The 48,615-nt window shown below is 40.8% G+C and carries 48 protein-coding genes and 1 pseudogene; 24 read left to right on the top strand and 25 right to left on the bottom strand.

Going from position 1 to position 48,615, the window contains the following annotated elements; all coding sequences use genetic code 11:
• Window positions 1–1,199: MobV family relaxase (gene mobV, locus ACYTXL_RS14180; RefSeq protein WP_461925290.1), on the bottom strand; the 1,199-nt coding region annotated here is incomplete at its 3' end.
• A 1,204-nt stretch (window positions 1,200–2,403) separates the two neighbouring features.
• On the opposite strand from mobV, the gene ACYTXL_RS14175 reads away from it, so the two are divergent.
• A complete protein-coding gene (locus ACYTXL_RS14175; protein WP_461922712.1) occupies window positions 2,404–2,730 on the top strand; it encodes a hypothetical protein in 327 nt (108 codons plus the stop codon).
• A 25-nt stretch (window positions 2,731–2,755) separates the two neighbouring features.
• On the opposite strand, the gene ACYTXL_RS14170 is transcribed toward ACYTXL_RS14175, so the two are convergent.
• From ACYTXL_RS14170 to ACYTXL_RS14150, 5 genes are all read right to left on the bottom strand, one after another.
• Window positions 2,756–3,697, bottom strand: a complete 942-nt coding sequence (locus ACYTXL_RS14170; protein ID WP_461922711.1) for a hypothetical protein — start codon at window positions 3,695–3,697, stop codon at window positions 2,756–2,758.
• Between the two features lie 272 nt (window positions 3,698–3,969).
• Window positions 3,970–4,329, bottom strand: a complete 360-nt coding sequence (locus ACYTXL_RS14165) for a DUF6527 family protein (RefSeq protein WP_461925289.1) — start codon at window positions 4,327–4,329, stop codon at window positions 3,970–3,972.
• Window positions 4,326–5,750, bottom strand: a complete 1,425-nt coding sequence (locus ACYTXL_RS14160; protein WP_461925288.1) for a ThiF family adenylyltransferase — start codon at window positions 5,748–5,750, stop codon at window positions 4,326–4,328. The genes ACYTXL_RS14165 and ACYTXL_RS14160 overlap by 4 nt, the downstream gene beginning before the upstream one ends.
• Window positions 5,726–6,148, bottom strand: coding sequence for an E2/UBC family protein (locus ACYTXL_RS14155; RefSeq protein ID WP_461925287.1), 423 nt, complete (start codon window positions 6,146–6,148; stop codon window positions 5,726–5,728). The genes ACYTXL_RS14160 and ACYTXL_RS14155 overlap by 25 nt, the downstream gene beginning before the upstream one ends.
• A gap of 1 nt (window position 6,149) precedes the next feature.
• A complete protein-coding gene (locus ACYTXL_RS14150) occupies window positions 6,150–6,503 on the bottom strand; it encodes a multiubiquitin domain-containing protein (protein ID WP_461922691.1) in 354 nt (117 codons plus the stop codon).
• Window positions 6,504–6,695: 192 nt separating this feature from the next.
• Between ACYTXL_RS14150 and ACYTXL_RS14145 the strand changes: the two genes are divergently transcribed.
• The 11 genes and pseudogenes from ACYTXL_RS14145 to ACYTXL_RS14095 all read left to right on the top strand — a co-directional run bounded on the left by ACYTXL_RS14145 (window position 6,696) and on the right by ACYTXL_RS14095 (window position 19,766).
• Complete coding sequence (locus tag ACYTXL_RS14145) at window positions 6,696–7,088, top strand: helix-turn-helix domain-containing protein (RefSeq protein ID WP_461922690.1); 393 nt, start codon at window positions 6,696–6,698, stop codon at window positions 7,086–7,088.
• Window positions 7,085–7,990, top strand: a complete 906-nt coding sequence (locus tag ACYTXL_RS14140) for an ImmA/IrrE family metallo-endopeptidase (protein ID WP_461925286.1) — start codon at window positions 7,085–7,087, stop codon at window positions 7,988–7,990. Before ACYTXL_RS14145 ends, ACYTXL_RS14140 begins: the two co-directional genes overlap by 4 nt.
• A gap of 381 nt (window positions 7,991–8,371) precedes the next feature.
• Window positions 8,372–9,673, top strand: a pseudogene (locus ACYTXL_RS14135) (IS4 family transposase); the annotation flags it as partial.
• A 562-nt stretch (window positions 9,674–10,235) separates the two neighbouring features.
• Window positions 10,236–11,285, top strand: a complete 1,050-nt coding sequence (locus tag ACYTXL_RS14130; protein WP_461925285.1) for a ParA family protein — start codon at window positions 10,236–10,238, stop codon at window positions 11,283–11,285.
• Between the two features lie 543 nt (window positions 11,286–11,828).
• On the top strand, window positions 11,829–12,422 hold the full coding sequence (locus ACYTXL_RS14125) for a ParA family protein (protein ID WP_461922773.1): 594 nt from the start codon (window positions 11,829–11,831) through the stop codon (window positions 12,420–12,422).
• Window positions 12,419–12,823 (top strand): hypothetical protein, encoded by a 405-nt coding sequence (locus ACYTXL_RS14120; RefSeq protein ID WP_461925284.1) that lies wholly within the window; start codon window positions 12,419–12,421, stop codon window positions 12,821–12,823. Before ACYTXL_RS14125 ends, ACYTXL_RS14120 begins: the two co-directional genes overlap by 4 nt.
• Before the next feature lie 9 nt (window positions 12,824–12,832).
• A complete protein-coding gene (locus tag ACYTXL_RS14115; RefSeq protein WP_461925283.1) occupies window positions 12,833–13,795 on the top strand; it encodes a XamI family restriction endonuclease in 963 nt (320 codons plus the stop codon).
• A complete protein-coding gene (locus ACYTXL_RS14110) occupies window positions 13,792–15,324 on the top strand; it encodes an Eco57I restriction-modification methylase domain-containing protein (protein WP_461925282.1) in 1,533 nt (510 codons plus the stop codon). The genes ACYTXL_RS14115 and ACYTXL_RS14110 overlap by 4 nt, the downstream gene beginning before the upstream one ends.
• A 106-nt stretch (window positions 15,325–15,430) precedes the next feature.
• Complete coding sequence (locus ACYTXL_RS14105) at window positions 15,431–18,184, top strand: TM0106 family RecB-like putative nuclease (RefSeq protein ID WP_461925281.1); 2,754 nt, start codon at window positions 15,431–15,433, stop codon at window positions 18,182–18,184.
• 247 nt (window positions 18,185–18,431) lie between these two features.
• Window positions 18,432–18,620, top strand: coding sequence for a hypothetical protein (locus ACYTXL_RS14100; protein ID WP_461925280.1), 189 nt, complete (start codon window positions 18,432–18,434; stop codon window positions 18,618–18,620).
• 126 nt (window positions 18,621–18,746) lie between these two features.
• Window positions 18,747–19,766, top strand: a complete 1,020-nt coding sequence (locus tag ACYTXL_RS14095) for a tyrosine-type recombinase/integrase (protein WP_461925279.1) — start codon at window positions 18,747–18,749, stop codon at window positions 19,764–19,766.
• 115 nt (window positions 19,767–19,881) lie between these two features.
• On the opposite strand, the gene ACYTXL_RS14090 is transcribed toward ACYTXL_RS14095, so the two are convergent.
• From ACYTXL_RS14090 to ACYTXL_RS14050, 9 genes are all read right to left on the bottom strand, one after another.
• Entirely contained in the window at window positions 19,882–22,059 is a 2,178-nt protein-coding gene (locus ACYTXL_RS14090; protein WP_461925278.1) for an NACHT domain-containing protein, read from the bottom strand.
• A 35-nt stretch (window positions 22,060–22,094) separates the two neighbouring features.
• Window positions 22,095–24,059: a type 2 periplasmic-binding domain-containing protein gene (locus ACYTXL_RS14085; protein WP_461921119.1), complete on the bottom strand. Its 1,965-nt coding sequence runs from the start codon at window positions 24,057–24,059 to the stop codon at window positions 22,095–22,097.
• Window positions 24,060–24,361: 302 nt separating this feature from the next.
• Window positions 24,362–24,661, bottom strand: coding sequence for a hypothetical protein (locus tag ACYTXL_RS14080; RefSeq protein ID WP_461921118.1), 300 nt, complete (start codon window positions 24,659–24,661; stop codon window positions 24,362–24,364).
• Window positions 24,662–24,893: 232 nt separating this feature from the next.
• Window positions 24,894–25,049: a hypothetical protein gene (locus ACYTXL_RS14075; protein WP_461925277.1), complete on the bottom strand. Its 156-nt coding sequence runs from the start codon at window positions 25,047–25,049 to the stop codon at window positions 24,894–24,896.
• A 9-nt stretch (window positions 25,050–25,058) separates the two neighbouring features.
• Complete coding sequence (locus ACYTXL_RS14070; RefSeq protein ID WP_461921117.1) at window positions 25,059–26,930, bottom strand: type IV secretory system conjugative DNA transfer family protein; 1,872 nt, start codon at window positions 26,928–26,930, stop codon at window positions 25,059–25,061.
• On the bottom strand, window positions 26,927–27,517 hold the full coding sequence (locus ACYTXL_RS14065; RefSeq protein ID WP_461921116.1) for a hypothetical protein: 591 nt from the start codon (window positions 27,515–27,517) through the stop codon (window positions 26,927–26,929). The genes ACYTXL_RS14070 and ACYTXL_RS14065 overlap by 4 nt, the downstream gene beginning before the upstream one ends.
• A 75-nt stretch (window positions 27,518–27,592) precedes the next feature.
• Complete coding sequence (locus ACYTXL_RS14060) at window positions 27,593–28,264, bottom strand: hypothetical protein (protein WP_461921115.1); 672 nt, start codon at window positions 28,262–28,264, stop codon at window positions 27,593–27,595.
• On the bottom strand, window positions 28,265–28,432 hold the full coding sequence (locus tag ACYTXL_RS14055) for a hypothetical protein (RefSeq protein ID WP_461921114.1): 168 nt from the start codon (window positions 28,430–28,432) through the stop codon (window positions 28,265–28,267). It abuts the gene before it with no gap.
• A 13-nt stretch (window positions 28,433–28,445) separates the two neighbouring features.
• Window positions 28,446–28,889 carry a hypothetical protein gene (locus tag ACYTXL_RS14050; protein ID WP_461921113.1) on the bottom strand — a complete coding sequence of 148 codons (444 nt, stop codon included), beginning with the start codon at window positions 28,887–28,889 and terminating at the stop codon, window positions 28,446–28,448.
• A gap of 16 nt (window positions 28,890–28,905) precedes the next feature.
• Here ACYTXL_RS14050 and ACYTXL_RS14045 point away from each other — a divergent pair, with 16 nt between their 5' ends.
• Window positions 28,906–29,076, top strand: coding sequence for a hypothetical protein (locus ACYTXL_RS14045; RefSeq protein WP_461921112.1), 171 nt, complete (start codon window positions 28,906–28,908; stop codon window positions 29,074–29,076).
• A gap of 65 nt (window positions 29,077–29,141) precedes the next feature.
• Here the strand turns inward: ACYTXL_RS14045 and ACYTXL_RS14040 are convergent, their stop codons facing one another.
• The 4 genes from ACYTXL_RS14040 to ACYTXL_RS14025 are packed head-to-tail and all read right to left on the bottom strand — an operon-like array spanning window position 29,142 to window position 31,000.
• Window positions 29,142–29,411: a hypothetical protein gene (locus tag ACYTXL_RS14040; protein ID WP_461921111.1), complete on the bottom strand. Its 270-nt coding sequence runs from the start codon at window positions 29,409–29,411 to the stop codon at window positions 29,142–29,144.
• A complete protein-coding gene (locus ACYTXL_RS14035; RefSeq protein WP_461925276.1) occupies window positions 29,408–29,620 on the bottom strand; it encodes a hypothetical protein in 213 nt (70 codons plus the stop codon). Before ACYTXL_RS14035 ends, ACYTXL_RS14040 begins: the two co-directional genes overlap by 4 nt.
• 20 nt (window positions 29,621–29,640) lie before the next feature.
• On the bottom strand, window positions 29,641–29,880 hold the full coding sequence (locus ACYTXL_RS14030) for a hypothetical protein (RefSeq protein ID WP_461921109.1): 240 nt from the start codon (window positions 29,878–29,880) through the stop codon (window positions 29,641–29,643).
• 4 nt (window positions 29,881–29,884) lie between these two features.
• A complete protein-coding gene (locus ACYTXL_RS14025; RefSeq protein ID WP_461921108.1) occupies window positions 29,885–31,000 on the bottom strand; it encodes a ParM/StbA family protein in 1,116 nt (371 codons plus the stop codon).
• Window positions 31,001–31,239: 239 nt separating this feature from the next.
• On the opposite strand from ACYTXL_RS14025, the gene ACYTXL_RS14020 reads away from it, so the two are divergent.
• The 8 genes from ACYTXL_RS14020 to ACYTXL_RS13985 all read left to right on the top strand — a co-directional run bounded on the left by ACYTXL_RS14020 (window position 31,240) and on the right by ACYTXL_RS13985 (window position 39,319).
• Window positions 31,240–31,449 carry a plasmid partition protein ParG gene (locus ACYTXL_RS14020; RefSeq protein WP_461921107.1) on the top strand — a complete coding sequence of 70 codons (210 nt, stop codon included), beginning with the start codon at window positions 31,240–31,242 and terminating at the stop codon, window positions 31,447–31,449.
• A 668-nt stretch (window positions 31,450–32,117) separates the two neighbouring features.
• Entirely contained in the window at window positions 32,118–35,399 is a 3,282-nt protein-coding gene (locus ACYTXL_RS14015) for a plasmid replication protein, CyRepA1 family (RefSeq protein ID WP_461925291.1), read from the top strand.
• A 339-nt stretch (window positions 35,400–35,738) separates the two neighbouring features.
• Window positions 35,739–36,557, top strand: a complete 819-nt coding sequence (locus tag ACYTXL_RS14010) for an IS4/Tn5 family transposase DNA-binding protein (protein WP_461925275.1) — start codon at window positions 35,739–35,741, stop codon at window positions 36,555–36,557.
• The gene (locus ACYTXL_RS14005) at window positions 36,527–36,817 is read left to right on the top strand and encodes a hypothetical protein (RefSeq protein ID WP_461921104.1); all 291 of its coding nucleotides are present in this window, start codon (window positions 36,527–36,529) and stop codon (window positions 36,815–36,817) included. Before ACYTXL_RS14010 ends, ACYTXL_RS14005 begins: the two co-directional genes overlap by 31 nt.
• An 82-nt stretch (window positions 36,818–36,899) precedes the next feature.
• On the top strand, window positions 36,900–37,124 hold the full coding sequence (locus ACYTXL_RS14000; RefSeq protein ID WP_461921103.1) for a hypothetical protein: 225 nt from the start codon (window positions 36,900–36,902) through the stop codon (window positions 37,122–37,124).
• A gap of 105 nt (window positions 37,125–37,229) precedes the next feature.
• Window positions 37,230–37,463: a hypothetical protein gene (locus ACYTXL_RS13995; RefSeq protein ID WP_461921102.1), complete on the top strand. Its 234-nt coding sequence runs from the start codon at window positions 37,230–37,232 to the stop codon at window positions 37,461–37,463.
• 446 nt (window positions 37,464–37,909) lie between these two features.
• Window positions 37,910–38,440 carry a tyrosine-type recombinase/integrase gene (locus ACYTXL_RS13990; protein ID WP_461921101.1) on the top strand — a complete coding sequence of 177 codons (531 nt, stop codon included), beginning with the start codon at window positions 37,910–37,912 and terminating at the stop codon, window positions 38,438–38,440.
• 225 nt (window positions 38,441–38,665) lie between these two features.
• The gene (locus ACYTXL_RS13985; RefSeq protein WP_461921100.1) at window positions 38,666–39,319 is read left to right on the top strand and encodes a PAP/fibrillin family protein; all 654 of its coding nucleotides are present in this window, start codon (window positions 38,666–38,668) and stop codon (window positions 39,317–39,319) included.
• Between the two features lie 369 nt (window positions 39,320–39,688).
• Here the strand turns inward: ACYTXL_RS13985 and ACYTXL_RS13980 are convergent, their stop codons facing one another.
• The gene (locus tag ACYTXL_RS13980) at window positions 39,689–40,747 is read right to left on the bottom strand and encodes a hypothetical protein (RefSeq protein ID WP_461921099.1); all 1,059 of its coding nucleotides are present in this window, start codon (window positions 40,745–40,747) and stop codon (window positions 39,689–39,691) included.
• 18 nt (window positions 40,748–40,765) lie between these two features.
• A complete protein-coding gene (locus ACYTXL_RS13975; protein ID WP_461925274.1) occupies window positions 40,766–41,974 on the bottom strand; it encodes a hypothetical protein in 1,209 nt (402 codons plus the stop codon).
• Between the two features lie 357 nt (window positions 41,975–42,331).
• On the opposite strand from ACYTXL_RS13975, the gene ACYTXL_RS13970 reads away from it, so the two are divergent.
• The 3 genes from ACYTXL_RS13970 (at window position 42,332) to ACYTXL_RS13960 (ending at window position 44,198) form a co-directional block, all read left to right on the top strand.
• A complete protein-coding gene (locus tag ACYTXL_RS13970; RefSeq protein WP_461921097.1) occupies window positions 42,332–42,895 on the top strand; it encodes a hypothetical protein in 564 nt (187 codons plus the stop codon).
• Between the two features lie 180 nt (window positions 42,896–43,075).
• Entirely contained in the window at window positions 43,076–43,603 is a 528-nt protein-coding gene (locus ACYTXL_RS13965) for a hypothetical protein (RefSeq protein WP_461921096.1), read from the top strand.
• Window positions 43,590–44,198: a hypothetical protein gene (locus ACYTXL_RS13960; RefSeq protein WP_461921095.1), complete on the top strand. Its 609-nt coding sequence runs from the start codon at window positions 43,590–43,592 to the stop codon at window positions 44,196–44,198. The genes ACYTXL_RS13965 and ACYTXL_RS13960 overlap by 14 nt, the downstream gene beginning before the upstream one ends.
• Window positions 44,199–44,214: 16 nt before the next feature.
• On the opposite strand, the gene ACYTXL_RS13955 is transcribed toward ACYTXL_RS13960, so the two are convergent.
• The 4 genes from ACYTXL_RS13955 to ACYTXL_RS13940 form a co-directional block, all read right to left on the bottom strand.
• Window positions 44,215–44,682 carry a hypothetical protein gene (locus ACYTXL_RS13955; protein WP_461921094.1) on the bottom strand — a complete coding sequence of 156 codons (468 nt, stop codon included), beginning with the start codon at window positions 44,680–44,682 and terminating at the stop codon, window positions 44,215–44,217.
• A 117-nt stretch (window positions 44,683–44,799) separates the two neighbouring features.
• Window positions 44,800–45,354, bottom strand: coding sequence for a hypothetical protein (locus ACYTXL_RS13950; RefSeq protein ID WP_461921093.1), 555 nt, complete (start codon window positions 45,352–45,354; stop codon window positions 44,800–44,802).
• Between the two features lie 56 nt (window positions 45,355–45,410).
• A complete protein-coding gene (locus tag ACYTXL_RS13945) occupies window positions 45,411–48,083 on the bottom strand; it encodes a formylglycine-generating enzyme family protein (RefSeq protein WP_461921092.1) in 2,673 nt (890 codons plus the stop codon).
• Window positions 48,084–48,116: 33 nt separating this feature from the next.
• Complete coding sequence (locus tag ACYTXL_RS13940) at window positions 48,117–48,305, bottom strand: hypothetical protein (protein WP_461921091.1); 189 nt, start codon at window positions 48,303–48,305, stop codon at window positions 48,117–48,119.
• Window positions 48,306–48,615 lie beyond the last annotated feature (310 nt).

Below are 48,615 nucleotides of genomic sequence, written 5' to 3'. Positions count from 1 at the left end.
ACTCCTGGCCAATTGGCTTTATCCTCAACTCTTAGCTGGAATTGGGGACGAGGTTCTGACTGGATAATCTCAGTAGTCATCTTAAGGGCGTGAGCGATCGCTGCTCGTTCTGCCCCAGCTTCACCAAAGCGCTCATGCAACCAGACGACCGCCTGCCGCAGATTGCAATTGTTGACGTGCATCACCAAATCAATCGCACCACCGCCACCTTTGGAGTGTTCGGGTGAGAAATCATAAAATTTGGGCCCATCTATATTAATGATGTTACCGTGACCCTTCCATTTTCCTTGCTCGTGGTGTAGCCCCAACTCCCAGGCGACATCCTCCAAGGGCAAATCGCGCATTTGTTGAGTCTTTAACTCAAGCTCGCGTACCCGCTTCTCTAGTTGCTGTCGCTCCTTCTCGCTATCCCTAGCCCGTTGCTCCGCCCTCTCCAATCGCTCTGCCATGAAGGAGCGGTCAGCCAGTTGGTGGTTAATCGCTTGGAAGTGTTCATCAGACTGAATCCTGGCAACGTAACTCCTAGCTGATTCAAACGGTGTGGGTGCTAATTGGTTATTTGTAATGACTGCGGTCAAAGGTTCACTGTTAACCGCTTGGTAATATTCTTTGACTTTGGTGTGGGTTGCCTTACTGCCCTTAACCCCTCGTTCAATACCCAAAGGAGCGAGTGCAGCAGCATAACTATCTTGCAGCTTGGATAACTTAATTCTTCCCTGTCCACCTCTGCCGCCAAACATCGCATCATGACTAAGCCGACCAGTTTTATCGTTCAATGGCACGATGTAGGCGTGAATGTGTGGGGTACTTTCATCTAGGTGGAGTTCTGCCCTGACGCACTTTGACCCATAGTTTTCAACTAGCCAGTCACGAGATGCACTTGCCCATTGCTGCATCAGATCATCAGACCACTGCCCAGAAAGAGATGGATCTAAGGGACGGAAATATTCAGGTGATGCCGAGAGAAACATTTCAGTGCATAACACTGCGTCCTTTCGGGGTATATGCTTGAGGGTAGAGATTTTCTCCTTGACTATCTCCTCCAGGGCGCGATCGTCTTCTCCCCCAATCAACCGGACATTCTTTCTAGTTGGATCTGCGTTGGGTGTTTCTCTGTTTCTGGTAACATGGTCATCACTCCCGGCAACATTGCCGAATGTTTTTAGTTTCTCAATTCTGAGAATGGTTAGTGGCGACATAAAAGATTTATGCTACAAGTGCAGTACTTTGTAGTACGAAAATCCCCGTAGGGCGAACGGCGGTTTCATGTCATGAGCGCAGCGAGAGATGGCGTAGCCACCCGCAGGGCATGAAACCATAGTGAGTATGGTATACATTATACGCAAGCCCGAAATCCACTTTTGGGGGAGAATCCACCAGGAGCATTTCACCCAAATTACCCTCAAATTACCCCAATTTGACCCAATTGACTGTCGTTTGACTGTTGTTGTTTTTTTCCTCTCAACCCGAAAACGACTGTCATTTGACTATCCTTTCACTATCAATTGTGTATCGTTGGGGTAATCTTGGGGATAAATGGGGGTGTTTTGCTACATGGGAGTTCTTGTATCAAAGTACACTATGTCCAGAGTGTGACAACTGAGAATTGTCACTTTTTGTCACTCATTAGACTACAAGAATCAAGCTGACGGGTTGAAGAGAGTGAACTGTACAGTCACTTTTGTAGTGATTATGTAGTTCTTTTGTAGTATTTTTTGATGGGTGTTGCTTATGCTTCTGCTTTTCAATTTTGGCTGTCAAAAACTTTCCGCCAAATATGGCGTACTGTGCGTCAAAAAAAGATGGATTAGCGGGCTTAAAAGCTTTTAAGCGATTTTCCCGATAATTTACCAATTATTGGGAGCAAATGGGAGACTTCTTATAAGTATTGGGAACTGTTCGGATTTATTGGGAATTTTTGAGCTAATGAGAATTTTGTAACTGGATGATGTAAAAGGTGTAAAAAGGTAAGAAACAAATTGGAGAATTGGGAGATGTTGGATAGATATTGGGAGATGTTGAATGTAGTTGGTGATCATTGGGAAAATGGATGTTTTGTCGAGGTTTTATCTTAGATGCACGAATTTAGTCAAATCAATCAACTAGTGCCAAAACTGTAATATTCCTTGATAAATGTGTCAATAATCACGGTTGGGGCGGTTTATTTTGAGAGTAATTATCAATTAGATAGACAAAAAAAGGGTCAAAAACAGGGGTAAATTTTTTTTGTGGATTTTGTTTATTTAATGTTGAGTCTTGGTTCTGTTTCAAGCCGAATGCTCAACGTTTACTTTGAAAGTGATCAACTACGATAGCCAAGCGATCGCGCACCTTGTGGTCAACCTAATCCAAGATAAAATCAAGAGCGAAGAATTTTAATTGATGATGAGCCAGGGGTAAGCTATGGAAGTCAAAAGCGAAGTGACAATAAAATTTAGCGGGTCACTACCAACAGCTACACCAGGAGAGAATAAAAAAGTTGCAATCGAGTTGACCGACCAGAATGGCATAGTCTTCACTGCTCAAGTTAATGCAAAAAGCTGGCGGAAGGCTGAAACTAGCGCCTCAGAGTTTGCAGACTGGGCTGGGGCTGTATCGGGCAAGCTTGGCGTGCGAACAGAAAACGGTTTTGAGATCATTGACGCGGGAATTCAAATTTTCGAGAAAAAAGCAAAGGAAGTCAAACCAGATGTAGGGGCTGCTGTACCTGAAGCTGGCGCTTCTTCATGACCACATACAACAAAACCCTACTCCTTCACTGCGATTGTGTTTGGTGTGGGGTTGTTGGGGGCTGAACAGGCTTAGTTTGAGTTTTGGGTTGAGCTTTCTTGACTGGTTTAGTTTGAGGTTGGGGTTTGGGTTTATTGCCCTTTGACGCGGCTATATTCGCTTTTTTCTCTTTAAATGCGGCAAGTTTATCATCTTTTGATGCCTTTAGAAACTTTGGCGGTTTTTCTTGTGGCAACCCTAGTAAGCTCTCAAATGCGAAAACATTTCTATGTGGCAGAAATTTTGCTTTAATTTCAACAAAACTAGGTTTGCCACGCTCCTCTTTTGGTAGCAAAGGATTGAATCTAAAGGGAGGAACGATTGCATCTTTCCACAATAAAGGGATGTGGCTAGCCTTCATGAACCGCACTTTTCTAGAAGTCTCGGCAAGCTTTATATAATCCAATCTTTCTGCTGTAAAATTCCGAAACACTGATATACAAGGTGTCTGGCAAGCTGGGATGAATTGCCATAACCCTGTAAATCTAAACTCCTTGTCTTGATAATCTGCAAACAAACCCGATTTGGAGCCATTATCAAACCCCAAAACCTGAAACCCAATTACATGAGGTTTATCTCGCGGTGGAAAATGTATCACCCTTGGATAAACCATCAGCCGTACATAATCACTACCACTGTTACGAATCTGTTTTTTTAAAAAATCAAATATCAGTTTTTTTTGAGGGGCATGATATAAAACATAGTCCCGATTTTCAATCGATATAGTCGGATGAGGTTTAGCTTTGAGATCCACAGTGCCAGCAATTACCCCAATCGCCTGAAATATAGAAGAGTTTTCCGGTTCCGAAGTGCTATCACGCTGATCTGATTCTGGCTGTGTGTCTGGTATAGATTCAATGAGTCGTCCACTAGGAATGATCGTAATGATTTTTTTCGGCTTGGCTGGCTCGTTGCTGGGGTTAATCATTATTGGGACGACTCGCACCTACACAAACCATTGTAGAATTTTCTCAACAGGTATGAAGTTGACCGCAAATGCTTGGTGCGATTCATGAATTCTCTGTAAAGAACATGAATCTTTTTCGGAACAAGCTACCATGTAAGCTGTATATCCCTACATACCGAACCACATATACAGTAACCGGGGCATTGAATCTATGAAGCCCCATGTGAATTTCTGGCTTTGCTCCCAACTGCTCTCTTGTCAAACAAAAGAGCAGTTTTGCATTCTCAATCAGCTTAACTTCTTTGCGGAGAGCCACACCAGTGAATTTGTCCTTCTCTGAACCAAAAATGTGACTGGCAATCCTTTTTGCGCCAGACTGATGGATGCAAACTTACAGTACCGCCAGGATGTTCTGTGATATGCCAGCATGGATGCTCATCTGGAATCAAGTTCATATACAAGACTTGATCACAGCCGCAAGGACACAGCATTGCGGCATACTCTAGAAAGCCATCTTCCTTGACAATATAGATGGCTTTGCGATCCAGCCGCGCAGGCAAATTTCCTTCAATAAAGCGAGTACGGTAGTTGGGAAGAAAAAACTTACGCAGCCAAGCATTAAACTGCGTAAGCAAGCCAGACAACCAGTTCATTCGTTACCTCGCTCTACCAATTCCATCAATCCCAATAAGGGTTCCATATCGCCAAGACCGACAGTATGGCGTAGCATTGCACAAGGCTCGCCTTCAGGTTCTGGAAACAATTCAAGACTGCTGAGACTAAATTCAATGCTGGCGATCGTGCTGTTGGGTTCTTCACGGTAGGAATGTAACCGGGCGAGAAAATCATTCACTGCCAAAGACGCAATGAACATATTGACGCTGATTACAGCCGGGCGATGTTCTTGCACTCCGCGAATATAACCGTCTTTGATTTGCTGGTCGTATGCTTCTGGATCATTACGACGCAAGCCTTCTTCACGCACCTTCTCCATTGAAACCAGTCCGCGACTCATAAGACTGGAACGACCCGGCTGTAAGTAGTGAACCGTGCCGCAGACCTCCCGAATGCGCGCCTCACCCGAACCTTCTGGCACAGCCTCTAAGCGAACGCCAAGGTCAAAATAAGGAATTGTGTAATAAGTGGCGAGTGTGTTCAGCAGAAACCGACCGCTGATTGTGTCCATGCAGCCAAACACGACATCGCACTCAGCAACAGCCTTTACAACATCACGATCCCAGAGATTGCGATTAAAGACACGAATGCGAGTTCCCAGACCAATTCGGCGAATGGAATCTGCAAGCATCTCAACTTTAGACCGCCTTTGATAGGCATCTTCCATTGTTGAATTGAGAATGCGGTTAACGTTGCGTTCTTCGGTATGGTCGTCATCGACAAGGACAAGTTCACCGACGCCAAGACGAACCAACTGCTCGATCACGGGGCTACCTGTTCCGGAACAGCCAATAACAGCAATAGAGAGACGGCGTAGCCGTTCAATCGTGCCTTGGTCAAAAGTTTGTGCATGAGAAGCGGCAAAGCCTGCACATGTTGTTGGGTCTTGGTCGCTGTACCAAAAGTGTAAATCTGGGCCAGCAACTGAAATGCAGGCAAGGGGAGTGAAATCATTGCCTTGCCACAGTACACGGCCAAACATTTGACCATCAGGCAGCATAATCACGCTGGCGTGTGGAATATCAGCCTCAACCCAGCCCTTGATTGCCGGCATTAACTGACGATCGCTGGCGTCATCAATCTCAGAAAAGGCAGCATAACCGCCTGGATGACTGTGAATTTTAACAACCGACAAGCCTTGTTTCTCCGCTTTATCCAGCAAAGGAGCAAGGAGGTCTGTTGGCCAGGTCACCCTTACATCTGACCGTTGAGAACAAGATTCATAAGGGATTTCATGAATTTCGCGTACCAATAGGCGATGACGGCGGTCACCAGCACGATGCCTGCATAACGCAATGGCGGCAGCTTCTTTCCCATCAGAGGGTAATAGAAACGTCTGCAACTGTTTGTGCTGGTTACCTGTCATGCTTAGAGTTACGTCACGAGGAGAGATGGGCATTTTTCAAACTCCCGGACAAACCAGTCCTCAATCAGGTAAATATGGGTCTCAAGGCTGTCCTCTCCCGGACGCCAGGGATTTTCATTCGTGCGATGCCGTGACCAGCGCTGCCATTCTTTGCCATCAAGCTGTTGATTGGCATTGGTTTGAGGAATCAGCTTGCCATCCTTACGGGCAAGGGCGGGAAAGACATAAACCATGTCCAGCTGCGCTTGCGGGTAGCCGCTCTCTAAACGGATCGCAATCGTCGTTTTTGAATGGTTGTAGCCGTCATGGGTGGGAAACTCGTGAATAAGCACCCACTGGGAACCATCCACGATTGTTTCCCACGGCAAGCCGTACTGGATAAGGAATTCCTCATCCACTGGCAGCAGTTTGAAGTGGCGTCGTAGCTCCATTTCAACCCTCCTGCTGATCGCGCGGCAACGCCTTGAATTTCTCTACGCCCGGATGCCGTAAGTCCACTTTTTCATCGAGTCCGACTTTGCGTGGCTGTTGACCTGCGACTTTAAGGCGAAGTGTGTAGTTCTCCGGTGGGTTTAAATTCGCCACTTGGAGGATTTCTTGCCCGGTAGGGGAGGGAGTGTAAACTACATGGCGTTCGCCATTAACACGGATGCGGTAGCCACGGCATAAAGGTGGCCGTTTGCCTTGACGGCCGTATTCTTCGAGATCGGCAATCTCATCGAGAATTTCTTCACGGATTGCCTCGGTGACATCATTTGCTTTATCGGTGGAAAATCCAGGATTCATCGAATAACTCCTCTACACATAAGTAATTTTCGCCACTAAACTATGTGGCAGGCAGTAGTAAATATTGCTTGCTTAAAGTATAACGCATTGCTAAATTTATCAAGCAAGATTTAGGCACGCTTGATAAATTTAGCAATTCTGATAATTTGGTAGAATAGAAAGTTTTTTGACCTAGACAGGGGGGAGCGGAGCATGGCACCAAATATGCCCGATAAGTCTCGGTCAAGCGCCTTTGGTGCGTATCTTGCTAATTTGCGGGCAGCAAAGGGATTGACTCTACGGGAAGTTGAAGAAGCTACTGGCAAGGAAGTATCGAATGCTTACCTCAGCCAGTTGGAACACGGAAAAATCAGCAAGCCATCGCCTAACATTCTTTATAGTCTGGCTTCAGTCTACGGCGTTTCTTATGAGACGCTGATGGAAAAAGCTGGTTACATAACAGGCCAACAGCAACGGACTGGGAACGAAAAGCACGGCAAAGCTGCAACCTTCGCCATCGACAATCTGACTGCTGATGAAGAAGCAGCGTTATTGGATTATCTTGGTTATCTTCGATCCAAACGACCCAAAAAGGGGGAAGCTTGAGAAAGCCGGACGACAGTACCCTTTCGCCAGGCGAAAATGCCCGTATCCGGCAAGAAGCCAAGCGGATGCTGGAACAATCTGATGCTCTAGGTCGATTTCCTACGCCAGTTTCAGATATCATGGCGACGGCGAAAATTACCCTCGTCCCAGAAGATGTCCTCAATGTTGGATTTATAGAGAGTCTACGTATAAAAGCTGGTACAGCTCTTAAAAGTGCTTTATCCAAGGTTCTTGGTCTGTTCGATGCTCGTGAAGGGCTTGTATTTATTGACAAAAGCGTTAACGAAGCCAAGCAGACATTCCTGAAACTGCATGAAACAGCGCACGCTTTCTTGCCTTGGCAACGTGGGATGTATGCCGTTGTGGAAGATTGTGAAAAAACACTTGATCCAGATATTGCTGATCTGTTTGATCGCGAAGCAAATGTCTTTGCTACAGAAGTTCTTTTTCAGCTTGACAGTTTCATCACTGAAGCAGAGAAATACGAATTTGAGATCAAAACGCCGTTAAACTTAAGCAGAAAGTATGGTGCATCAATATACTCAACAATCCGGCAATACGTTGCTAAGAACCATCGTGCTTGTGCAGTTATCGTTTTAAATCCTCCGGAGTTGATAGAAGGCGATGGATTTCGAGCTACCTTGCGTCGCTTTGTGGCATCCTTGCTTTTTACCGAGACGTTCGGTAACATCAACTGGCCAGACTATTTCACACCTGATCATGAAATTGGTGCTATGATTCCACTTGATGGCAAAAAGATGTCATGGCCTCGTGAAATTGAATTAGTAGACCGCAACGGCACCCGCCATGAATGTATAGCCGAGGCATTTAAAAATAAATATAATGTGTTCATTCTAATTCATGATGTTCGGACTTTAAACAGAACGATATTTATCATTTAAGTCTTATTGGAATTAAGAATTATATATATTGGTTTATATGTTTTAATATCATCAACAGGTTGAATATGTTTTTCATTTTTCTGATTTTTTGCTATTGTATTAATTAATTTTGTAGCAGTCTTATCGGATGAAGATACTAGCTTATTATAAAGAATATCCTTACCAGAATCAGAAGTAGCGTATATCAAATTAAAACTATTAGGAAAATAAAAATCTTCTAATATAGAACTTACACATTGACAGAAAACAGCAAATATGTGTATCGAAAAAACCACATATGTCGTAGGGGTTTAGCACTGCTCATTGGTGTCAACTTAAGCAAAAAGGCAGCATTCAGATGTAATCTAAGAACATCAATTCAGATGTTCTTAGTGATACATCATGAGTAGAAAACGTCCAGCGCGAACAGGAAACCCAGATTTGCGGCAGCAAAAGCATGTACCAGCGCCGCCAATAGAGCAAATCGAGAAAGAGACATTTTCATTGCTATCGCCTCTGAGCTTTAAACCCCTGAAATTGTATGAAGACAAGCAAGAACAGAAGCAAAAATTCCGAGACAGAATATTGACCTTGCCGGTGATGATGGCGATCGTGGTGAGTTTAGTATATCGGCAGATTCCGGGGTTAAGAGAAGTAACTAGGGTATTGTCACAAGAGGGATTGTTATGGGTGGAACGAATAGAAGTCAGTGCTCAAGCAGTGTCAAAAAGATTGCGAACATTACCAATAGAATTATTTGCACAGGTTTTTGAGCAAGTAATCGCAAGAATTAATCATCAACCAAACAATCAAGCAATTCCAGAGAATTGGCAGGCAGTCTGTAGTAAATTCCCAGCGATTTGGATTGCGGATGGTTCAACCCTAGAAGCATTGCGAAGGAAGTTAAAAGCGCTACAAGAACAAGAAAAAACACTCGCGGGCAAAATCATGATGGTGGTGGAAGCTTTTAGCCATCGCCCAGTTACAACTTGGTATACAACAAACAGTAAGGTCAATGATAAAACTTGGTGCGCTCAATTACTAGAGCGCTTACCAACTGGTGGATTGCTAATTTTTGATTTGGGATTTTTTAAATTTCCTTGGTTTGATGCATTTACCGAATCGGAGAAGTTTTTTGTCACCAGACTGCGAGAAAAAACTGCTTACAAGGTCGTCCGTTGTTTGACTTGTGCCCAATTTTACCGTGATGAAGTTATATCTATGGGAGAATACCGCTCTAATCCTTGTCAGCATCAGGTACGCCTGGTTTCTGTGTTATGGGGTTCAACTTGGTATTACTATCTGACTAATGTCCTTGAACCACAAATTTTATCTGCACAGCAAGTCTGTGAGTTATATCGTCGTCGTTGGCGAGTTGAAGATGCATTTTTGCTGACCAAACGGCTTTTAGGTCTGGCTTATATCTGGGTGGGTGATAGCAATGGTGTACAAATTCAAATTTTTGCGACTTGGATTTTTTATGCTGTTCTCAATCAATTATGCATTGATGTAGCGATCGCTCTCAACCAACCTTTAGACCGAATTTCTACAGAAATGGTGTTTCGTGCTTTATACCATTTTTCACAAGCTGTTCTCCGTGGTGATGCTAGTGACGCTGTTCCTTATCTTGTGGAACGTCAAAAGCTGTTTGGATTAGTTAAAGCAAGGCGTAAGCGTCATCGAGAGATTGACGCTTACACTGAAATAATGGTGGTAAGATATGCTGCTTTTTTTGAATTGGCGAAAATACGTATTGCTGACAATTTGTATTATTGCCAAGACAACTATTTGCAAATAAACTCACAGACACTGTACTCTAGTAGACCATCCGAAGAAAGCTAAACAACGGTTAGGCGTAAAGTCAAACTGTCTTCGTTCAGGTTTAGTCCGTCCAAGCTGACGGTTGCTACTTGGGGTAAATGTAGCGAAGCTGTCACTAGGGGTAAGATAGGCTGAAAGTATTGCTAAGATTGGCTTTCAGGCGACAAGGTTTCAGAATGATTTTACACTGTATGGATTTGAAAGATTGCTACATTCAAGTCAAAAAACCGTTATTTACAACGGAAAATTAAGGCTTTCCGAGGTATCTTGCAGGTTTTTACAGCGATCTCGGTGCAATGCTTAGTTCATAGATAATTTGTCCACAAACTATCTTAAAGGACAAATATTCCATCAATCTACTTGACAGACATATTGTCTATAAAGTAGATTGATGGACAGAAAGAAATTTTCCATAGTATCGATAAATTAAATCTAAGGATAATATATGACCAATATTAATAAGATAATAAGTCGCTCTGAAGCCATCATGGAGGGAGAAGCTGTTCGAGATCGCAGTGAAAAATTTAAGGTATATGCTGTTAGTAATTTTAGAGGTGGGATTGGGAAAAGCACTATTTCTTTTAATCTTGCGTATGAAATCGCAAACACAACTAACATCCTTTTGTTAGATACTTGTTCACAACGTAATCTTTCACAGAATTTTTTCGGAGATCAATTATTGGATTTCGAGAAAACTTTATATGATGCTTTAATTAGCCAAATAACTAATACAAGTATTTTCGATTTAAAAGAGATTGTAAACGGAGTAAAGCCTTATTGCCAAGCATTCAGAGGACGAAAACCGACTTATATGATACCAGGTTCAACAGAACTATTTCTTTTTCCTTCACTGCTTTATAGTCAATTAGCACAATATGCCCAGCTTGGCATTGGATACCAAAAAGAAGCAAGTGCAAAAGTCTTATTATCTTTAAAAAAAATCATTGAGGATGCTTCTAAAATTGCAGAACCTGAAAAAGTTATTATGGATACAAGCCCATTTTTTGGTGGTGCAACACATCTTTCGTGGTGTGCAGCAGAGGCAATTATTATCCCTGTACGAGTAGACCAGCATTCCATTGATGCTCTGAGGCTTACCCTGCGAATGCTAGTAGATAAGGGCATGGATTTCCATAAATTCAATATTCAGGCAGGACTCACAGATGCTCCTAAAGTTCACGCTATTGTTATGACACATTGTGGGTGGAGTAGACAAAAGAAAAATACGCCAGATAGTTCAACTAAATTTTTCGTACAAAAGGCATTGGATATAGCACAGGAATACAAAGCATTATTCTCAGAGGAGGATGTGACCGAATGCTTTTATTTATTGGAAGATTTTCACTCTAGCGGGCGTATAAGCGGGAAGCAAAGAATACCTCTCTCAAACCTCGTAGCAGGTGAAAAGCATTTGGTGGACGGACAGCGATTGTCAGTAAACCCTTCTGTGGATAGATACAAAAAACAATTAAAGAACCTTGCTACAGCACTTTAATTGAACTAGCTAACAAAGATAAATAGTAAATACGAGAAGCACGGGCGGGCTGATGGGTGTCCCGCCCGTTGTTCAGACCCAGAAAGCACCTCGCATCTACGATAAAGCCTTGAAGCTACTGGATGAGCTAGAAAGCATTATCAGGAGCGGGGAAGATACTTAACGATTTTTCAGCCAAGCGACCCCCTCATCTCTAGCAGGACTTACGCAACTGGTACAAGACGATCACTACCTATTAGTACACTTGTATTAAAAAAGCAATTTCAGTGATCTGAATGAAAGGTTGCTGATTAAGTCGAGGTAAATGTATCTAAAAATATCAGTGTATAAGGCTTTAAAAACTTCGTAGGCTGAAACTTTATCACAGCAAGACTTTCAGCCTATCTTGCCCCTGGTGACAGCTTCGCTACATCTACCCCTACTTAGGATATTTTTGAATTGGTGAAATGCTGTATTGTCGCCCAGTTAACATTTTATAAATAAACAAATACAAATTTTCGCCATTTTAAGAGTAAACTAGCAGCATTTACTGGAGTACATCTCGTGATAATCACCCTTGCCAGTTTCAAGGGAGGTGTCGCTAAAACGACAAGCGCCATCCATATTGCTTGCTTTCTATCTCAGCTAGGCAGTACTTTGCTAGTTGATGGCGACCCAAACCACAGTGCTACAGGATGGGCAAAGCGAGGAGCATTACCCTTTAAAGTTGTAGATTTACTACAAGCTCCTATGCACAGCCGTAATTTTGATCATGTGGTCATTGATACGGCAGCTAGGCCAAGCCACGAAGATTTAGAAGCACTCGCAGATGGGTGTAATTTATTAATCTTGCCTACTACCCCTGATGCTTTAGCGATGGATGCGCTGTTGCAGACTGTAGGCGCACTTAAATCATTAGGCAGCGATCGCTATCGTGTGTTGCTCACAATTATTCCCCCAGCCCCTCGCTTAACAGGACAGCAAGCACGGGAAGCATTAGAGGCAGAGGGAATACCACTATTTCAACATGGGATTAGACGATTTGCTGTTTATGAAAAAGCGGCACTGGAGGGGTTGCCAGTTTATCAAGTAAAAGACCGCAGCAGCAAAATAGCATGGCGGGAGTATCAAGAGGTGGGTAAGGAGATATTGTCATGAGCAACCCTAAACCTAGCCCTTTTAAAAAGTTATTTGAAACCAAAGACGAACCACAACTTGAGCCAGAACTTCCTACTGAGGCAACCACAGAGAGTAACGTGACACATACTCCAACACCACTTGCACCAGCAGCAACTCCTTCTGAACCACGCAAACGTGGCAGACCTGCAACTGGAAAGCGGTCTGATGATGCTTGGATTGGGCGCACCTATTATGTGAAACGCTCAACAGATTTAGATGTAGAGGAAGAATTACTTAAACTCAAAAGACGTGGCGTAGAGATTGACAAAAGCGAATTGGTAGATTTTCTCATGTCTGTCTGGGTGAAATGGCAGCAAGGTGAAAATATAAATTTACTACTTGACGAATTTACGCCAAGGCGAAATTCTAAATTAGAGTGAGGTGATGTAGTGCCAGTAAATGCTGATAAACCGCACCTGTGGAAGCAAGATATTGCCCAGTCGGTAGACTTTTACAACAGTTGGTTTATGGAATTTGCTCCCAGAGCTTACCGGGATACTCGCATTGCTACAACGCAACAAGTTGAATCGGCATTGGAGGAGACAGCCAATCTGACCAACATCACGCCTGCCGTGTTACGCCAACATCCATCGGTTCTCCCTATACTGCGGATGGCAACAGCACCACCTATTGCCCGCGATCGCCTTATCGGACTAGCTGGGGTGTCGCCCAACCTGATAAAAAATATGGAAGTTGATCAGCGCATCCCACCAAAGATGAACAGTACAATGCTGAATGCCGAACTGGAAAAAATCGCTCAAGTAATTGCACGGCTAATTGATAAAGACATCTTCCCTTGGTTGGATACAATGCTAGAACCGACTGATACACAAATCCACAGGGCGGCAACAATTGTTGCAGACCGATTTTGTGGTGCGCTGGCTGATCCAATAATTCGCAACGCTCAAGAGCAGAGACAGCTTGCCACAATCAGGCAACACTTGGAGGAGCGGGGCTACACTTACGTAAGGGGAGGAGCCGGATTGAGATTTGAGACAATGGAACTAGGGACTTTCTCATTTCGACTCAATATTCCAGTAAACTTGCAGTCTGGCAGCAAACAGGTGAATATCCCCATTGACGCTGTGATTATGCCCCTCCAGTCTACACTTGGTGATTTACCTCTACTCATTGAAGCTAAATCAGCTGGAGATTTTACCAATCCCAACAAACGACGCAAAGAGGAAGCCGTTAAAATCGCTCAATTAAGGAGTAACTACGGTAATCAAGTGCGTTTTGTCCTGTTCCTTTGCGGTTATTTTGATAGCGGCTACTTGGGCTATGAAGCTGCTGAAGGAATTGACTGGTTGTGGGAACATCGCATCGAGGATCTAGCATTATTTGGAATATGAATATAACGAAAGCTACAGAACAAACCAGGGCGTTGCGTCAATTTCAATTAGATGAAGCCAAAACCCAAATCGAGCGTAACAAACTCGGACAGTTTGCCACACCAACAGATTTGGCATCCGACATTTTGAAATATGCATTTGAGTTATTTCCTACTAATCTCAAAATTCGTTTTCTTGACCCAGCTTTTGGCACAGGTTCTTTCTACTCGGCATTATTACAGGTATTTCCTTCATCACAAATTGCAGAAGCAGTAGGTTACGAAATTGATCCACACTACGGCTTAGAGGCGATTTCGCTTTGGCGTGACACGCCACTAAGGTTGAATATTACTGACTTTACCCAAGCAACACTACCAAACTCTGATTATAAAAAAGCTAATTTACTCATTTGCAATCCACCTTATGTACGACATCATCATTTGAGCCGAGTTGAAAAGCAGCGATTACAAAGTAAAACTCTTCAGATAATAGGAATAAAACTCAGCAAATTAGCTAGCCTTTACTGCCATTTTTTGAGTATTTCGGATGCATGGATGGCTGATAATTGCTTGGCTGGTTGGCTAATTCCCAGTGGATTTATGGACGTTAATTACGGGCAGCAAGTTAAGGAGTATCTGTTGAATCAGGTTACATTGCTGCGCGTTCATCGGTTTCATCCAAATGATGTCCAATTTGAAGATGCATTAGTATCTAGTGCAGTTGTTTGGTTTAAGAAGGCTTTGCCACCAGCTAACCATCATGTTGAGTTCAGCTATGGCGGTAGTCTGACAGAACCTGACTTTCGTCAGCATATTTCTGTAGAGGTGTTATGCGATAAAACCAAGTGGATAAAGATTGGAAATGTCTCAAATAAAACAAGTGACAATTTTCAGCAATTTCAGCTAAAAGATTTATTTACTATCAAACGGGGGCTAGCTACGGGAGCTAATAATTTCTTTGTCCTCACAAAGCAGCAAGTTACTGCGTATCAAATTCCAACAGAGTTCTTCAAGCCGATTCTACCTAGTCCCCGCTATTTATTAGTTGATGAAATTGAAGCTAATAACGTGGGTAATCCCATTTTGTCACAGCAGCTATTTTTGCTAGACTGCCATTTGCCTTTATCTGAGGTGAAAGCAAAGTATCCGATGCTTTGGGAATATCTCCAGATGGGAGTAGAGAATGGAATTAGCGATCGCTATTTGTGCAGACATCGCTCTCCCTGGTATTCACAGGAGAATCGTCCACCTTCCCCATTTCTTTGTACCTATATGGGTCGTCAAGACACCAAAAGAGGCAGACCCTTCCGCTTTATTCTCAATAACTCCCAAGCTACAGCTACTAACGTTTACTTGATGTTGTATCCCAAGCCTGTTTTGACTCAAGCACTTTCACAAAATCCGGAAAAAATAAAGCAAGTGTGGCAGGCTTTGAATGAGATTTCTGATGAAATGCTGATGGGAGAGGGTCGCGTCTACGGAGGTGGTCTGTATAAGCTGGAGCCAAAAGAATTGGGTAACGCCATTGCCTCAATTCCGCTATTGTTTTAACGTGGTATTTATAAAAACCTGTAAACTGCCTATTTTAAGAGTTTTTGAGTCTTTTGAAAATTCCCTAATTTACCAATCCTGAATATATACGACAACTGAAAGACTTATGAGTAAAAACATAATTACATCTGAGGTCGTAGTAGCCTACTCGCAATGTCATCGAAAAGCCTTCTTACTTATTTTTACAGAAGATGGGGGTACTTCACACGAGTATATTCGCATTCTTCAACAGCGAAAAAGTAAGAATTATGAAGAATATATAACTAGGATAAAGCAGAAAAATTCACTAGTTCAACTATATGATGTCAAGGCACTAAATAGGAACATTGATTTTCTGATTGAAGCGAGACTATCCGTTAATGGATTAGAAGCTTATTGTGATGTTCTGATGAAAGGAGAAAGGGCTTCATCCTTAGATCAATATAGTTATGAACCAGCAATTACTGTGGGAACATACAGCCTGACGAAAGAGCAGAAAATTGAATTGTTGTTTATTGGGTATATCCTGGAACAAATCCAGAATCAGCCAACTAAATATGGAATCATCATCAGCATGGGAGGTGAAGTCCATAAACTGAAGCTTACAAACAGCTATAAAATGCTCAGATTGTTAATTGAACCTCTGAGGGAATGGATAGCAACACCTCCTGCTGAACCTCCTCCAGTTATTCTTAATAAACATTGCCAAATATGCCAGTTTCAAGCTTTATGTAGAGAAAAAGCAGAGCAGGAGAATAATCTAAGCTTATTAGACCGAATGACTCCAAAAGCCATTTATAAATATAACAGAAAAGGTATTTTTACAATTCATCAACTTTCCTATCTCTTCAAACCTAGAAAAAATAAAAAAAAGGCAAAAATCACTAAATCTCCTTTACAGGATAATTTAGAACTACAAGCTTTAGCTATTAGAGAGAATAAAATATATGTGCAAGTTTTACCAGAAGTTTCCAGAAATTATTTGGAGCTATTCCTAGACATTGAGGGCATACCCGATGAACACTTCCACTATTTGATAGGTTTATTAGTATGTCAGGAATCAGTCTGTGTTTATCACTCCTTTTGGGCAGATACAATCGATGATGAAGAAAAAATTTGGAATCACTTAGTCTCTTATATTAATGAATATCCTGAAGCCCCGATATATCATTATGGAAGTTACGAAACAAGAGCAATTAATGAATTATCGAGAAAGTACTCAACCGATGTTGAGGCGATTAAAAAACGATTAGTCAATATAAACTCATATATTTATGGCAAGATTTACTTTCCTGTACTCTCTAATAATCTCAAGAAGATTGGTAATTTTCTCGGCGCTTCTTGGGAATGTAAGGATGCATCAGGCTTACAAAGTCTTATTTGGCGGTATGAATGGGAAGAAGTACAAAGTGATAAACATAAAAAGTTATTAATTAAATATAATTATGACGATTGTAATGCTTTAAAATTACTGTTTGAGAAGATTTCAATTTTTAGAGATACTATTGGCTTAGATGTCATATTTCCCGATTATATTAAAAATAATTTGACAGAAATTGGTATTGAGGTTAATGAACAGTTAAAAGAAATTTTAAAGTTTGCCTATATTTCTTATGATAAAAGTAAGATAAAGTTTCAGAGAAATGAGTCGGTAGAAGCTTGTGAAAGGAAAGCTAGCAAGCAAAATAAAGTTGGTTATAAAAGGTTAATTCCCAAAGCAGGAAATATAGTTCATTTACCTGCACAAATAAGCTGTTTTAACTGTGGTAAATCACTTGAAAATTTGAATAAAACAGTTGAAAGGACTGTGATAAATCTTGTTTTTACAAAAAATGGCATTAGAAAATCAGTTATAAAGTTTTTGGGAGCAATAAGTTATTGTAGAACCTGTAATATTCGCTATTATCCCAAAGAAATCAATAAAAGAGGTAATAAACTTTTCGGTCATGCTTTTCAATCCTGGATAGTTTACCAAAGACTTGTTTTAAGATTATCTTACCAAAATATTGTGAACTTAATGGAGGAACAATTTAATGAAAAGGTTTCACTAACTACAGTAACTGAATGTATTAAATCATTTGCTTCCAACTACTCTGATACTGAAAATATAATTCTTAAACATATTTTAGATAGTCCGTTCATTCATGTTGATGAAACAACAATTAGCATTCGAGGGGTTGATCAGTATGTATGGGTTTTCACAACGAATAAACACGTAATATTTAAACTAACTAAGACACGAGAAGCAAATATTGTTCATGAATTACTAGCTAATTATAATGGCATTTTAGTTTCAGATTTCTATGCCGGATATGATTCAGTTCAATGTAGACAGCAGAAATGTTGGGTTCACTTAATTCGTAATCTTAATGATGATCTTTTGCAATCGCCATTTGATGCTGAGTTTGAAATTTTTATTTTAGAAATTAAGAATTTAATATTGCCTATTTTTGAAACAGTAGAAAGATATGGCTTGAAAAGCCGATATCTTAAAAAATATAAACCAACTATTGATCATTTTTATAAAAATTTTATTAATGATAAATTTTATAAATCACAATTGGTTATGAAATACCAAAAAAGATTCATTCGTTATCAACAAAAATTGTTTATTTTTATGGAGGAGGATGGAATAGCTTGGCACAATAATAGAGCTGAAAGTGCTATTAGACATTTTACAAAGCAGCGAGACATATCGGGGTCTTTCTTCGAGTCTTTCACTCACTCGTATTTGACCATGCTCGGAATAACACAAACTTGTAAGTTTCAAGGCAAGTCGTTATTAAAATTTCTTTTATCTGGCGAAAAGGACATTGATACATTTAAGCAAAAAAGAAATATTAAGAATAGTAAAATTGTTGGTCTACACAAGAATAATTAGGGCTTGCTGAATAGAAGTGTAATATAGACCAGATAAGGGTTTTAAGCCTTTTTTCAACAAATAAGTGCAAGGTTATAACATCTAGAGTCTCAAAACCCTTGCAGAATCGTTAGCGATCGCTGGGGAAATTTGGAAACTGAGCGATGAAACAACTATTTTGTAAGCTGTGTGGCTTCTAGATTTACTTGAGAGACTTATTCAGCAAGCCCTAATTCAAGCATTTAGTATAAAAAATTACAATTATTTAATGATGGACTCTTCCTTGATGCCTTCCAGTGGCGCGGCGATAGCTTACTTTTTTCTAGGATTACTTTCAGATCGGCAGTCCAAAGCGATCGCTTTGGGGGCAGAGTCTGTCAGTATTCTTGTGCTACCAAAATTGATATCAAATTCGATATCAAAGCAGCAATTTTACAGACTACCACAGTGCTTATGATACTTAGTGACTTCCGCAACAAGTGCCTATTGCCATATCTTGTGTAAACGTTCAGGCAAAAACATTGTATGCAATGATAGTCGTTATTGGAAATTAGTATTATCAATAACGAGGCAGTAAGCACTTATGCCTAACGAGCCAATTTGGGGAGAGCTAGTTAAAGTTGAGTTGGAGGCGTGTTTAGATGCGCCTCTAGCTCGATATTTTGACGCGCAACTTCAGGGCGACCCAGATGTGTTGGCGCAACTTTTGGCAGATAAGCGTAACCCCAATACTCGACGGGCTTATGAAAAGGATTTGAAGGATTTTTTTGTAAAGATGACTTTATTGCCGCCGACTGGTGATAGTGTGCTGGAGTTTCTGCACTTGCAGCGAGAGCAAGCAGTGATGGTGGTGTTGAAGTACAAAGCGATGTTGATTAAATCTGGGCTGCGGGAGGCAACCATCAATCGGCGGTTGGCGGCGATTAAGTCGTTGGCGAAGATGGGACGAAAGTTGGGAGTGTGCAACTATTCCCTAGAGGATGTTTCAGGGGAGAAGGTTAAGGCTTATCGGGATACGCGGGGTGTTGATAGCAAAGCGATAGCAAAAGTAATTCACTCCTTTGATAGGGAGACTTTGATTGGTAAACGCAACTATGCAATTTTTCTGGTGCTTTGGGGTTTAGCTTTGCGTCGCCAGGAGATATGTCATCTTAATGTGGGTGACTTTGATTTTTATGGGCGCAAGTTGAGAGTTTTGGGGAAGGGTAAGGGAACGAATGAAGAATATTTGGATATGTCTAAGGATGTGGCGGCTGCTCTTGCAGATTGGTTAATTGCACGAGGGGATTTGAATGGCAATTTACCGATATTTACGGCATTGGATTTTCATAATGAAGGGCATAGATTGACTACGGATGCCATCTATAAAATAGTGGCTACTGCTTTTAAGAAGGCGGGGGTGAAGAAACCCATGTCACCACATAGGGTCAGGCATTCGGCGATTACGGCGGCGCTTGATGCGACTGATGGGAATATTAGAAAGGTGCAGAAATTAAGCCGTCATGCTGACCCCAGGACGCTGATGATTTATGATGATAACCGGAATAAAGACCTGTGGGAAATGTCGGAACTGTTGACGGGTATGTTGAAGAAGTCGGACTAAAGAAACTTAATAAAGTGAATAATTATAGTAGATTAATATTATTCAATAACTGGTAATTAAATCGCTACGCATTTTGAGAATCATAAAATGCCAAGAAAATCACGGTTGTATCTTCCTAATTCCGTTTGAAATCCATTTGAGCGAAGTGGTCTTGCAGCAGTTTGTGAATGAAGCGGTAACGACCTCCAACACGCTGGAGGAATAATCGCTCGGTGCAGTAGTCGAGGAAACGGGCGTAGTTCCAGGGGATGTAGCCGTTGCAATATAGGATGAGGCGTAGGGTGAAGTGTTGAATACAAGCTATACCTGATATTACTCCACCTAGCATTGCGCCCAGAATTCCATACGTCAATACAACAGCTACAGTGTCAGAGTTGAATTTTAATAAATTAAGAATTAGAATGAACGTTCCAAAGGTTACTCCAGCAAATAAACCACTTATACACGCAGTAGTCATAGCATTAATTATTGAATTCCAAATTCCTTGATTAGGAAAAGTAGGGAAAATGATTATTTTATTCCCTTTCAGTTCATTAATTAATTTAAATACTCCTCTAATCAATCCCCATAAAGTACCCAAGCTAATTAGAAGTAAAGAGGTTGCGTATAGCACCAAAGCAATTAACATAATTATAATAAACAACCAGTCAAAAATGTTAATAACTATTTTAATTAGATTATTTTCATGAAAGAATATAAAATTAGATGTTCCTTTAATGCGAACTATAATTAAATCAATAATTACTACAATACTTGAAAAAAATATAAATTTAAAAAATAAGGTTAGTTTATAAATACTATTAATATTAATAGTATTTATGTTCACATCGCATAAACCATACCAGAGTTCACTAATAAATAATTTAATTATAACTTTAAGAATATATAAATTGAAGCGTGGTAATTCATAAGTTTTTACTTCTACAATTATTCCAGTATACCTAACATACACACTAGTAATAATTCCATAGGCTAGACCTGCGGTAAATGTTGTAAAAGTTAATCCAACAATTAATCCAACAATTAATCCAATAATCAGTGCTACTCCATAATAATAGATAAGTTCTTGACTTTTATTTGATAAGTAAGAAGGTTGAATTCTCTCAATCAAAAATTCAGTTATAGTTTCTCTTTGTAACTGCTGTGCTAGCCAAACAAGCCATAATCTAGTTTGTCTAGCATTAGGAAGATTGTTATTAGTGTATCCCTTACTTTCAATTTCCCTTAGCAGCATCAGTCTCACATAAGCATCTAGTAAATATTGAATTCGGTCATTTGTAGAAGTAAGTTTTTGCCAACGCTCAATAGAAATTTCTTGAATAGCTAAAATAGTAATGCTAAGGAATAAGGGAGTTCTAAGTAACTCTAGTAAGTTAGGTTGATTATAAATTGTTAGCCATATACCTGTACTATTAACTTTAATTAGATAATCATAAATATGATTTTTATTTAGAGGTTGTAAGCAGATAGCACCGTTAAGTTGAAGGGGAGTATTATAAGCTTTAAGTAAATTTCCATATTCTTCACTGCGGCTACAAACAACAAGATACCAAGGACGGTATTCTCCTTGTAGCAATTGATTGATTGCGTTAACACAATATTCTTGACGTTTTGATTCCAGTTCATCTAAACCATCCAACATGGGCAGCAGTTGGTGATTGACTACCCACTCTTGACAAAGTTTAGTTGAGACACGATATTTAGATTTGAGTTCTGCCACCAACCAATCAGCTAGAGATTGTCGGTCATCTTTCCACGAGGACAAGTTGAATAAAAGGGGAACGGGATAATCAGGCTGCTCTTCCGCACGTTTTACTAAAGCTTGAGCCAGTTCTAATTGTGTGGTAGTCTTTCCTGCCCCTGGCGCACCCAGTATTAACAGTTTACCTGCAATTTCTTCTGAGTCAAAAACTTCTAAAATTGTTGTGGTATCTGGGAGAGGTTCAGCAGGCTTTAAGCCAATTTTTATCTCTGTATCCCAAGGGCGCTTTACTTGTTGCGGTTGCGACTCCTTGCCCAGATTAATTAGCACAGCATTGTGTAGAGACTGCCTTAACCGTGCTGTAACTTCTTCCTTGACTGCGGCTAATAGTAACCGCTCGTTCTTTGGTCTGGCAGGATTGCCTACTGGTGTTGTTGTCTGCTCAACAAAGATATTGATAGTCCATCTGAAGATACTGATAATAGTCCGTTTGAAGAAATTACCTTGAATATAGTCGCCTTCAATCCGTTCGGTATAATTACCCCCTCCAGTATTGATATTGCGGTTTTCAGGCGGTTTCGGCTCTTCCATATTTTTAAGCCTAGAAGTATATTAATTCAGTTGCTTTAATCTTCTGCCTCTACTTCCTGCCAGCCTTTGATAGCACCAACAATAAAAGCACCTGCTGGGTTATCAATAGCTTTCTCAAAAGCAGCCAAACCACCACCCTTGACAGCATTTATTACTCGTTCTTTCAATAATGGGTTGCTTTCAATGCGATTTATGGCTTCTGCCGCTACTACCATTTGCTGTGATGTAGTGGTGGTAGGGTAAGTTTGCTCTAACTGTTTTAGTAATAGCTGAATATCGGCAGCAGCTTGGGCAAGGCTCTGCGGTTGTCCAGCCGCGTAGTAATTACCTTGGATATAATCGCGTTCAATGCGCTCGTTATAGTTGCCGCCGCCTGTGTTGATATTGCGATCGCCAGTCATTGTTGTATCTCCTTGAACTACTGAGTTGCCGTTACCTTGGACATTATTGGCATTACCGCCTACTGAACCACCAACTGAAAAGCCACCAGGGTTGTTTGTCATATTACCTACCTGTTCTACATTTGAATAATAACTAGGGCGTTGTAGGGCCGTATTAACCATAGTTTCTAAACTACTAATTCTGCTATCCTTTTCAGACATTAATGCTTTAATTTCTCGGTCTGGCAAGGTTTTTATTTCATTATAGGTGTCAAAATATTCAGCACTAAGTTCAGACTTGTTAGATGTAGCTGCGGTTTCCGCACGAACTAAAAACTTATCTTTGCCTCGTACCTCCATCCCTACAATTCGTAATTCTGCCTGTGGGTGATTCTCTACCAACTTCTTAAAAGAAATTGCGATCGCTCTTGGGTCAACACTTTTGTTGTGGTACAGATCAAGTTTGTCAAAATATGAGCTATTTTGAGGATTTAATTCATCATTGATTGGAGTACGTATTGCAGAAACTCGTCTGTTTCTTTTAGCACGAATTTTATCCCTATACAACAATATAATAATTAAAATAATAATAATTAAAATAATTATGATAAGACAAAATACTAATAACCACAAATGTCCTTGAAGAAAAGTACGATTAAGAATAGGAGTAGGAGTAGGAGTAGGAGTAGGAGTAGGAGTAGGAGTAGGCTCTAATAAATTATTTGCTTTTACACTGTTAATGAATTTTTGAAAATCCGCATTCTCGTTTAAAATTTTAATCTTTGTGCTATCAAATGTCTTTTGTGGTGCGTTTTCCAATAAATTATTTATCACCTCCAATAGCTTCTGATTTTTCTTTTCTTTTGTATGAAAAACTATTATTCCGTACTCTATAATACTTGGTAAAGGCAAAATAATATATTCTTTTTTTTGTGGTTTTGATAATATTTCTTTAAGTCTATTTCTCAAAAGAATTTCGTCGTCAAAATAAGCAATAACGTCTCCTTTTGTTAGTTTAGTAATCGCGTCTTCAGAGTTATTAGAATTATAAATTTTTTTGCCAGAAAATAATGAAGGGTACAATGCTTTTACAACTTCATAAGTAGTAGTTGCGGTGAGAACGCTAATCTTTAAGTCTCGTGGTGAAGGTGGAGATAAAAAAGTATCTTTATTTTTCTTTTCTAATAAAGCTGCTATGCTTGTCCAAGCAAAAGGATTTGAAAATTTTCCATCCAGATCATTTTTTTGTAATTCTGTAGCCTCACGTCCTGCGGTTATAGTATCAGGTCCACATAGAGCGTCCAGTTTTTTTCCATCCTCTCCTTGTCCAGTGAAACGTTTTTCCCTTGAAGCAAGCACTGTTTTTATATTTCCGGTAATTTTCTGTTTTAAAGTCTCTATGAAGGCATAACAATAACCTCCAAACTGATCACTATCATGATCATCAACTCTATAACTTATAGGAGCAGCATTTTTCCGAAGTCCAATAACATAGGTTGGCTGTGATTCATTTACTCTTTCTGGATTGTTACTACTCTCTCCCGTCTGTGTTAAAGCCAGAGAATTTGAGAATAAGATTACTACAATTACGAATCCACCAACCCAATAGTTTAGCTTCATAGCATTTCAAATGCATATATCAAATTTAAATACAACCGTGATTCTATTTAAGTTAGATTTTATTCTAACTTGGACTTTGGACAAATAGGCATTGAGCCGAGATAGGCATCACCGTGCCGATTATGACCGGAGAAGTACTGGGGCATGGTTAGGTGCTGTATACAAATTTCTTTTGGATACAGTAGATATACCATGAACAATTCCGGTTTTTTAACGGTTTAAGTTAATTTTATATTTCTACCTTCAAACTTTCATGGAAATTGCAAGTCATCAACACCCTAGTAGAATTATGTTTACTGCCTTTAAAAATCATCAGGACGCAGCAGAATTTGTAAGAACTCCGGTAAATCTTCATACTGATCTAAAATAATATCTGCCATTGTTAAATACCACAAATGGTAAAGCTGAGGTTCTTGATGAGTACGTCCTTGGCTGAACCAAGTGCTAACAGTGTGGATATCTACATGACAGATTTCTGCAACTAACTCGCGCCTTACACTCCACTTGGCGACAAATTCTTGATGATCTAAAATTGGTACAGCATAAATAAATGCTCTTAGTCTTGCTAATTGCTGGGGCGTTAAAGATTTAGGATTACTCATGAAGCCTCACCCAACAGGCATTTAATTACATCTTCAATAGCAGAGTGCGGTGCTGGCGTGTCTAATGAATTAAGAAGCTTTATGGATTGTGGATATTGCAATGCTATGTGAACCGTATCAGTCACAGGCTCAGTCGGTGTTCTGAACATTATTTTGATTATGCGAATCATGGTTTTTTCAATATCTGGAATCAGCTTTGAAGGGGCTATTTAAATTCCAAGCAGGATTAATTCTATGGACACCACGAGACACCCTTGGTGTCTGATGGTGTCTGCGGTGGTGTCTCGTGGTGTCTGTGCTGTGCAAGGATTTTAGCGTTTGGTGTCCGTGGTGGCTGGTGTCCGGTATCTGCCAAAATCGGGGGCTTCTCAGGGGAGACACCAGACACTCAAGGCAGCTAAATCTGATTTAGTTTGATAACACCCTCGGCTATCCACTCCGCTAATCCTGCCCCGACAATTTCATACATCCAGCCCTTGATTTGCTCAACAGTGAATCTTTCACCAGCCACTTTAAAGTTGCCCTTAAACTCTCTTACATCAGCTTCTATTCGTTCAGTTCGGGTGAGATATTCATACAGCTTTTGCGCCATTGGTGAAAGCTTCGTTTTGTCCTCTGGGGTATTGTCTCCCTGATTTTCCAGATTAGATTTCAATTTAAAAAGCTTTTCTAATGCCTCCCGTGAAAGTATAGGAGCATTAGGAGTATGTTCACTATTGCCATTGTCATCCCGATCAACAGTTGTAAAAATGTCAACGCCTTTGTACTTCATCAAGTTGGGCAGTAATCCCATTTTGACCTTGCCAGCCGTAGAGAAAATTACCGGGATATGCTGCTGATTTGAAATAGCGATTAGTCTTTTAGAAGTGGCGATGAACGCCCGTCGTGCCTCCTCATCAGGCATCACATATTGATTTTTTATAATGGACTGCAAAACACTAAAACCACCTTGCTCTAGTCCATCCTCATCAACGCTCACCAATCCTTGACTAATAATGTTCAGATTATTTCTGATATTGCTATCCTCAGCAATTCCCAAGCTAGTAATGTTAAAAGTCTGGGTATCTGCAAATAAACTACAATTAAATTCCCTTGCGACCGTGACAATATCAGCCAGCTTAGTTTTTACCTGAGTATTCCATAACTTTGTATGGCACTGGCTCAGGTCATTGTGAATTGAGTACCAATCAGCTAAAATTAACCGGACTGGTTTAGTTTTAAACTGTTCACGTTCATGCTCTGGATACTGCGATCGCGTGTAAAAAATTCCATGAACTATCTCTAGTGCTTTAAGTGCTGTTTCTGGTGACGATGGATCATAAATAAAAACCTTGCCCTGTTGCCTCAGACCATTAAAGCTGTCATTTTTTCGAGCGATGACATATACATCAGCATCAGGAAACTTTTCAAATAATTTAGTTACCCAGTATGCTTGACTTACGGATTTACCTGCACCACTGGGAGCCGCTAACAATGTGCTGAGTTTTGAAGAAACTAATTCATCAACGATGCGCTGACCAGTGGCTAAATCATCGTTGGGTGTGATTACCTGTTGCTCAGTCCCAGAAACTTTGTCATCACTGCGGGTAACATCATTTAAAGTTTGTCCCGTGAGTGCTGGCTGACTATTAATTGCTTGCAATTGTGCTTGTGCTTGGACTTCAGCTTGTAGCCTGACTTGCTGCTGATAAATAGCTAATTCTTGGGGTGACATTGCCGCTAATTGCGCCCCTCTCGCTTTTCTATTTTCAACCCATTTATGGAATTCGTAATCTACTTCAGCGCTGTATACTTCTTTATGTAATCGCAATCCATGCCAAAGTTTATTAATCTGCCAATCGGTGCGGGTAGATTCTCGGTATTCTGGCATCAGTTGAATTAATCGTTTTTCTCGTGCTTTACTCAGTCCGTAAGCACTGGTCATCAGCAGAGTTGCAGCCAACCCCCACCAAGGTTTATCAGGATTACTTGGGGGAATTGTTCTTAATCGGGTAGCTTTGGCTGGTAGAAAACTTTCACGCTGAAATTCTGGGTTAGCTGGTGCGTAAGTCTCAGCATAAAACTCACTTTCTGGCATAATGTAGCGCTTATTAGTTGTGCAATAGTTAGGTTTGTGCTTGGGGCGAAAACAATACTCAACTAAACTAATTTGTGTTCCAGTGAAGGACTTAGCACCGCACAGCATTGCCGCTACTGCCAGCACTCCCACCGTAATGTTATTGGCAATCCCAGAGCGCTTATAATCTTCAAACGAGGAGCGAATACTCATGTATTCCTCCACTTTAAAAATACTGCGATCGCCAATAAGCCAAGAAGTGAACTACCGATTAATGTCCAGGGTGAATCAGTCTGTGGTACGGACTTAACCTCATAGTGCTTTACTTCTTCATAGAAAAGAGTTTTACCAGTTTTACTTGCGCTGGACACCGACCGATATTCATCAAAAGCAATCCACAATGAAGCTGCTACACTCGTTGTCTGTGCAGCTGCAACAATGAATTCTCGGTCAATGTGAATTTGGTCATCATATCGAATCTTGGTGAGGGCATTAGCGAAAAATAAACCAAGTACAACACTGGATAAAGTACCAGTTGCCATTGCCCCAATTCCTAAATAAGTCAGTAGGTTTACTCCACCACTGGCAGCAAACACACCGAGGAAAGTAGCGAGTGATTTATTCAGTAATTGTTTATTGCTGAAAACTTCTCTAATTGATTCCTCCAACCGTTCACTGTCCTCATCTTCTGGAGTGCTAGAAGATTCTTGTTGTTCACCTGTGACATCACCCCACAGAGTAGGAGAGGATTGGTTATTATTGGGCTGAAACCGCGATAATAATGATTCGATTTCATTCATTGGGCGTTACCTACTGCAAGGGAAATCACAAGGAAACAGGGGAAATATTACTCCCCTGCTTTTGGCTAATTCAGACTAAATGCCCATAAAGTTTTTAAACCAATTACCAGCTTTGGATAATCCACCGCTACGGCTGTAATTTGGCTTTGGTATCCGGTCAGTTTTCGCTTCACTGCCTCTTGACCACAATGCAGCAGTAACAGCATTTTCATAAGCTAGATCCGCCGCGTCTTGAGCATCGGGTAGTTTATGGGATGCCTTCAACATATCGACCTCATACTTTGCGATCGCCATGAGGTCTGCTGTTGCACCAGATATCTGAATCAATGATGAGCGTTGCGCGTGGCGAGTTGCTTCCGCAGTCGTGGCGTTAACCAGTTCAGCATTCATCTCTACCATCTCGTTTTTTAATCGCTGTTCCCCAGTTTTGGCAGTGTTGATCGCTTTGAGAGTTTGTCCCCCGTGCTTCTGGGTTAGTTGCACAAGTTCGGCGTAGGCTTGATTAATATCGCCTGTGGTTTCTAGGATTTTTCGATATGCTTCCAGCGCTTTTGGTAAGTTAGCTTTTGCAGTATCAGAAAGTCTCCCCAGGTCGGATATCTTAGTAATGGTGGTCTGATCGCCAAGTAATGCTTTATTAAATTCATCAGCACTTACTCCAAACAATTTACCCATTGCGCCTAATGTTCCAGGTGCGGTTGCGGGGATATGATTTTTGAGTTTCGCAGTTCCAAAATTACGTGTCATTTAATCTTCTGCCTCATCATCAGCTAGAGGGTTTACTGTAGAAATAAAATGCACTGCCGCCGTACTTGAATTTGCTGCAAGCAATGCTGTTTCTGCGTCGTCACAGGGCGTTACCTTATTTATTCCTTCGTCAGCATCGTCTGCTTCACAGAGATAATATTTGCTCATTTCGCTGTTCTATTTATTCGGGTAATTTTTTCAACTGATTAATAATTGCTTCTGCCAGTGAAAGATATTCACCAATTGGTAGGTTTTGATTAATGTCGGCGAGTAAATCAATGATTTCCCATGACTCCCTATCTGCCAAAGAAAAACCTATTAATGAAGCCTCTGAATTAATTAGATTTATGCAAAGCAGTTTCAAGATACAAAGCTGTTGCACTCTACTTAATTTCTCAAATGTGCTGCCATACTCATTTTGTAGATAATCTAGAAAACTTCCATTCGTGACAGCCCTAAATTCTGTACTTTTTCCTTTAATTGGCATGGAGAGTGCCTGGATATCTGCCTCAATCATTGCTGCCCACTGTTTAGGATTTTCTGCTTTAATTTGCTGCAATCTCAATGCGTTGTCAGTTAATGTCGATTTGCCCCAGTGGTTGGGATTTAGATAATTAAGTGGCATGGTGTTAGAATTCCTTATGTACTTTTCGTTTTGCGGCGAGAGATACATTTCAGAGTGGGCGATTGCAATGATTGGTCGTCGGTGCAATCGCTTCTCCATCAGTTCTCAGAAAATTCCTGAAGTTCAAAAACCTCAAGCTGTACTTGGCTTTGGGTCAACTTCTTATGTCTGTGCTTGGAGTCAGTGAAAATGAAAGTTTGATTATTCTCACGGCAATAGCGGAGTTGTTCACCGCGAAAACAGTAAAGCTGATTACGCCGTAAAAGTGGAATTGAGAGCATCTTCTATTTCCTCGTCTTGGCGGTCAAAGTCGAAGTTGACAATCGCTTGATTAATCTCCACCAGAGCTTGCACAGCATCCCCCATTTTTAAGTCATTTGATGTGCCAAAGCGCTCCGATCCTTCAATTTGTTTGTAAACTAAGGATGCTTGTACAAACCTTAAAATGTGTTCGCAACTCTCGATGATGGTCATGACCTCGACTATCGTTAAACTTGGTTGCACCTGCATTGTGTCGCTCATGATTTCTTTGCCTTTCTTTGTGTTTTCATCGGTGCGATTGTCGGTGCAGTCTCACTGGCTGGAGGTTTCTGCTCACTCGGTTTTTGAAGTACATAACTGATTGCACCTCCACCTCCAACAGTCGCCGCGAGGGTGAACATTGTGTTTTTGTTGAAATACTGCACCCCGAAATAGCCAAGCATTAAAAATGCAGTGGTAGTAATAGACAATAGAATTGGTTTAGATATTTTCATGCCGCTCCTTTGAATCCGTTAGCCATTGCGCTAAGTGCTAATTTATTTGGCTCTTTTGATTGCACTTGGACTGTTTCTGTTTTTGATCCTGACTGCACGTTACGCTGCTGAAAAACTAACTTCTCTATGCAAGAACTAATTGCTTGTGTGGGTACGTCTTGGGGTAAATTAAATAATTCGCACAGTTCCGAAACTGCTAGGAAAGAAATGGTTACGCGCCGAGATTCATAATTCATTTATTTATGCTCCCTTGGAAATTTGAGTTAATAATTGCAGCCCCAATGCGTTGATATATTGGGGATTCTTTAAGGTCACAAAACCTAAAGCCGCTAAGTTCTCATCCACTACTGGCAAGTCAACACCACCACCCCAGGCGACAAGGTATTTCGCTCGGTCTAGATAATTACCAGCAGTCACAAAGTTGGCGAATTTCTCAATCCTGCTACTCCACCATTCATCTAGGCACTGGCTGTACTCTGCCTCGAACTTCTTGCCAGTAAGGTGGTTGCCTCCATAAGTAAAAGTGCCTTCGATAATCCCTTGGTTAATTAGGCTGGGTGAGTGTTTCACATCCCTGGACAGCAGACTCACTCGGTCGTTTCGTTTGTCGAGTGCCTCTGCAATCATGCTGTGCAGTTCACCGGCTCCACCTTCAATTAGGTGACGGTCAATCACTGCACCACTGCCGTTGAACACGGTAATCAACCAAGTGGATGAACCGATATCGAGTGCGATCGCTAATTCTGAGGGGTCAAGCACCAGGGACGCTTCACCGAATAAGCAGTGGGCAATGCTGCCAAATCCTTCGGGATAAATCCCTGTAACCGCGATGTCAACTGTCTTGGTGATAATTTCTCGATTAACAGGATGTTTGTGTTGGAAGGTGTGAGTACCTTGCACTCTGCGCTTGATTTCTCCTCCCCAGCGTTCTGGGTTGTGGTTGCTCAAACTAATTGAAAGTTTCATGCCGTCGGGAATATTGAGAACTGCTAAGTCGGCAAGGATGCTTTCTAGCGCTAGTTCTGCTTTTTTGGCTTTATCTTCGTGTAGCAGGGTGTGGTCACTTTGCGCTAGAGCTGCACTGCCCCAAAAGAATTGAATGTCTTTTAAGTCCAGGCGCGTTCCTTCTACATAACGCACCCATGCCCCATCTTTTGAGATGGTTTCGTGGTGCATAATATTGCGATTGCGAACAAGTGAGTATGCGGCAGGTATCATGATCGAAAAATCACCGATGATTGCCTTGCCATACCCTGCACCTGAGTCTTTTCCGGCGATGATGTCAGTTAGCCCGGATTTGGCTAACAAGTCTGCAAGAAGGAGCCAGTTTTTGGCATTGGAATATATAGCTGTCATGGTTCAGATGATTGGTAAAAGTCTTGATTTTTCGGGCTTGACGTTGATTTTTAGCTAAATCTAGACAAATCCAGATATCCAGTTAGAGCCTTGCCAAAGCATCACTTTCCGGCTTCTATTGCCTTTGTTGGGTGACTGTTTTTGGCTTGCATCTTTAATATAGCTCGAAAACTCTAATACTCAAGTACTCGAAAAGTAATATTTACTTATACTTTGGCGATAATTAAGAAAATTAATTAATGAGTATTCGAGCTATGGAGGAAAAGAAAAAACCAGGAAGACCATCAACCAATAAAGATGACCCTGTTTATGTCCGTGCCAGAGTGCCACGAGAACTTCACAAATCTTTCAAGCTTGCTTGCACGGAAGATGATTTGGTTATGGAAGATGTAATCAAGGATTTGATTAAAGACTGGCTTACCAAAAGAGGCAAGAAAAATCCCGCTTAGATTTACGAGTATTAGAGCTATATAATAAATTAGAATCCTGTTACTTCTCCCAATTTTAATTTTGAGGGGAGGTGACATGAATGAAGACAATGTACAGAACCTCAATTACTTAAAAAACTATCAACTTTTATTAAGTAATTTCAAGTAAAAGTCAGGTCTTGTTAGATATAAGACGACCAAAAGTTCTGTAAGATCAGGCTATTACCTAAATGAAGCTTGTAAAGGAGGTAAATATACAACAGCACCAAAAATTAAAAGGACAAAGCGCTACTAGGTAGTAAACGTTTTGCCCGATGTAGAAAATTAAATATTTCAAATTACTTGGAAGCGGGGTTTATCTCTAGACGACCAAAGAAGTGGAAGGAAGGTGAGATGTCTAACCACTAATTGGTAAAAGAGACTAGTCCGCGCTGCTTACTCATATTATATATGAGTTGCTGTGGCAATTTCAAAATTTCTGCTTGCAGATTTTGGCAGAAAAATTCATTAAATTGTTTTTTTTCGCTCAATCAAGGGCAAATTCAAGAAATACAGCGAATTCTGTAGATATAAGGTAAAGCAGCGCGATAACCCCCTCCAAATACTGAAAACCAAAGTATTTGAGGGAAAAATCCGTGATTAATAGCAACCGCGCACTTCAACCACATGAAGTTATAGGGGGGTTCGAGATGATGTCTCGCCCCTCTCACATAGAAGTCAACCACTGGAATGAATGGTTAGCCAGTGCTGTTGACCCAAAGTTAACAGCTTTGAATGTCCGTTCTCTATCGGGGACATCAATATACGAATATCTGCTATGCGCCCTACCTCAAACTGCCAGACGTAACGATGGGCGACTGCGTGATGGGTACTTGAAACGTTATGCCCACGCGGAGTCTGGTGCATGGTGGGTTAGTGGACTTGACCCCCTTAACGATTGGTTGGCGATGGACTGGGGACGGATGAAACCAGATTACCCCCGCCTCGAATGGGATAAGACAACACAGCAGCAAACTCAAAAGCCAGTCAAGTACGAATCACCACCCAAAACTCCCAACCGAGTTACCTACTTGAGAATGCCCCTACATTTATGGCGGTTGGTATCACTTCGCTATAACGTGCCGATGCCAGAACATATTACCGTTACCGAAGAAGGAGAGGCGTTAGGTTTTTGGGCTTGGGTAATGGCACATCCCGAAATCCCTGTAATCCTTACGGAGGGCGAGAAGAAGAGTGGTTGCTTGCTGACCTTGGGATTTGTAGCGATCGCACTCCCTGGAATCTGGAATGGTCGAGTGGGCAAGGAGGATTTAGAACGACTGCACCCTGATTTAGTCCCAATGACTCAAAAGGGGCGTAAATTCGTTGTTCTATTCGACTACGAAAGCAAACCCAAAACCAAACAGCAGATTTTTCAAGCCACACGCCGCACAGCCGGAGCCATTATACAACAATGCTTGCAGTGTGAAGTAGCGCTGCTGCCAGGGCCAGAGAAAGGAATTGACGATTGGGTTGTAGCTCTGGGTAGAAAGGCGGATAAAGCCGTCACCACAATGATTGCTGATGCCTTGAGAATCAGCGAGTACAAGCAAAGATTTTTCATTAACCGTGCCAGGGGACTCCATAAGTACAAGCCCAATGTAACGGTGAATACCCGCTATCTCTCACTTGCGATTCACTCTCTGCCTCAATCTGGGTTAGTTGGTTTGGTTTCCGATATGGGAACAGGAAAGACTGAAATTTTGGCAGTTCTCAGAAGAGAGAACCCCCAACTCAGTTTTTTGAACAATGGGCATCGGGTTACTTTGCTCAAGAATCTCAGCGATCGCTTACAAACAGCAATGTACTCCGCGATTTCTTGCGGGGATTGGGGTCAGGTAAAAGCTCTCAGCATTACCGTGGATTCTCTGTATAAAATGGCAAATGATTTACAGGCTTACGATATTCTATTTATTGATGAAGCCTGCCAGTATCTCGCTCACTTGCTGAAGTCCAAAACCTGCAAAGAACACAGGGGGGCGATTCTGGAAGTGCTTGAGTATCTAGTTTACAATGCCAAGCTGGTTGTTTTAGCTGATGCTCACCTTGATGACCTGACCATTGAATTTTTCATGAATTTGCGACCGGCTGGTGAAAAACCTTTCATCATCAAAAACCAGTATCGCTCAGGTGGTCGTCAAGTTCATTGGTACGAGGGGAAAAACAGCAGCGCAATCGTTGCCGAGTTTCACGCTCAACTCATGTCGGGTAAAAAACTGATGATGGTGAGTGACAGTAAGCGGTTTATCAAAAAGTTGGAGAGAGCGCTGAATGATGGGGTATCTATTGATACGCCGGATGATGAAACACCGGAATCAGCCGAAGACCGACAGCTACGGGTGTGGGCTATTCACTCGGAAAATAGCGGCTCTGAAGAGAATGTGATTTTCATCAGAGAGATTAACGTTGCCATTAAGGATATTGACGCTTTTTTAATTACTCCCAGCCTTGGCACAGGGGTTGACATTTCCAGCTATCATTTTGATGCCGTGTTTGGCGTGTTTCATGCTGTCTCGCAGTCGGCTACAGAATGCGCCCAGCAGTTATGGCGGTATCGTCCAAATGTCCCCATGTATGTTTGGGTTGCTCCGCGTCCTCCCTTTGGTTACGCCGAAACTAATGCCCGTCGCATCAAGGAAAAGATTCTCCAGAAGAACGAGATGACCGCGTTTTTGATTCGCATTGACAGGGAAACGGGCAAGCGTGGGGCTGAAAAGGATTGGGCATTGGATGCTAGCTGTCAGATTGAAGCGCAACGCAATTGGTCGATTAATAATTTACGGGCTGATTTGCGATCGCTCCTAGAAGAAATGGGCAATACTATTGCGCCTATGGGTGATGCAACTGATGAGGGGGCTTCCCGGTGGATGAAAGCGGCAGGTATTGCCATCGATGAGGAGTATTACCGCAAAGTTGCTAACGCCAAAGATATTGATAGAAGAACTTACACCAGTAGGCAGCACCAAGACTATCTCAAACCAGAAGAAGCTTTGGAATGTGAGAAGTTTCGCATACAGGACACCTACGGCATGAGCGTAACTCCTGAATTGGTTGAGAAAGATGACTCTGGGCGGTTAATTAAGAAGATAGTCGCACTGGAGGCAATTTTAGCCCCAAGCGGAGAGACAATTACCGATGACCTTGGGCGGGAGTTTGTTGCACCGCCGAATATTGTGGTGGAACGGGACAAGACGGAGCGCGATCGCCTCGCCATTTGCACTGACTGGAGCAATCATTCTACCGCGTGGCTTATGCGTCATCGGCTAGGACTGAGGGCAGTGTTGATGGATCTCATGTCTGGGGTTGAGATTAAAGGGGACGAAGCGATGATTCAGGTTTTAGCAGAGTTCTCCAAACGCAATGCCTCTCACGTTAAGGGGATTCTCAACCTGACCATTCCCCTCGATGAATCTCCTGTGTGGATTTTGGGGCAGTATCTCTCGCAACTGGGTTTATCTACTGAATCACGGCGACCACTTGAAGACGGGAAGCGGGTTAGGTATTATCGGTTGAATACTGAGGATGTGGTGTTTATCCAGAACGTACTGGATTATCGTCAGAGGCAGCGAGAGGAGAAGGAAAAGAAACGTCAGCAGGAACAAGAACGAAATGTGGCTTATGCGGCTAGGATGCAAGCTCAGTATGGAATTAATGCACCGTCCACACCCCCCATTAATGAAGATGGAAGTAATAATCGGGGGGGTATGGACACAGATGCAGAACTCAGTGATTCTTGGTGGGACAAAGTTAAATATTATGCCCAGGTAGCAATTGAGCGGGTTGAATATGGGGTGGAGTCAGTTAAAGAATTACTCAGTACACTAACGATTGATGAGCGGTGGGGCGTGATCTTCAAGTTTGAGGATATTGACCCGAACAAGTTTGCTCAACTGGTGGCAGATGCCCCCGATTGGGTGGAATGGATGGCGTAAATCATCCCCTGATTGAGTTGAATAGAATATAAGTAGGTGGACAAAAATATTTACTGGAGTTGTGAGCGTAATTAAATGAAGCGTACCCCCTGAAGGGGATCTTGCTACGCGCAGCGTCAGAAGAGAAGCAAGGAGAAAGGCTTCTCTTTGCTTCATTTGGCAACTTTTGGAGACGCTACCACGCGAACGCGAACGCGATAGCGTCTGCTTTGCTGACTTTTCACGGGATGTGGAAAAGAAATATGGTTCGCGATTGATAATCGCGAACCAACCAAATGAATTGAAGATGATCTGCGCTCTTTAATGTAAGGTGCTGGTAGTTAAAAAATTTTGGGTGTAATGAAATTACTAGAAGCAAACCCGTACCGTAATTGTGATTTAGGTGACAAGCGCTTGACCGACAGAGCAGTGTTAATTGCGGAGGCTTTAAAAGTAAAATATGGTCATCCTCTATCAGAAATATTTCAAAGCGCTAGTGACCTCAAACGCGGTTACGAATTTTTTTCTAACCCTAAAACTACTTTTAACAAGTTGACTCAACCATCTTTTAAACAGACGGCACAAGAGATTTATGGCATACCAATAGTATTAGCGGTAGGAGATACTACTTATCTGGATTATAAAAAAATCTTAGAAAAAAGAGATGATTATGGGCCTACAGGTAATGGTGGGAACGGACTAATTTTACATAGTTCTTTAGCACTAGATCCAGACTTTGGTCAGCCACTAGGATTATTGTGGGAGAAATTGTGGCATCGACAGCACAAAGCATCTCCACCACCAGGGGAAACATCTACAGCTAAAAAAAAGCGATTAAAGAAAGAACGTTTAATCGCCAAAAATAGAGCTTTTAAAGAGAAAGAATCTTATCGATGGGTTGAAGCTTTTCAAAAAGTCAACAAATTATTTAAGGGTTTAGAAATGCCTGATGGTGGACTACTATCAAGAGTGATTCATGTCTTTGACCGTGAAGGAGATATTGCAGAAGTATTCGCACTTCAACGTAAAAATAAAAATACAGGTGTACTTGTCAGAGCCGCTCACAATCGTTGTTTATCGGGAGAAAGCTCTTATTTATGGGAGTATGTAACAGTCAAGAACTTGAAGTCACTGCCATACACAATTCAATGCCTGTTGCGCCACCACGTTGTAGAATAGCTCGTTATCTAGCAAAGGGACGTAAAGAATTTTATTGGTACTATAAATTACATGCTACAACACCAATATTTCCGACTCGAAGTGATGGCAAGCTTTCCAAGTACAAGCATTTAGGTAAGGCTGGTAGTCAAGCCTACATAGATGCCATTGAACAAATTACTGCAAGGACTAAAATTGAAGCTTTAGATCGTTCCATTGAGACTCTCAAACAGGGTTTAAAAGATTTAGTCGAAGAAACCTCCAAATATAATAAAAAATAGCAATTGGTTCGCGATAGTCTATCGCGAACCACTCTTTCTTTTCCACATCCCGTGAAAAGTCAGAGCAGTTGAGAGAGCGTTATTGCACACCCCAGACCCGGTTCAAGTAGGAGACAGAGTGTTAATTCTACGTCCGGCGTATGTAGCCGGAAAAGTTGGGGTAGTTTGTGGTCGAGAATCAGGCTCAGATGGTCAACCAAGCAACCGTTGGCTTATCCAAGTAGATTCAGATACAGAAAATATTGTGGTGTCGCTAACTTGGAATGAGTTTCAGTTGATGCCGCCCGGAATAACAGTACGGAGTTAGAGGCAGATTCACAAGGGTTCAATCGGAAAAATGGGGGGTGTGGGGTACCCTGGTAAAACTTTTACCTGATGCTAACTTTGTACCAACATTTTCATATTGATGGACATGACACAAGCAAAAGAAATATGTAGCGTATGTCTAGATACGTTCATACAAGACGATGACTACACCTTGTATGAAGATGGGAATGTAATGCACTACTATGATGAAAATATATGGAAACATAGCCTGACCGAATGGCTCAAGGCAGAACACTTGGGCAGCAATATAAAAGAGGCTTTGTTTAACGAATGTCCTGAAGAAATAAAAGGAAAAGCTAAAAGCTTGCTTTATCCGTAGAAGTTTTCACGACTGCCACCGACCAATACCATTCTTCTGGGGTTGGCGAATAGTAAAATCTGGTGCTAAAGATGAAGCTCTAGTCATTTCAGCCCTCAGTAATAATCTAATACGTTAGACTCCTGCTAACGCAATCAGAGATACAGCTAATCTTCAGTTATGGCTTGGACAATGACCGCGATCGCAAGAAGACGCTGCCCGATCGCGCAATCGCACCCTCTGAGGGCATTGGCCAAAGATGGACGTATTTATCAATTGATAACAGTTTGCAATAACTCTTGAGTGGCTTGTCTTTTAACGAAATAATAGGGCTTGTAGCGAGGTAGACTGTCCATAATATATCGCGTACACCGGACACTACCAGCGAGAATAAATGAGTCCACCGCCCCCAACTCGTCTACCTAACAAGCATTACAGGTAAGCGAGAATACCTTACACCAAGCGAGGTGCGAAGTCTTCTTGATGCCGCACTAGAACGCAAAGCTCGTTATGCTCACCGTGATTATACACTGATGTTGCTTATGTTTCGCCACGGGCTGAGGGTGGGGGAAGCTGTAGGGGCTAAGTGCGGTTTGCGCTGGGATGCCCTGATGTGGGCCGAACGTCAGATTTTCATCACCAGGGAAAAGGGCAGTGATTCAGGGGTGCATCCCTTGAGAGATGATGAATTAGTTTTGCTCAAAGAACTCAGAGAGATGTTGCCTGATAGCAAATATATTTTTGTTTCTGAGCGTGGTGAGGTGATGTCCACTGATGCGGTGCAAAAACTGATTGGGCGACTGGCGGCGCAGGCAGGACTTGATATCAAAGTTCACTGTCACATGATGCGCCACGCCTGCGGTTACTATCTGGTGAATCAGGGTTACAACACTAGAGAGATTCAAGATTTTTTGGGACACCGCGATATCAAACACACTGAAAAATATACCAAGCTGAATGCTCGACGGTTCCTGAATTTTGATTGGGGTGATTTGTGAAATTTTGACTCAAAGAGTGATTCATCGACTTCAAAAAAATTTTTTAATGGCTACGCACAACCCCAAATTTCATACTATCAACTCAGATGGAACCATTATTTTAGGCTCTAAACACTTAGATGAGGTTGTAGAAGTTCACATAAATCAGGGAAAACGTCGTTTTTATGGTATAAAAAAGACGGTACTGTGATAGAATCTACGGTTAATAGCAAAGAGTGATATCTTGTGCCGTTTTCACGAGCTAAAAAGGTTTTTTTAGACCAAATTATGGTTAGCGAATTGGTAAATCTCAAACAAGAACTGATTTCTATTTCAGAAGCTAGTGACATTGGGTTTAACTGTACTCCAACAGCCGCATTGCAAATCGAGACATTAGCGCGATCGCTTGAGGCTGTAAATCCTACTGCTGAACCAACAAACCATCTTGAGTTGGTTCAAGGGCGCTGGCGGCTCTTGTACAGTACATTTGGCTTAGAACGAGAAACTACTCTACAACGTGTTTCTTTTGGTAAACTCCCGAATGTGGCTATCAGCGTTACTGGTATCTTTCAAGAAGTTTATACAGCTGGTCAGGAATACAATAACCTAATTGAATTTACTCTATTGTCTGGTATTAATGGTATTACTATAGTTGAAGGGCGTTACACAGTAGAAGATTCTAAACGTCTCAATATTGATTTTGTAGAAACATCCGTTAAAAGTGTAAGCAATGATTTGACCGACTCTAGTTTTCGTAAGGCTTTAGAAGTCGATAATCAGTCGCCTTTGGAATCAACACTCTCCTTTAATGGCTGGACAGATATTACCTATTTAGACGAAAATTTTCGCCTCATGCGTGGTAATCAAAAAAATTTGTATGTGTTGCTACGATCCGAGTAAAAAGATCAGAGTCTCCTTACTTGTACTTATCAGAACTTGAATTCTCACAAAATGTCGGAATTTAATAGTTTGGCGACATCAGGCATCACCGTGCCAATTTGGGAAAATCGTACGCTAAGGAATTGAGACTAACCTGAATGCTATGAAAATACCTTGTTTTGAGCAAACGGCATACCTCTATTCCTCATTTTTGACTCGAATTAGGAACTTCCAGATGGTGCAGAGTAGTACCAGTACTCTGCACCAACAAAAAAATTAACACCTAAAATCTAGACGGACAAAGACGTTCAGCCTTAGCGTACGATTTTCCCGTTTTGGCACGGTGACGCCCATCACCCCGGAGGTGGCTAAAATTAATACTCATATCTTTTAATTTAATGAGATATTATATTCTTTATACCAATGCTTAACAACTAATAAAGCACCTCTTATTAGTTTGTCCCAATTCACAGCATCTAGTTTGGAGATTTCTAAAACTTGGGTTGCTGGTCGGTAATGAACAATACAGTTGCGAACTTGGTAAACAAATTTTTCAAGTTTACCATCTTCACTACCATCTAAAAATTGTTTCACTTCTCTGAATAGTTGTTTTGCTTCTAATGGTGAATTATCAATAATATTCTTAAGAGCATCTTCTTCTTTTGGTTTCCAACCCAGAGATTTTTCCATTTCACCAGCGAGATGAATTAGTGGTGTTGAAATAGATAATTTTCTACATAATTCATCTAACTTAGCTAGGGGAAATATTTTTTCTATACATCTATAAATATCAAGGAATGAATGTTTCCAAGATATAGAAGTAATACTGAGTAATAGATTATCATAAGGAATACTATCAGAACCCTCTACAAATATTGTTTCAAATATAGCAATTGTTTCATGAGAAAAATTTAAAAATAAATTGTTACTATTTTTAGTAATATAAAACCCAGAGAGTTTTTCTAATTTATCTTTTTGAATAGGAGAACTTTCCAAGATTTCGTAGACACTGATTTTCTCAAAATATTTAATCACGTCAGTGTAATCGTGTCCTGAATACTTTGAATCTTTGTTTTGAAAAAGTATTTCATCAAGTATTTCATATGGTTCAGCATTTTGACGAATAGGAACTTTTAATTCAAATAAGAGAGCTGTTATCAGCCCTGCATTTAAAGGATAAATAGTAATTGTTTCATCAAATTTTACTGATTCAAGCCAACCTATAACTACAAAAAAATTGCTTTCTTTAAAAGTGATATAAGCTGTAATAAAATTTGGTAAAATTGGTTGTATATTTTCTATAATTAATGTTTTTAGCCATTCTTTCTCAATTGGTTCTGTTTTGATATATTGCGGTTTTTCCTCTTCATAATTGGGAATGTCATAAACATTAGCCTTTTTAACAAAACTAATGAATGAAGTAAATATATATTGATTGGCTGCTTTCATGTTCCTTGACATATACAATTAATAAGCTCTCCAACAGGGTGTCATTGCAGTAATATTAAAGTTATCTTCGATCAGTACGTTAAAAGCTTTTAAGAAAAACTCTCTTTCAAAATCCCCCACTCTTCCAGATTTATGAAAAATTACCTCATTTAGAGTATTAAAATCTAAAAAATTTTCAATATCAAAACTATCCATCAAATCCAGTTTATTTATCAATATTTCAGCATTATTTTTAACAGTATCTAAGTTATTTTTTTGCTTGTTTTCAGAATATTGTGTCCCAGGTCTACCTAAAACTTTTAATGCTATGGCTGTAACAAAACCAACACGAGCCGGTTGGCTACTGAAGAGGTCTTTACCACTTTGAAAACGGCCTTCTTGTTCATCATCATTTGAATTTTTATATTTATCGAATAATTTATCAAATTTGGCAAGATAGCCAAGTACGTCATAAAACATACTTGTAAATTGATCATCAGATGTAGCTTCTATAAAATCTTGCTTAGTGAATTCATCAGCCAAACGTTCTTTTGTATCAATTTTTTCTTTCCTTGCACCAAATACTAAAAATAATTCAATAACTTGATCTGCTTGAAATTGTCCGGCACGAGATCGCCTCTTTGCATCGTTTACCTCTAAAACTTCTACAGAGTCAACTTTTTTATTTATTTCTTTAATCATTGAACGAAAAACAGTTTCAAGTTGTCTTCTTAAATTCCAAGGTACTTGCCCTGTATTAAGAACTAACATTCGATATATTAAGCTATTTGTAGTTGGAGCAACCCAATACTCTACCCGCATTTTCCTACTGCTTAAATCTTCTTTAGAGTTACTTATTACTTCAGTCATTGCAGTAGTTCTTTGCATACCATCAATTATAGATATATTCTCTTTAGGTAAATTATCTATAATTTCAAAAAAAGATTTTTCATCTAAATTATCTAAGTTATTAAAAACCTCCTCTTCAACAACAACTCCTAGTACTATAGGTGGCAATACTGTACCTAAACGCAAGTCTTCAATCATTCTTTTTCGTATGCGAATAGCTGTACTTGTTTTTAAAGATTCTCGCTGCCCTTCAATTCCTCCACCGCTTTCATATACACTTTGTATAATACGAAGATATTGTCCTATTGTTAATTGGGTCATAACAGAGTAACAATTTACTCTTTCATCTTTTAATTTATCCATCTTATTGGCTATCCATGAAATTAATTTATTAGGCAAATAATTGTATCAGTTATTGAAATTGAATCTTATTTAAATAACATATAGAATGCAACTTCTAATTTGTATAATGCTTAATTTGCTGATTGTCAACTAAAGGGAGTGGTATGTGAACCAATGCCATGCACTGTTGATACTCTCCCAGCCTCGAATACACAATAAAGCTGAACGGTCGAGCCTCCCACAAACTTTTGCAGTCAGCCGTTTATCGCTTTGATACAGCCAATGTTTCTTATTTAGAGCTTAACTAGCTAACTACAATTATCAAATTTTGGTTGGTTTGAATACTCAGCACACCACTAGACGATGTGTTAGAGTGTCCACTGGATAAACTGGACACGTCCACTGGACACTCTTATGACAGTAGAAATAGACCCGTTCCCCGTTGCTGCACTCCTTGATAGGTACAGTCTTGGAAAACAGGCGGTTTACAACCGGATAGACGCGCTCGACATCAAGACATTCAAGCAGGGGAATAAATCTTACATTACTGCTGATGATGTGGAATTGCTTGATCAGTTGCACGACCATATCAGCGCAGGCGGGAAAATGGATGATTTCAAATCCCCCAAAACAGAATTAGTGAGCAGTCCACTGGACACGCTAGACACGTCCAGTAGACTAGTGGACAGACTGGACACGACCACTGGACAACCAGACTTGGCACTTGGGGAGGTGGTTCAGTTGGTGGAAGCGATCGCCCGTCACCTGCGACCCACAGAGCCACTACAGCACCTCAAAGAGCTTCAGCTTGCGGCTACCGAAGGCTGGCTTCTGTCTTCTTCTGAAGTGGAGGGGCTTTTAGGGTGTAAGCCAAGGGTGAAGAAGGGGAAACAGCAGTTTACTCGTGGGTCGTTCAGTTTTGTGAGGTCTGGCAAGATTGGGAATCAGTCAGCCTGGAAGGTAGTAAGAGTCAATTAAGTGGTGCTATGCTGAACACTAGTAGTTTGCCAAGGAAACTTTGCATAGTGGTCAGCAGAGGTCTAGGGCAGAGGGTAAAGGACTTGTATAAGTCTCTCCTCTGCTGCCCTGCACAAGTGCCTGCCTCCACCCGGCAATTTTGGGTTGGTGAACTCTAGCTTGCCTAGATAGAGGTAGGAGATGGAGGACACAGGACTAGAACAACAAAGAAAGATCACTGTATTACGCGATCAGTCTCCAAGCAAAGCCCTTGTCAAGCTTGAGCCTCAATCTGATATTGAAGTATATAAAGAAGTTTTAAGCGATCGCTTCATGGAAGCAAGCACAGTAGAGGAATATGAAAAGATCCTTGTATTGAGACAAAGAGTTCAAGAATTAGACGTACAAACCAGACGATTGAATTACGCGCAGAAATCAGCAGAAATTCAGCTTCAACAAGCTCAACAGAAAGATATTCTCCAACGTGGACAACAGATTGCAGCTATTACAATTTCAATTGCTGCTGGGATTTATTTTATACAAACTATTCCTTTAGCAGGTCTATTATTCCTGACTTTAGGTTTGGCGAAACCGTTAGGTTACTCTTTGGGAGAAATAGGCAATTTTTTAGATAGTTTAAAGGGTTTTCCAAAAGAATCAGATAAGCTTTTGTCTGATGAAAAAGAGCCAAGAGTTCAAGCTGAGGAGTCTAGAGATGCAAGACCCTAAATTAGACGTAATTAGCGTATTGAAGCTTGAGAAACGACTCCAAGTCTTTGTTGGAATTTATTTATCAATAGTACTGCTTGTACTAATTTTTGTCCTAGTCAAGATTCCCATAACTAGCGAATTACAGTCGGCTTTGATAATTATTTTAGGCTTGATTACAATCGCCACCCTTGATGCATTCAGAAAAGCCTTGGGCAATACTTCATCATCTTTAATAAACGAATTCAAGCAAATTATTGTCCAAGATGGAGGTTATTATGTTGCTGGAAATGTTGATGGAATCGATAAACGTATTAACGTTGAAGGCGGCTATGTAGCGAGTGGTGCTATTAACTATGGGTATGAAAAAAGACAGACCCTTGCTGAAGCTGCTGCTGAGATTCAGGATTTACTCCAACAACTAGAGAAATCTAATCCTACCGCTAGCGAAGCTGAAATAGTTGCATATGTTAATGAGGAAATTGAGCCTGATCTAAAATCACGTTTAGTCAAAGCCTTAAAAGCTGCTGGTGAAGCCGCTATCGAGAGTTCATTGGATAGCCACTATGTCAATCTCATCAGGGCTATTAGTAAAGGTTGGTCATCTTCAGAATAAGTACATACTCTGTAAGTCATTTGCTACCAAAGTTAAAAGTATTGTTTCTGATGGTAGGATTTGCGTTCTTAAAATTTATTCCTTGCCAGTTCTCATTAATGATGTTAGGACGTTGGACTTTGACCGTCTCTGTTAACTGCTCAAGTGCTGCGGCTAGTTGCGGATGTTCTTTGGCGGCAGCTTGTGCGTCAAAAGCCAAAGCTTCCAGGGTGTCTTTAATCTCTGGATATGCTGACGCTGCTGACTCTATTTTTTCTATCAAAACAGCTTCACCAATATCTTCTCGTTGTCCTGGGAGCAAGGCGCGATTTTCTGCTGCTGCTTCGATCAATTTTGCTGTATCCGGAGACTTGAGCCTGAGCAGTTTAATTACCTTACCGCCTTGCTCAAATATCACATTAATAACCTGATCGCCTGCCTTATTTAATGCTTTGTTTCCAATCAGAGTAAAAAGCGCGATCGCACCAGCAGTTAATGGCTCCATATACTACCTCGTAAGTACGGCATCTTATTTATTAAGACATGATTTCTGCTCTAAATTCCCCAAACTTAGTAATTGAAGTAAAAAACTTGCGGCTTAAGTTTCAGTAATTTATTTAGCCTATCCAAAGTTAAAAGTATTACTGTTGACGGTGATATCTGATTCCTTAGCATTTATTCCCTGCCACAAATCATTGATAGGTAACGATAATCTGGAACTGTTATCACCTGGAAGGGATGTGTCGTATGATGGTTGGCTTATGTCAGATGTAAATGATGATGAAGCATCAAAAGCACTAGACAAAGCATCTGTAAGGGAATTCGATGCCAAATCCGAAGACCATGCAGGGGTATTAAGCTGATCAGTAGGAGTGGTGAAGTCAGTAGGACAATCATTGATAGCACCACCAACTTCATGCCCATTGTATACAATGCTAGATCCTAGAGTTTCTCCCATGTATTGACCAAGGTGCTGACCACTTTCAATTGCGCCCGAAACAGCAGCTATTGATGTATCAAGGTGAGAAGAATTTCCCCCATAAGTCAATACTCCTTCTTCTATAGCTTCTTCCGTAACCAGCCCTCCGAGAGTTGCACTGTCCAAAAGACTACCTGCTTGTCCACCTAAAGCACCGGCAGAAACACTATCGAATGTATTAACGTTAAAATCACTCATTGTATACCTCGTGTTTGTTCCAAGAATTTTGTAAACAGTTAAAAAATATCTGGCAATTAATTGTCAGCACTGTTAACAATCGGTAGCACAATACGAAACCCAATAGCACTGTTTTTTGTATCAGTCTGATGAGAAAAAGCACGACAAGCAGAACGTATTTTCAAGAGCTTATCAGTGAAATTTCCACCACGATGCACACGTTGTTTTGCTACACCCCCTTCTAACCATGCACTACCATTAATAGGTGCATCGTTATAATTATCATGCCATAAATCTTCGCACCATTCCGATACGTTGCCATGCATATCGTACAACCCATACAAGTTACGGCTAAATCGTTTGACCTCAGTAGTCAAACCTGTACCATAATTAGCTAACCCAGTGATAATAGTCATACCACAAGAAAACGGAGTGATTGTTCCTGCGCGACAGGCGTATTCCCATTCCGCTTCACTTGGCAAACGAAAAATGTGTTTACGCCATTCATTGCCAAGTGACATTTCACAGTGCAATAGATATTCGCGTAATCCATTGTTAAGTTTACTTAAATTTAGTTTTTCACAGAAGTCTAGCACTCTCTCCCAAATTAACTCATTGTCAAGTAATATTAAATTTAGTTTTTGACAGAAAACTTGGGTGTCTTCCCAACTTACATTTTCAACGGGATTATTTGGGTATTTATGTGTACTAGGATTACTACCCATTATTGCTTCCCATTGCGCTTGGGTAACAGGAGTTGCTGCCATATAAAAATGGGTAACATAAACTAAATGTTGGGGCTTTTCAGTTTTCTCAGCACCATTTTCATTCTCTGCCGCGCCCATCAAAAACTCTCCCGATGGAATATAGACTAGCTCTAATTCTACATCGTTAGGCAGTTGAACAACTTTCTGCCGAACCTCTTGAATTTGCCGCTTAATAATTTTGGCATCTTTATCGACTGTTACTGTTTCAATAAAAACAGAGTCACCCAATTTTTTGCGTCCTTCCTCTTCTGCTTGTTGTTGTTTTGCCTCTTCTTGACGTTTAGATTCGGCGGCTTTCAATTCTTGTTGGCGTTCTAACTCAGTCGCGTCTAGTTCTTGAATTTGCTTTATGATTTGACGTTGCTGCTCTGTAGTTTCATTCCATACCTGCATTATCCAATCATATTCTTCCATCTCTTTTAAAAAGTATAAGCAAGAACCCAGCTTTTTCAAAAACGCTAACTCTGCCTTTGCCATATATGGACGTATTTGCAGGCACATAGCAGTAAGTAAATCCTGTTTTTCTGCTGGTAATTCCTGCTGCACTAACCATATATAAATTGAGGCTTTGGTTAGTAACATTGTCAGTTTAAAATTAGATAACCCCATCATATAGACTGCTAAATCAAGTATGAAATCAGCAGCTAAAGGATTGCCAAATTTTGCTAAATCTTCACCAAAATTAATGTAGTGTGAAAAAACAAAAAATTCTAAGTCCTCCTGTTCCTCTTGCGTGCTACCTTGCAATAATTCTGGTAATAAAGTGGGTAGTTTAGGAGGAAGTTGGTAGTTAATAAAAAAATACTCATCAGCTACAAGCCCCGCAATGAGTTGATGAAGTAAAGAAAGATGCTTTTCTAATTCTTTAAATGCCCTGCGTGTTGGGCGATATCTATTGGTAAAATTTTTATCTGAGGTTCTAATTATTCGTTCTTCCTGTAATAACTGCCAATTTACCTCCTTATCCCCAGCTATTTCCTTAACTCTTTCTTCATCAAGTTTGGATAACAAATCCTCCCTCTCATTTCCCCATTCTGCCGCTTCTTGTTTACAAATTTCAAATAAAAATTCAGCAACATTAAATCCTGAAAAAATGGGTGTTACATTGTACTCTTCTTCTGCCCTCCATACTCCAGTATGCAGATTCATTAAGTCGCCATGTACTTCTGAATTAATAACTAAAGTGGGAACAGCAGGCATTAGATAATGCAAGTTCTTAATTGCCGCTTCGCTATGGTATTTGTTGCTATCCCATAGTCCACCAACAAACTCAATAGGACGCTCTTTGTCCTGTTTAGAATAATTTTCATGAAAGAAAATACGCATTGCTTCATTCAGACTTTTTTCCATTTGTGGAAGTCCAGATTTGTGAACTTGAAACGGTTCAAAATCTATATCTGGTGGTGAGATAGTGATTAATAAAGGGAATCTCTCTCCTTTATTTTTTCTTGTTTCTAAGTCTTCAATAAAAATTGATGGCGCACTGCGTAATGGAAAAGTGCTAAGAATACGCCGATATTCCTCTGTTTCTTTTGCCCTTTGTGTATTTAGTAAAGATAAAGCGATTTGATTAAGATGGGTTTGTTGCAGGAGTTCTAAGTCGATTGCTTTGCGTTCTTGTTGCAATAGCAAATCAAAGTCCATACGTTGATGCAATATCTGGTAATCCCATTGTTTTGTATAAGCAACTATGGCAGCTTGTAGCTGGCGGGTTTTATCGTTTTCCTGTCCCTGAAATTGGCGATTGAGCCAGTTTTGAGTGGACTGCCAGTCTTGCTGTTGTATATCACGGTGATACTGCGCTTTGAGTTTGATTAATTCAAGTTCGCGTCGTTCTGTTTCAAACTCACGATGTGCCGCTAATTGCCGCGTTAAATTTTCCGCCTGTTTATCAGGGCCATATTGAAATGGCAAGAAGGTGCTTTTGCAGGCATTAGCAAGTTTTTTCCAAAATCCCTCTTTGGGTGGAAGATAGGTAACCATTATTTTTCCTTGTAAAGATCAATAAAAATTAAGTTAAGCGAGAGGTTGCCCTGGTACTTTCTCAATCACAGTTATAGTTCCAGGAGACTGTTTTTCGAGCGATGCCAGAAACTTACCAGTTTTATCCCATAAAGTTTCTCCTACCTTTTCGCCCGTTTTTTCTAATGCTTTGGTGGCAATTACAGTTCCAATTGCGATCGCACCAGCAGTTAATGGCTCCATCTACTACCTCTTAAGCGCGGCATCCTATTTTACTATTAATACATTGTTTCTGTTCTCAATTACGCAATTAATGGAAGAAATCTCTAGTTAGCTTATTGTTTAGGCTCATAATTCATGCAGCATTACACGTTTCGTCTAATTCGTGGAATACAATCGCTCCCTACTTACCAAACCTGATAGTCCAGCAGTCTGATTGCAAATCAGCTGGGAGTTCAGCGGGAAACTCATCACTCAGTTGCTAGTTCGTAAACAATCTTGGTCAAGGAAGCACCAGGGTCAAAACTGACTATCAAGTTTGACATTGACTGTG

It is taken from the genome of Nostoc sp., assembly GCF_054880495.1.
This window is presented reverse-complemented; position numbering and strand designations above follow the sequence as displayed.

Coding starts and splice junctions, on each gene's coding strand:
- ACYTXL_RS13945 (WP_461921092.1), bottom strand. CDS start 48,083: ATGGTTACCTATCTTCCACCCAAAGAGGGATTTTGGAAAAAACTTGCT.
- ACYTXL_RS14065 (WP_461921116.1), bottom strand. CDS start 27,517: ATGAATGAAATCGAATCATTATTATCGCGGTTTCAGCCCAATAATAAC.
- ACYTXL_RS14005 (WP_461921104.1), top strand. CDS start 36,527: ATGCCTGTTGCGCCACCACGTTGTAGAATAGCTCGTTATCTAGCAAAG.
- ACYTXL_RS14145 (WP_461922690.1), top strand. CDS start 6,696: ATGGCACCAAATATGCCCGATAAGTCTCGGTCAAGCGCCTTTGGTGCG.
- ACYTXL_RS14055 (WP_461921114.1), bottom strand. CDS start 28,432: ATGAGCAAATATTATCTCTGTGAAGCAGACGATGCTGACGAAGGAATA.
- ACYTXL_RS14155 (WP_461925287.1), bottom strand. CDS start 6,148: ATGGAGCTACGACGCCACTTCAAACTGCTGCCAGTGGATGAGGAATTC.
- ACYTXL_RS13970 (WP_461921097.1), top strand. CDS start 42,332: ATGACAGTAGAAATAGACCCGTTCCCCGTTGCTGCACTCCTTGATAGG.
- ACYTXL_RS14095 (WP_461925279.1), top strand. CDS start 18,747: ATGCCTAACGAGCCAATTTGGGGAGAGCTAGTTAAAGTTGAGTTGGAG.
- ACYTXL_RS13980 (WP_461921099.1), bottom strand. CDS start 40,747: ATGAAAGCAGCCAATCAATATATATTTACTTCATTCATTAGTTTTGTT.
- ACYTXL_RS14080 (WP_461921118.1), bottom strand. CDS start 24,661: ATGAGTAATCCTAAATCTTTAACGCCCCAGCAATTAGCAAGACTAAGA.
- ACYTXL_RS14045 (WP_461921112.1), top strand. CDS start 28,906: ATGTACTTTTCGTTTTGCGGCGAGAGATACATTTCAGAGTGGGCGATT.
- ACYTXL_RS14040 (WP_461921111.1), bottom strand. CDS start 29,411: ATGAGCGACACAATGCAGGTGCAACCAAGTTTAACGATAGTCGAGGTC.
- ACYTXL_RS14165 (WP_461925289.1), bottom strand. CDS start 4,329: ATGAACTGGTTGTCTGGCTTGCTTACGCAGTTTAATGCTTGGCTGCGT.
- ACYTXL_RS13965 (WP_461921096.1), top strand. CDS start 43,076: ATGGAGGACACAGGACTAGAACAACAAAGAAAGATCACTGTATTACGC.
- ACYTXL_RS14050 (WP_461921113.1), bottom strand. CDS start 28,889: ATGCCACTTAATTATCTAAATCCCAACCACTGGGGCAAATCGACATTA.
- ACYTXL_RS13960 (WP_461921095.1), top strand. CDS start 43,590: ATGCAAGACCCTAAATTAGACGTAATTAGCGTATTGAAGCTTGAGAAA.
- ACYTXL_RS13940 (WP_461921091.1), bottom strand. CDS start 48,305: ATGGAGCCATTAACTGCTGGTGCGATCGCAATTGGAACTGTAATTGCC.
- ACYTXL_RS14120 (WP_461925284.1), top strand. CDS start 12,419: ATGAGCAACCCTAAACCTAGCCCTTTTAAAAAGTTATTTGAAACCAAA.
- ACYTXL_RS14105 (WP_461925281.1), top strand. CDS start 15,431: ATGAGTAAAAACATAATTACATCTGAGGTCGTAGTAGCCTACTCGCAA.
- ACYTXL_RS14020 (WP_461921107.1), top strand. CDS start 31,240: ATGAGTATTCGAGCTATGGAGGAAAAGAAAAAACCAGGAAGACCATCA.
- ACYTXL_RS14030 (WP_461921109.1), bottom strand. CDS start 29,880: ATGAATTATGAATCTCGGCGCGTAACCATTTCTTTCCTAGCAGTTTCG.
- ACYTXL_RS14010 (WP_461925275.1), top strand. CDS start 35,739: ATGAAATTACTAGAAGCAAACCCGTACCGTAATTGTGATTTAGGTGAC.
- ACYTXL_RS13995 (WP_461921102.1), top strand. CDS start 37,230: ATGACACAAGCAAAAGAAATATGTAGCGTATGTCTAGATACGTTCATA.
- ACYTXL_RS14085 (WP_461921119.1), bottom strand. CDS start 24,059: ATGAAGCTAAACTATTGGGTTGGTGGATTCGTAATTGTAGTAATCTTA.
- ACYTXL_RS14110 (WP_461925282.1), top strand. CDS start 13,792: ATGAATATAACGAAAGCTACAGAACAAACCAGGGCGTTGCGTCAATTT.
- ACYTXL_RS14025 (WP_461921108.1), bottom strand. CDS start 31,000: ATGACAGCTATATATTCCAATGCCAAAAACTGGCTCCTTCTTGCAGAC.
- ACYTXL_RS14100 (WP_461925280.1), top strand. CDS start 18,432: ATGATGGACTCTTCCTTGATGCCTTCCAGTGGCGCGGCGATAGCTTAC.
- ACYTXL_RS14175 (WP_461922712.1), top strand. CDS start 2,404: ATGGAAGTCAAAAGCGAAGTGACAATAAAATTTAGCGGGTCACTACCA.
- ACYTXL_RS14130 (WP_461925285.1), top strand. CDS start 10,236: ATGACCAATATTAATAAGATAATAAGTCGCTCTGAAGCCATCATGGAG.
- ACYTXL_RS13950 (WP_461921093.1), bottom strand. CDS start 45,354: ATGAGTGATTTTAACGTTAATACATTCGATAGTGTTTCTGCCGGTGCT.
- ACYTXL_RS14070 (WP_461921117.1), bottom strand. CDS start 26,930: ATGAGTATTCGCTCCTCGTTTGAAGATTATAAGCGCTCTGGGATTGCC.
- ACYTXL_RS14170 (WP_461922711.1), bottom strand. CDS start 3,697: ATGATTAACCCCAGCAACGAGCCAGCCAAGCCGAAAAAAATCATTACG.
- ACYTXL_RS14090 (WP_461925278.1), bottom strand. CDS start 22,059: ATGGAAGAGCCGAAACCGCCTGAAAACCGCAATATCAATACTGGAGGG.
- ACYTXL_RS14160 (WP_461925288.1), bottom strand. CDS start 5,750: ATGCCCATCTCTCCTCGTGACGTAACTCTAAGCATGACAGGTAACCAG.
- ACYTXL_RS13955 (WP_461921094.1), bottom strand. CDS start 44,682: ATGGAGCCATTAACTGCTGGTGCGATCGCGCTTTTTACTCTGATTGGA.
- ACYTXL_RS14015 (WP_461925291.1), top strand. CDS start 32,118: ATGATGTCTCGCCCCTCTCACATAGAAGTCAACCACTGGAATGAATGG.
- ACYTXL_RS14150 (WP_461922691.1), bottom strand. CDS start 6,503: ATGAATCCTGGATTTTCCACCGATAAAGCAAATGATGTCACCGAGGCA.
- ACYTXL_RS14060 (WP_461921115.1), bottom strand. CDS start 28,264: ATGACACGTAATTTTGGAACTGCGAAACTCAAAAATCATATCCCCGCA.